The following is a 55,725-nucleotide window of genomic DNA, read 5'->3' on the forward strand; positions in this document are numbered from 1 at the left end:
AGACACGGCCCCTGACCGGGAGACCGACATCACCAGACGAGTGATCCGATCAAGAGCGGGACACTCTCTCGCGGACACGTCTCATGCCCGACTATCTGGCGTATCCGATCAGGTGGCCTGTTGTCGTGCCGGGCGTCGTCATGCGGAGACAGTCTCACAACTCGTCTCAGAACATCAAGGGGTTGGGTCATGTTTCGAGACGGGTTTTGAACACCCTCGGAGCCCCCTTGGTGGCCATCGTCGGCATGTCCCAGTAACCATGGTTTTTGAGACGCCCTTCGGTGGCTGTCAGGCCGGTCTTCTGGGCTGTGATCTGCCCGGGGTAACGCTTGGTGAATACCTCCTTGTGGACCGCCGGGGCGCCTTCCGTTCATCCTGTATGGGTTTCCCAGAAATCACGCGAAGTCTTGATGGTGTGACCCTGATCTCAGTTTCCCTGGGTTCCGTCCGAGAATCTCTCACAGGACACGTACATCTATTTTGAGGGGTTCTCTATATCTACTAGTTACTAGTAGTGGGCCCCCTTCGGGGCCCAGTGTTTCTCAGTGGATGGTGAATGGCTGGCTCAGGTTGCCCAGGTCCACTTCTGCGCCGAAGTCGATGGTGTTGGAGACTCCCTTGACGAGCGGGTTCAAGCGGACGCTGATTCCTGCCTTGAGTAGGTGGCGTGTCCTCTCGGCGTCGTTGCCTTCGTTCCGACCCCACATGTGGCGGAAGGTCTCCCCGGTGTCCCGGTATTCGTACCTGTCCGGCTTGTCTCCCTCGGTCGTCAGGGAGTCGTGTTCCTCGTAGAGGGCCGCAATCTCTTCCTCGGTGGACTTCTTGGCGAACCCTGAGGAGTTCTTGCCTCCGGGGCGGACGGACCTCTGGAGTCCCGTTACGTACTCCTCGATCTCCTGGAGTCGCTGGGCATTGTTCGAGCCCTTGACGTAGTGACGTTCGTACATGGGAAAGTCTCCGATGACTCCCAGCACCATGGTCTCTACGGTTTCCCTTACCTTCTCAGCCCGGAAGGCGTAGCCCTTGCCGCAGGACTCTCGGTTGGCCGACTTGTTGCAGCGGTAGACGGGCTTTCCCTGCTGCCTCTCCGGATTGAAGAGGTACAGGTTCCCGCCGCAGCCGCCGCAGAGGACGACGCCACGGTATGCTGTCGTGTTCTTTGTGGAGCGGCGGCCGGCACTGGGGCGCCCGTTCATCTCATCCTGGAGCTTCGTCCATTCCTCGTCGGTGAGAATCGGGTCTGCCATCCGAATTTTGCCCTCAGGGGTAAGGATCGGCTGGGATGTTCCGTACTGCTTTCCGGGAACCTTCACTTCCTCACACTTCCAGCCGAGGATGGTTTCGGACCTCAGAATGGTTGTGAGAGTGCGGCTCCGCCAGATCGGCAGTGGATCGCCATTGTTCTTACGGCGATTGGACATCCGCTCGCCTCCGGGAGAGGGAATCCCTCTGGCGTTGAAGTCGTCACAGATGGCCGAGTATGGTTCCCCACCCGCGACCACCCGCTTGTACATCTCCCGAATGGCTTCCTTCTGATTCTCGCGCACTCGGAGTCTCATTGCCCCGTCGGTGTCACGGAAGGATTCGTAACCGTAGGGCGGCTTTCCCTTGGCCCAGACGTCCTTGGATTTGGCATAGCTCTGGAACGACTTGACTCGCATCGAGATGTTCTGAGCTTCGGTCTCGGCGATGGCCGCGAACAAGTCGATGATGACGTGCCGAAAGGGGCCGACCATATCGAGTACAGGTTCCTTGGCTGAAACCAAGAACTTTCCCCCGTGAGCGGTCGCCCATTTGATCATGTCTTGCATGTCGACGACTTTGCGGACGAACCTGTCCATCTTCCAGAAAAGCAGCAGATCGAATTCTGGTGCCCGATTGTTCAGCCATTCCCCGAGCTGTGGTCTCTCGAATGGATGAGACTTGGTGGCGGAGATGTGGGCGTCTTTGGCTACGCCCACAACCTGCCATCCGAGGTGCTGTCGCTCGGCTACGTAGGCCATGCAGTCCTGGAGCTGGCGCTCCAGCGAAGTGGATGCGTCGGTCTCGTTGCTGATCCTGAGGGCGATCAGTACACGCACAGGCTTCATGGCAAGGCACCCTATAACAGCAGTACGCCAGTGACCTGATCTACATGATGGCGTGGACCCCGCTGATCCTCGCCGGGGCGCCCTACCTGTCGTTGGACTCGGTGATCCGGTCGCGCCGGTCCCGGCGTACGGCATAGGTCACCAGCCCGACCAGCGCGGCGAGGGTGAGCCCGCCCATGGTGATGGGGATGACCGCGAACCAGGGCAGGTCCGCCTCGCCGGTGTTGCCGACCAGGTAGAGCGCGCCCGCCACGACCAGGGCCACTCCGGCGATCAGCCGTCCCGGCTGGAACTCATGACGCCGCACGGGCCACCTCCACCTGTCCGAAGTCCGCACCGAGGTGCAGCTCGATCGTCCCGCCGGCCTCGGTGCCGGCAGCCGGCGCGAGGGTCTCCGTACGGTGCTGCTCGCCGATCTCCTCGATCCGGTCCGCGCGGTCCCCGGGCATCTGCACGTCGCCCGCACGCCGGATGGTCACATCGGCCCGCGCGGTGACCTCACGCGGCAGGACCACCTTGAGCCGGCCCGCGTCGATGGACGCCTCGACCGCGACGGTGGTGCCCTTCGGCACGTCCAGACGGCTCAGGTCCAAGGTGGCGAGCCCGGTGCCCGCCTCGTACGAGGGCTTCACGTCGGCGACCGCGGCCGGACGCCACTCCACCCGCTGCCAGTCCGTGCCGATCTCCCGCGGCAGCACGGCCGCGCCCGCGAGCAGACCCGAGGTGAACACGGCCAGCACGATCGTGCCGAACCCGGTACGTCCCAGCAGGGAGCTGACCGCGAGGCCCAGACCGAAGACGATCAGCGCGGCGGCGAGCCCGGTCTCCAGCGCCTCACCGAGCGGGTTGCCCTCCCAGGTGGCCGCGGTCCCCGCGATCCCGGCCAGCAGCGCGAGCACGAACACCCGGCCGCCGATGCCGCCGCGCGGGCGGGCCGGAGCGACCGGCGCCTTCGCCGCCGCCTCCGGGGTGCGGCGGCCGACCACCGCCGGGTCGGCGGTGTCGTCGGGCCCCCACAGATAGCCCGTCCCACCGACCGGGCCGGTCGTACCGTCCTTGACCAGCGGGTCCCGCCACCAGGACGGGCCGCCGGGGGTGGGCGGCGCCTGCGTCTCCGGCGGGGCCGGCGAGTGCGCGGCGCGGGGGGCGCCGCCGGCCGGGTCGGGCGCCTGCGCCTCGGGCCAGGTGTGCCGCTTGCGCTGCGACCAGTACGAGGCCCCGCCCAGCGCCAGGACGACCAGGACCGAGAAGGCCGCCAGCCCGCCGTTGTCCAGCATCGACAGGAACAGGGCGCAGCCCACCAGCGCGGCGAACACGGCCGCCAGCGTGGCCCCCTCCACGCGCCCGGTCAGCAGCTTCTTCGCCTCGCTGTCCTCCTCGCCCTCCTGCGGGAGCAGCAGCCACGCGAAGCCGTAGAAGATCAGACCGACGCCACCGGTGACCGCGAGGACACCGAGGACGACACGGAAGACCACCGGGTCCAGGTCGAAGTACCGGCCGAGGCCGCCGCACACGCCCGCGAGAACCTTGTCGCGCCTGCTCCGCTGCAGGGGTGGCCTGGCGTCGGCGGCCCGTGGGGCGCCGGGCCCCGCCGGCGGGGCGTCGTGTACTTCGGTCATGGGTCCATGGTGACGGCCCGCGGAGGCGAGCGGCATCCGGCCCTACCCTGGTGCAACCCTGATATCCCCCCGGTGGATGTGGGGGGATGCCCTGATGCCCGGCCACCGGCGCGCGTGTGACCCTTGGTGACATGCCCGTAGCCGCCGCTCCCCGTACCCCGCACGCACCGGACGCCGACGAGGCGCCGCAGCGCAAGCTCTACCGCAGCGCCGACGGCCGGATGCTGGGTGGTGTCGCGCGTGGTCTCGCCGGGCACCTCGGGCTTCCGGTGGGCTGGGTCCGCCTGGCGTTCCTCCTGCTGTTCATGTGGGGCGACGGGTTGGGCGTGCTGCTGTACGCCGCGTTCTGGGTCTTCGTACCGCTCGGCGTCGGCGGCCGGACCGGGCACCGCTCCTTCTTCGAGACCCTCCCCGACGGCAGCCGCCGGGTGCGCAAGCCCGACCGCGGGCAGATCACCGCGCTGATCGCCCTGTTCATCGGCGCGGGCATCTTCATCTCCAAAGTCCAGCTCGGCGGCGCGTCCGGCCGGTACGTGTGGCCGACGCTGCTGGTCGGGGCCGGGGTGGTACTCGTATGGCGGCAGGCCGACAACGCCCGCCGCGCCCACTGGTCGACGGCCGCCGGACGGCACGGACGGCTCTTCCAGGTGGCGCGGGCACTGGCAGGCGTCGCCCTGGTCGGGGTGGGCCTGACCGTCTTCATCGTCGTACGGGGCTCCGCCGCACAGCTCGGCAACGTCCTCACCGCCACCCTCGCCGTCCTCGTCGGCGTGGCTCTGCTCGCCGGACCCTGGCTGATCCGGATGACCCAGGACCTGTCCGAGGAACGCCTGATGCGCATCCGCGCCCAGGAGCGCGCCGAGGTCGCCGCCCACGTGCACGACTCGGTGCTGCACACCCTCACCCTGATCCAGCGCAACGCGGAGGACGTCTCCGAGGTACGCCGCCTCGCGCGGGCGCAGGAACGCGAACTGCGGAACTGGCTCTACAAGCCCGAAGGCACCGGCAAGGACGAGGCGGAGGAACCGACCACGCTCGCGGAGGCCGTGAAGAAGACGGCCGCCGAGGTGGAGGACCACCACGGCGTCCCGATCGAGGTCGTGGTCGTCGGGGACTGCCCGCTCGACGAGCGGCTGGCCGCACAGATACAGGCCGCGCGCGAGGCGATGGTCAACGCCGCCAAGTACGGTGGCGAGGGCGGGCCCGTACAGGTGTACGCGGAGGTCGAGGGGCAGACGGTGTTCGTGTCCGTACGGGACCGTGGACCGGGCTTCGACATCGACGCGGTACCCGGGGACCGCATGGGCGTACGAGAATCGATCATCGGCCGGATGCAGCGCAACGGCGGGACCGCACGGCTGCGGTCCGCGCCCGACGGCGGCACGGAAGTCGAGCTGGAGATGGAGAGGGCGGCGAACACAGCATGACCGAGGCGGGAGAGAACGCAGGCGTGGGGGAGACCAGGCGTGTCCGGGTGGTGCTCGTCGACGACCACCGGATGTTCCGTACGGGAGTGCAGGCCGAGATCGGCGAGACCGACCGGACGGGCGTGGAGGTCGTCGGCGAGGCGGCCGACGTCGACCAGGCCGTCACGGTCATCACCGCCACGCGGCCCGAGGTGGTCCTGCTCGACGTGCACCTGCCCGGCGGGGGCGGCGTCGAGGTACTGCGGCGCTGCGCCCCGTTGATGGCGGCGGCCGAGAACCCGGTGCGGTTCCTCGCGCTGTCGGTGTCGGACGCGGCCGAGGACGTCATCGGGGTCATCCGGGGCGGTGCGCGCGGCTACGTCACCAAGACCATCACCGGCACGGACCTGGTGGACTCGGTCTTCCGGGTGCAGGACGGGGACGCGGTGTTCTCGCCGCGGCTGGCGGGCTTCGTGCTCGACGCGTTCGCCTCGACGGACGCGCCGCCGGTCGACGAGGACCTGGACCGGCTCACGCAGCGCGAGCGGGAGGTGCTGCGGCTGATCGCCCGCGGATACGCGTACAAGGAGATCGCCAAGCAGCTCTTCATCTCGGTGAAGACCGTGGAGTCGCACGTCTCGGCCGTCCTGCGCAAGCTCCAGCTCTCCAACCGGCACGAGCTGACCCGCTGGGCGACGGCCCGCCGCCTGGTGTGAGTCGGCCGGCCGGCGCCGACCGACGGCCGACCTGCGCCTGACCTGCGTCTGACCTGCGGTGTGACCCACGCCGCAGGTCGACCTGGCAACCGGGAGCGCGTACGCCGCCCTCTAGGCTGGCGTGATGAGCTTGACCGGTACACCCTTCTTCGCGACGGTGATCGCCCTGACGGCGATAGCCGTCGTCCTTCCGCTGGCCGTCTGGAGCAAGGTGCGCGGCCCGGCCGTCGTGCGCACCCTGCTGCGCGCGCTGATGGTGGTGTTCGCCCAGGTCACAGCCGTCGCCGTGGTGTTCGTCGCGGTCAACCGGGCCGAGCACTTCTATGCCTCCTGGAGCGACCTGTTCGGCACCGGGAAGTACGTCACGGCCGCCCCCGACCTCGGTCCGGACGGGCTCGGCGGCAAGAAGGTCGACGAGGCGCCGAAGGTCCGCCAGCAGTTCCAGCCGGTGGAGGGCGTCGGCGGGCGGGTCCAGAAGACCGAGCTCGACGGCAAGATCTCCGGCGTCAAGGGCGATGTCATGGTCTGGCTGCCGCCGCAGTACGACGACCCGGCCTACAAGGACAAGAAGTTCCCGGTGGTCGAGCTGATACCGGGCATACCCGGGACCGGTAAGTCCTGGTTCCAGGGGCTCAAGGTGCACGAGGTGCTGGAGCCGCTGATGAAGAGCGGCAAGGTCCAGCCGTTCATCCTGGTCTCGCCGCGCGCCATGCTGCTCGGCAACGGCGACACGGGCTGCGCCAACCTTCCCGGCAAGGTCAACGCGGACAGTTGGTTCAGCGTCGACGTCCGCAAGATGGTCGTCGACAACTTCCGGGCCTCGGACGAGGCCCGCACCTGGGGTGTGGCCGGCTACTCGGCCGGCGCGTACTGCGCCGCCAAGCTCGCCATCGCCCACCCCGACCGCTACAGCGCGGCCGTCTCCCTGTCCGGCTACAACGACCCGGGGCAGGAGCCCTCGTCGCTGGTCGCCAAGGACCCCGAACTGCGCCGCACGCACAACCTGAAGAACCTGCTCCAGGCCGCGCCCACCCCGCCGCCGGTGGCGCTGTGGATGTCGGGGGCCGAGCACGACGGCTACCTGTCCGGCACGGACCTCAAGGCGATCGCCAAGAACCCGACCGTGGTGCACGCGGAGAAGGTCGTCGGCGGCCACAACCTCGAATCGTGGTCCAAGCAGCTGCCGCAGACCTTCGGCTGGCTGAGCGGACTGGTCAAGGCCCCGTGACCGTCGGGTTCCCGCGTCCGCCGAGCGGCCGGCGCCGCGCGCGGGGCTGAGGGGTCACGCGGGGCGGGAGGCGCCGGCCCAGGGCATCGAGTCGATCGGCGCCAACCGGACCGTCGATCCGGGGCGCGGGGCGTGGATCATCTGGCCGTTGCCGATGTAGAGGCCGACGTGGGTCACCCCGGAGTAGAAGAACACCAGGTCGCCGGGGGCCAGCTGGTCGCGGGCCACGCGCCGGCCGGCGTTGATCTGGGTGTAGGTGGTGCGGGGCAGGGAGACCCCGGCCGAGCGCCAGGCCGCCTGTGTCAGGCCGGAGCAGTCGAAGGACCCCGGGCCCGTCGCGCCCCAGACGTACGGCTTGCCGATCGCGCCGTACGCGAAGGCCACGGCGCGGGCCGCGCGCGAACCGTCGGCCGGGGGCGGGGGCGTGCTGCCCTGGGGCGCGGCGGATCCGGCGACAGCGCCGGCCGATCCGCCGGGTGACCCGGCCTCGTACGCGGCCCGCTCCTCGGCGGTGAGCCGGGCCAGCAGGTTCTTGGCGGCGGTGAGCTTCTCCTCGATCACGGCCTTGTGCCCGGCGAGTTCCGTCTGCCGGGAGCGGAGGTCCGCCAGCCGCCCGGAGGCCTGCTCGCGGAGCTTGCCGACCTCGTCGAGCCGGCGGCGCACGGTGGTGATCCCCGCGGCGTTGCGGTCCCCGGCGCGGGCGATGAACGCGGCCTGGGAGAGGTACTCCTGCGGGTCGGAGGCCAGCGCGAGCTGGACGGCGGTACCGAGGGACCCGCTGCGGTACTGGGAGGCGGCGAGCGTGCCGAGCGCGCTGCGGGCGGTGTTGAGCTGGTCGGTCTTGCGGGCGGCCTCCTCGCGCAGTCCGGTCAGCGCGCGTTCGGCCTCGTCCGCCTGTTCCTTCGCCCCGTTGTACTGCTCGGTCGCCGCCTCGGCCTCCTCGTAGAGCCGGTCCACCTCCGACTTGACCTGGGCGGGGGTGGGCCGGGGGTCGGCCTGGGAGGTGCCTTCGAAGGCGGTGGCGGTGGCAGCGCCCGCGAGGGCGAGGGCGGCGGTCGTCCGTACCGGGCCGCCGGAGAGCGTGCGCTGCCTGGGCTTTCGATGACTGGCCACGCGGGCCTCACGTCCTTCCTCTGTCGGTGCTTGGAGGAGGACGCTAGACCCGGAGGTAACGGGCGGATGACGAGATGATCGTAAGTGGCGCGATCCGACCGGAGCTGGCCGCCGAGGACCGGAGCAGATCGTTCCGGTGTGGGTCAGTGCCAGAGAAGGGCGATGAAGATGTTGATCACGGTCAGCCCGCCGACCGCCCCGAACACCGCCTTGTCCACGTGCTCCTCGTCGCGCTTGACGTAGACGAGGCAGAGGATCACGAAGAGGATCGCGAGCTTCACGCCGACCTTGACGTTGTTGACGGGGGTCCCGTCCATCTGGTTGAAGCCGACCAGGAGGACGCCGGTGACGAGCATGGTGAGCGCGCCGTGCAGCATGGCGGGCGTGAAGCGGGCGGTGCCCGCGCTCATCGCCTTCATCTGGGTCAGGAAACCACCGAGGAGTGCGGCGATCCCGATGATGTGCAGGCCGACGAAGACACTGATGAGTACGTCCATGGCGCCGAGCGTACGAGGCGGCCCGGGCGGCCGAGGAGGCGGGGCGGCCCGGCCGTGACGACCTCCGGACGTTCTCGCACCGGCTGAACCATACGAGATCTTCGAACGGTCGAGCGGTGTCCGTACGAGATCTGCGTACAGTGGGGCCATGCCTGCCGCAGCCGTCGAGCCGACCCACCCCGCCACCGACCGCATCGAGCTGGTCGCGGTGCTGGCGGCGCTGGGGCACCCCGTCCGGCTGGAGATCGTCCGCAAGCTGGCCTCCGGTGAGGAGGCGTGCTGCGGCGAGGTCGTCCCCGACCTGCCCCGCTCCAGCGTCACGCACCACCTCAAGACGCTGCGCGAGAGCGGGATCGTCCGCCAACGCCCCCAGGGCCGCAAGCTCTCCCTCGTGCTGCGCCGCGAGGACCTGGAGCTCCGTTTTCCCGGTCTGCTCGAACTCGTGCTGGCCTGTCGGTCCCGCCCCCTAGACTCGGAATGCGATGAGCAGCCTCTTTGACGACAGTTTCCTGGCGGACCTCACCCCCTCCGACGAGGTCCCGCCGCCGCCCGAGGACCACGCCGCCCCCGAGGCGGGCGCGGACGATCTCTTCGGGGGGCGGTTCGACGTACCCATGAGCGGGGACGCGTACTACCGGGACGGCGCCCCCAGGCCCGTCATCGACCCGGCGACGCTCCTGGACGGGCTCAACGAGGAGCAGCGCGCGGCCGTGGTGCACGCCGGCTCCCCGCTGCTCATCGTGGCCGGCGCCGGTTCCGGCAAGACCCGGGTGCTGACCCACCGCATCGGACACCTGCTGTCCGCGCGGGGCGTCCACCCCGGCCAGATCCTGGCGATCACCTTCACCAACAAGGCCGCCGGTGAGATGAAGGAGCGCGTCGAGGGCCTGGTCGGCCCGCGCGCGAACGCCATGTGGGTCTCCACCTTCCACAGCGCGTGCGTACGCATCCTGCGCCGCGAGTCCAAGCGGCTCGGCTTCACGTCCTCGTTCTCGATCTACGACGCGGCCGACTCGAAGCGCCTGATGGCGCTCGTCTGCCGCGACCTGGACCTGGACCCGAAGAAGTTCCCGCCGAAGGCCTTCAACGCCAAGGTCTCGAACCTGAAGAACGAGCTGATCGACGAGGAAGCCTTCGCCGACCAGGCCGTGGACGGCTTCGAGAAGACCCTGGCCCAGGCGTACGCGATGTACCAGGGGCGGCTGCGCGAGGCCAACGCCCTCGACTTCGACGACATCATCATGACCACGGTCCACCTGCTCCAGGCGTTCCCGGACGTCGCCGAGCACTACCGGCGCCGCTTCCGGCACGTCCTCGTCGACGAGTACCAGGACACCAACCACGCGCAGTACACGCTGGTGCGCGAGCTGGTCGGCACCGGCTACCCCGACCTGCCCCCGGCCGAGCTGTGCGTGGTGGGTGACGCCGACCAGTCGATCTACGCGTTCCGCGGCGCGACCATCCGCAACATCCTCCAGTTCGAGGAGGACTACAAGGACGCGACGACGATCCTTCTGGAGCAGAACTACCGCTCCACGCAGACGATCCTCTCCGCGGCCAACGCGGTCATCGAGCGCAACGAGAACCGCCGTGCCAAGAACCTGTGGACCCAGGCCGGCACCGGCGCCGTCATCACCGGCTACGTCGCGGACACCGAGCACGACGAGGCCCAGTTCGTCGCCGACGAGATCGACCGGCTGACGGACGCGGGCGACGCCAAGGCGGGCGACGTGGCGATCTTCTACCGGACCAACGCGCAGTCCCGCGTGTTCGAGGAGATCTTCATCCGGGTCGGGCTGCCCTACAAGGTCGTCGGCGGCGTCCGCTTCTACGAGCGCAAGGAGGTCCGCGACGTCCTCGCGTACCTGCGTGTCCTGGCGAACCCCGAGGACAACGTCCCGCTCCGGCGCATCCTGAACGTGCCCAAGCGCGGCATCGGCGAACGCGCCGAGGCGATGATCGACGCCCTCGCGATGCGCGAGAAGATCACCTTCCCGCAGGCCCTGCGCCGCGTGGACGAGGCCTTCGGCATGGCGGCGCGCTCCACCAACGCGGTGAAGCGGTTCAACGTGCTGATGGAGGAGCTGCGGACGATCGTCGACTCGGGCGCGGGTCCGGCGGTGGTGCTGGAAGCGGTGCTGGAGCGGACGGGTTACCTCGCCGAACTCCAGGCGTCGACCGACCCGCAGGACGAGACGCGCATCGAGAACCTTCAGGAGCTCGCGGCCGTGGCGCTGGAGTTCGAGCAGGCACGGGAGGCCGCGGCCGCCGAAGCCGCCGAGACCGGGGCCCCGGTCCCCGGGTCCGGCACCCTGGCCGAGTTCCTGGAGCAGGTCGCGCTCGTCGCCGACTCCGACCAGATCCCGGACGAGGACACCGAGGGCACGGGCGTCATCACGCTGATGACCCTGCACACCGCCAAGGGCCTCGAATTCCCGGTGGTCTTCCTGACCGGCATGGAGGACGGGGTCTTCCCGCACATGCGGGCGCTGGGCCAGACGAAGGAGCTGGAGGAGGAGCGCCGCCTCGCGTACGTGGGCATCACCCGGGCGCGCGAGCGGCTGTACCTGACGCGCTCCAGCATGCGCAGCGCGTGGGGCACGCCCTCGTACAACCCGCCGTCGCGGTTCCTGGAGGAGATCCCGGCCGAGTACCTCCAGTGGAAGCGGACGGGCGCGACGCAGAAGCCGGCGGGCCCGATGCGGAGCTCGGGGTACGGATCGTCGTCCGGCTCGGGCAAGGCGACGTTCGGCACCTCGCCGGAGGCGTTCCTGTCCTCGTCGCGTACGAAGTCGGGGCCGTCCGGATTCGCGACGCGTCGGGCCGCCGACAAGCCGGTCATCGCCCTGGTGGTCGGGGACCGGGTCACGCACGACCAGTTCGGGCTCGGCACCGTCATGGAGGTCAAGGGCGCGGGCGCGGACGCGCAGGCCACCATCGACTTCGGGGACGACAAGCCCAAGCGGCTGCTGCTGCGGTACGCGCCGGTGCAGAAGCTGTAGGACGACGAACGCCGCGCGGCCTTCGGGCCGCGCGGCGCTCGGAACAGCAAGTGGGGTTGTGGGGTCCGGGAGTTACGTCGGGTCCAGGCCGTGGCTGCGCAGCCACGGCAGGGGGTCGATCGCGGAGCCGCCGCCTGGCCGGACCTCGAAGTGGAGGTGCGGGCCCGTGGAGTTGCCCGAGTTGCCCGAGTAGGCGATGACCTCGCCCGCCTTGACCTTGCCACCGCGGATCTTGGTGGAGCTGAGGTGGCAGTACCAGGTCTCGGTGCCGTCGGGCGCGGTCACTATCGCCATGTTGCCGTAGGCGCTGTTGTACTGGGTGCGCACGGTGCCGTCGGTGGCCGCCATCACCGGCGTCCCGTAGGAGACCGGGAAGTCGATGCCGGTGTGCACCGACATCCACATGCCGCCGGCCTGACCGAAGTTGGCGCTGAGGCCGTGCTGGTTCACCGGGATGGCGAACTTGGGGCGGGCGGCCTCCTTGGCCGCGGCCTCCTCGGCCTTCTTCTTCTTTTCCTCTTCCTGGCGCTCGCGCAGGTCGATGCGCTCCTGCGTACGGCTCGCGCGGTCCGCGAAGTCGCCCGCGTCGGCGCTGAGCGCGACCAGTTGGGTGTCGAGCTTGGTGTTCGCCGCGACCGGTTTCACCGAGGCCGGGTCGGGCGCGGCCATGGTGGTGGGCTCCTCGGCGGGCCGGTCCGTACCGGTGAGGCCGCCGACGGAGGCGGCCGCGACGCCCGCGACGCCCATCACACAGGCGGAGGGCACGGCCACGGTCAGCAGGGCGGAACGCTTCGCCGGGTTGCGGCGACGGCTGTTGCCACCGCTGCCGCCGGCGCTGTTGCTCGTCTTGGCGGTGGCGCCGGTCCTGCCGTTGCCGTTGCCCTTGCCTGCCGTCCGGCGCGCGGAGCGCGGGGTCGAGGTCACGGGCATGGTCTGGGTGGGGAGGTCGTGGACCTCGGGCAGATCGTGAGCCTCGGGCAGTTCGAACGCCTCGGGGGCCTCGTGCGCCTCGTGGACCTGCGACGTTTCCTCGGGGAGGACCTCGAAGACGGCGGTCTCGCTGTACGTGGCGGCCCCGGTCTCGAAACCGGTCTCGAACCCGCCCTGGTGACCGGAGTCGATGACGACGGCCTGGGTGGCCTCGTAGGCGTAGCCGATGGTGGTCGCCTGGTACGTGTACTCCTGCTGCGCGGGTTCGGGCGCGGGCTGGTACTCGTACCCGTAGGCGGCCTCGGGCTGGGCCGGGGTCTCGGCGACGGTGTTCCAGGCGGTGGCGTCGTAGGCGCCGGTCTCCGTGCCGGTGGTGCCGTAGCCCGGCATCGCCCAGTGCCCGGTGTGCTCGCCGGAGGTGTCGTAGCCGAAGGAGGGCTGCTGGTACTGCGTGTAGCCGGAGTAGTCCGTGCTCGGCGTGGTCCAGGCGCTCGCGTCCCAGCTCCCGGTGGTGTCCTCGGGGGCGGCCTGGGACGGGATCGTGGACAGGTAACTGTCCTGCGAGGCCCACGCGGTGGCGTCGTACGTGCCCGAGTCATAGGAGCCGTAGGCGGCGTAATTGACCCCCTGGCCCTGCGTTTCGTAGGCAGGGTAGGTCGGATCACCAGCGAAAGCGGTGGTGGAAAGGCCGTCGTACCCGGGATCCGGATACTGGCCCGACGTTGGGCGGTCGTTCACCAACTTCTCTTTCGCCTCGGCAGTGGGGGCCTGGGTGGCCGGGAACGCAAGGTTCACCGGAGGAGAGCAGTGGCGTGACTGTACCCGGCGGTTACTCGCCACGACAATCTTCGTCGGGCCCCCAGATCTCCGGAACCGGGCATTCGGCCGTCTTTCGGTCGCCGAAATGCGGACCCTTGGCCTTGAGTTCGAAATTAGTTCGACTGCCGGTCGTTCGTCGGCTAGGCGACGGAGGCGGTGTCGGAGCCCGTGACGGCGGTCGGACCGAGCCCGTCGAGGGTGTGCCGGACCGCCGCGATCACGGCGGGATGGGCGGCCAGCGCAAGATGTCCGATGCCGGTGACCTGCACGTTCTCCACACATAGATCGGGGTGTTCGATCCGCGCGGCCCCGGCCGGGGTCGTGATGGCGTCGAACTCGCTCCAGAACGCGACGCATCGGGTGGCGCAGCCGGGCGCGGGTGTGGCGAGCTCGGCCAGCACCTCGGAATCCGGACGTATCTGGCGAATCAGCGGGTGTGCGTCCATGAAGGGGGCGACGCGGGTGCCGGCGTGCGGGGTGCCGAGGGTGACGAGGGTCCGGACGCGGCGGTCGCCGCCCAGTCGCTGCACGTAGTACCGGCCGACCAGCCCGCCCAGGCTGTGCCCGACCAGATCCACCCGCTCCTGCCCGCTGCGCTCGCACAGTTCCTCGACACGCCGGGCGAGATGGCGGGCGGTGACGCGCAGGTCGAGGGTGAAGGGTGAGTAGTTGTACGCCTCCACGTGCCGGCCTCCCGCGCCGAGGGCGCGGCGCAGCAGGACGAAGACGGACCGGTTGTCGGTGAACCCGTGGAGCAGGAGGACCGGCGGCCGTGTCGCGGGCGGGCGGATGGTGACCTTTTCCTGGCACACTCCGGTGGGATACAGCAGAAGGTGCCCGCCGAACACCATCACCTCCAGCGCGCCGGCCCGCAGCGCGGCGCCGGACAAGGGCATGGACATGGGTAGGAACAGCCCCATCGACGGCCTCCCCTGAGCCTCAGCGGGACCGCGGCGGTCGCACCACCGTGCCGTGCGGCTGGCGGCACGGTGGCGCAATGCCGTCCCACGTGTGATTTCCCCCTCGTGATTGACCGCGAAACGGCGGCGTGCGCGATGCTGTACTTAACGTTCGTTCACTCGGGAGGCAGTGCGATGGGTGTGACCGGTCCGATCCGTGTGGTGGTGGCCAAGCCGGGTCTCGACGGCCACGACCGCGGGGCCAAGGTGATCGCGCGGGCGCTGCGGGACGCGGGTATGGAGGTCATCTACACCGGCCTCCACCAGACCCCCGAGCAGATCGTGGACACCGCCATCCAGGAGGACGCCGACGCGATCGGCCTCTCGATCCTCTCGGGCGCCCACAACACGCTCTTCGCGCGCGTGCTGGAACTCCTCAAGGAGCGCGACGCGGAGGACATCAAGGTCTTCGGCGGCGGCATCATCCCGGAGGACGACATCGCCCCTCTGAAGGAGAAGGGCGTGGCCGAGATCTTCACGCCGGGCGCGACGACGACCGCCATCGTGGAGTGGGTCAACGCCCACGTCCGCCAGTAGCCTCCGGCGGTTCGGATCGGCTCCGCTCTGCTCGGCTCCGTTCGGCACGGACCGGGCAGCGCCGAGCGGCTCGGCTCGGCCCGGATCGGTCACGGCGTAGCCCCCCGCGGGGCTACGCCGGGGTCAGTTCGGCCAGCATCGTCGCGCGGAGGCGAAGGGTCGAGACGAGTCGCTGGAATGCCTCGGCCCAGTACGCGGCCGCGCCGGGGGCCGCGTCCGGCAGGTCCTCCGCGGCCGTGGTCAGGGCTTCCAGTCGGTCCGCTTCCGCGGGATCGAGGCAGCGCTCCGCCAGACCCATCACCCCGCTGAAGCTCCACGGGTAGCTGCCCGCGTCCCGGGCCGTGTCCAGCGCGTCCACGACCGCCCGGCCCAGCGCCCCCGCCCACGGCACCACGCACACCCCGAGCAGTTGGAACGCCTCCGACAGCCCGTGGGCCCGTATGAACTCCGCGACCCACTCCGCCCGCTCCGCGTGCGGAAGGGTCTCCAGCAGCTTGGCCCGTTCGGCGAGCGAGGCCGTGCCCGGGCCCGCCGCGGGCGGCGCGGACGCCGGGCCGAGCAGGGCCCGCGACCACGGTGCGTCCCGCTGACGCACGGCGGCCCGGCACCACGCCGCGTGCAACTCCTCCGTCCAGCCGTCGCCCGCGGCCACCGGCAGTGCCACTATCCCCGCCGGGTCGAGTCCGCCGAACCGCTCCCGCCAGCACGACAGCGGAGCCGCCTCCACCAACTGGCCGAGCCACCAAGCCCGCTCGCCCCGGCCTGCGGGCGGCCGCTTGACCACGCCGTCGCGGAGCATCCCGGCGTCGCACTCGGCCGGCGGAGTCACCCCCTCGGGTCCTACGCAGGCCAGCGCGCGCTCCGCCATCCGCCCCGCCAGAGCCGAGGTCGGCAGCGCCGACAGCAACTCGGCCGCCGTGGCACGGACATTGCGGCTGCGGTCGCCCAACGCCGCCTCCAGGAAGGGCTCGTCCTCCGCCGACAGCCCCGCCCTCAGCGAATCGAGGAACATCAGCCGGTCCTCGGCCCGTTCGGTGGCCCAGGTCGTCGTCAACAGCCGCGGCGCGGCGGCCGCCTCGTGGGCCCGGACGGCCCCGAGCAGGGCCACCCGTTCCGCGAACAGCCCCTCCTGCCACAGTCGTTCCACCGCGGCCCGGTCCGTCACCGCCGGGAGTTCCCCGGCGCCTCCCGCGCCCCCGCGCAGGGCGAACCGCCAGTCCGGATTCATCCGCGCCAGCCACAGCCCCCGCGTCCCGGCCAGGGCCAGGGCCTGCGGCCGCAGGTCCGTACGGGCCCGGGCGGCGTCCAGCAGTGCCGGTACGAGCGCGGCCGGCGACCGGTAGCCGTGCCGCGCGGCTGCGGCCAGCCACTGCGGCAACAGCTCCGTCAGGTCCGGGGCGGTCCCGCGTCGCCCGCCGCCGTTGACCGGGCCGCTACGCCCGGCCAGCAACAGCGCCAGCCTGCGGCCGGCCGCCTCCGGTGGCGCCGGCCGGGGGTCGTGGGGCGCGGGATCCGGTCGCGGCCCGGCTTCGGCCGGTCGCAGCCCGGCCCGGCGACGTACGGCATGCACGGCCGCCGCGTCCAACAGCGCCTCCGGCGATCCCGCCGGGCCCCCGCCCCGGCGCCGCTCGGTGCCCAGCAGCGCGGTGGCGACCAGCTCCTCCCACTCCCCGTACCCCTCGTCACCCTTGTCCATCGGGCCCCTCCCTCGTCGCTCGTCGTCGGTCGCTCGTCGTGTCATGGGCTCCGGTCCCGCCCCCTCCGCGGGACCGGAGCTGTCGATGTCCCCGTCTGCCTGCTCGCCTTCAGCTGGCGTGGTTGTCGTTCATGCAAGCCCCCCGGCTCGTCGTCGTTTCGCGTGCGGCGCCCCCCGGCGCCGTACGTCGTCTCCTTGCCGCCGCCCCCGTGTGACGGCACAGGACCCCCCAGGCCCCCTGCGATGTGTTTCCTTTTTCCGCTCCTGATCAGGACAGGGCGACGGGCTCGGTCGAGTCCGGCTGCCATGCCGTCAGAGGGGTGAAGCCACGGTGCCCGCACTCGCCGAACACCGTCACCGGGCCTCCGCCCGACAACGCGGCCAGCTGCCACAGCCCCCCGCGGGAGCGGCCGCCACCCCCGGTGAGGGGCACCGGCAGGGCGGAGGTGCCCTCGGCGTCCGCCAGCTGCCAGCCGAGCTCTCCCGGTATCGGAACCACCGGACCGAGCACCACCGGCCAGGACTCCAACCAGGGGTCCTGCCGCAGCGCCGCCCCGTACGCCTCCAGCGCAGCCCCCGTACTCACCCCGACCGGAACCTCCGCGCACGGCACGGCCGCCGCGAACCTCTCACCGAGGTCCGCCCGCAGCCCCGCCGACCCGGGCCGGAAGCGCATCTCCGCCTCCAGCACCAGACCCACCGGCAGCGCCGTCCCCGGTGGCCGCCCGGGCGGTCCGAAGTCCAGCACCAGCGCGGGCCGCCCGCCCGCCGACCCGCGCAGCCATATCCGGCGGGTGGTGAGCCGGCCGTCCGGCGACACCGTGTCGTACTGGGCGAGCACCAGCCACCGGTCCCGTACGACCTCCCCCTCCCCGGAGGTCGGCAGTCCCACGCGGCTGCGCACCGTCGCCGCCAGCTCTTCCGGCAGCCCGGCCACCCCCAGCCACGCCCGGTCGAGCAGGTGCAGCAGCGCCGCCTCCTCCAGCATCCGGGCGGGCCAGCCGGGGCCGCAACTGGGTATCGTCCCCAACTCCCGCACCCTTCCGGCCAGTCCGGGCGCCTGGGCGTCGACCATGCGGGCCGCCGTCTCCTCCCAGCCCGCGTATCCGACCTGCTCCTGGCCGGCGAGGCCGCCCCGCAGCAGATCGGCCAGCCGTTGCTCCAGCTCGGTGACGCCCGCCCCCACGCGCGCCGCCCGCCGCTCCGCCCGCTTCCGGGCCCCCTCCTCGTCGACCGGCGCGGCCTTGGTGCCGGACGGCCGCGCGGCCTTGGCGGCCCGGTCCGCCAGCCACTGCGAGGCCCACTCCGGAGCCTCGGCCGGCTCGCCCGCCCCCTCCGCCGACCAGAGCAGCAACAGACCCAGTGCGTGCTTGCAGGGGAACTTCCGGCTCGGACAGGAGCACTTGTACGCGGGGCCCGTCAGGTCGACGACCGTGCGGTACGGCTTGCTGCCGCTGCCCTTGCACAACCCCCACACAGAACCAGAAGCGGAACCTCCGATCTGCAACCACGGCCCCGCCCCACCGAGTCTGCCCCCCGCCTTGCGTGAGGCATCGTCAGGAGCCAGATCCAGTACCTGTTCCGCTGTCCAGCGGTCCCCCTGATCAGTCATGGGAACCACCGTAGAGACCCCCACTGACAATCACTCTGACCAGCAACAACGCAATCAGCGCGGTCCGTTGTCAGTGGCGTGGTGCACCGTGGGGTCAGCAGTCGGGAGCGGCTGCCGAGCTTTGGAGGGGGACCATGACCATGCACGGGAACGAGCAGCGAGCAGAGGCTCTGCGACCGCACGCCGAAGACGCCTTCGCACACGAACTGAAAGCCCTGGCGGCCGCCGACGACCGGCCCCGCCCGACCCGCTGGAAGCTCTCCCCGTGGGCCGTCGCCACCTACCTGCTCGGCGGCACCCTCGACGACGGCACGATGATCACACCCAAGTACGTGGGGCCGCGCCGCATCGTCGAGGTCGCCGTCACCACCCTGGCCACCGACCGCGCCCTCCTCCTGCTGGGCGTCCCCGGCACCGCCAAGACCTGGGTGTCCGAACACCTCGCGGCAGCCGTCAGCGGAGACTCCACCCTCCTCGTCCAGGGCACCGCCGGCACCCCCGAGGAAGCCATCCGCTACGGCTGGAACTACGCCCGGTTGCTCGCCCACGGCCCCAGCCGCGAGGCGCTCGTCCCCAGCCCCGTCATGCGGGCCATGGCCGAGGGCATGACCGCCCGCGTCGAGGAGCTCACCCGCATCCCCGCCGACGTCCAGGACACCCTGATCACCGTCCTGTCCGAGAAGACTCTCCCGATACCGGAACTGGGCGAAGAGGTGCAGGCCGTGCGCGGCTTCAACCTCATCGCCACCGCCAACGACCGTGACCGCGGGGTGAACGAGCTCTCCAGCGCGCTGCGTCGCCGCTTCAACACCGTGGTGCTGCCCCTGCCCGCCACCGCCGACGCCGAGGTCGACATCGTCGCCCGCCGCGTCGACCAGATGGGCCGCGCCCTCGACCTGCCGGCCGCGCCCGAGGGCCTGGAGGAGATCCGCCGCGTCGTCACCGTCTTCCGCGAGCTGCGCGACGGGGTCACCGACGACGGCCGCACCAAGGTGAAGTCGCCCAGCGGCACGCTGTCCACCGCCGAGGCCATCTCCGTCGTCACCGGCGGGCTGGCCCTGGCCGCCCACTTCGGGGACGGCGTGCTGCGCCCCTCCGACGTGGCCGCCGGGATCCTCGGCGCCGTGGTCCGCGACCCGGCCGCCGACAAGGTGGTCTGGCAGGAATACCTGGAGGCCGTGGTCCGCGAGCGCGACGGCTGGAAGGACTTCTACCGGGCCTGCCGGGAGGTGACCGTATGAGCCCGAGCCCGTCGCGGGGGCCACTGCTGCTCGGCGTACGGCACCACGGGCCCGGCTCGGCCCGCGCCGTCCGCGCGGCACTGGAGGCGGCCCGACCCGAGGCGGTGCTCATCGAGGGCCCGCCCGAGGGGGACGCGCTGCTGCCGCTCGCCGCCGAGAAGGACATGCGGCCGCCCGTCGCGCTCCTCGCGCACGCCGCGGACGATCCCGGCCGGGCCGCGTTCTGGCCGCTGGCCGGGTTCTCACCCGAGTGGGTGGCCATCCGCTGGGCCCAGGAGCACGACGTCCCGGTCCGGTTCATCGACCTCCCCGCGGCGCACTCGCTCGCCACCGGAGCGGACGGGCCCGAAGGGACCGGGACCGACACCGTCCGGCTGGACCCGCTCGCCGTGCTGGCCGAGACCGCCGGGTACGACGATCCCGAGCGCTGGTGGGAGGACGTGGTCGAGCACCGAGGCGCCCGGGGCGCGGGGCAGGACGTGCTCGGTGCCTTCGAGGCGCTCGGGGACGCCATGGGAGCCCTGCGCGAGGCCTACGGCGGCGGGGGCCACCGGCGCGACCTGGTGCGCGAGGCGTACATGCGGCAGCGGATGCGGGCCGCCCGCCGGGAGTTCGGCGACGCCTACGCCGTGGTCTGCGGGGCCTGGCACGTCCCCGCACTGCGCGCCAGAACCACCGTGGCCGCCGACAAGGCCCTGCTGAGCGGCCTGCCGAAGGTCAAGGTGGAGACCACCTGGGTGCCCTGGACCCATCGCAGGCTCGCGCGGGCCGGCGGGTACGGCGCGGGGATCACCTCTCCCGGCTGGTACGCCCATCTCTTCACCGCCCGGGACCGGCCCGTCGAGCGGTGGCTGACCAAGGTCGCCGGACTGCTGCGCGAGGAGGACCGGCAGGTCTCCTCGGCGCACGTCATCGAGGCGGTCCGGCTGGCCGAGACCCTCGCCGCGATGCGGGGCCGGCCGCTGCCGGGCCTGACGGAGACCCTGGAAGCGGTCCGGGCGGTGATGTGCGACGGCTCCGACATACCGATCGCACTGATCGAGGACCGGCTCGTCGTCGGCGACGTGCTCGGTGAGGTCCCGGACGGAGCCCCCGTCGTACCCCTCCAGCGCGACCTGACACGACAGCAGCGCACGCTCCGGCTCAAGGTCGAGGCGCAGGAGCGCGAGCTGGAACTGGACCTGCGCAAGGACACCGACACGGCGAAGTCCCTGCTGCTGCACCGGCTGCGGCTGCTCGGCATCGGCTGGGGCACCCCCGCCGTGTCCCGGGCCGGCACCGGCACCTTCCGGGAGACCTGGCGGTTGCGGTGGGAGCCGGAGCTGTCGGTGCGGGTCGCCGAGGCCGGGATATGGGGGACCACCGTCCTCGGCGCGGCCACCGCCAAGGCCGAGGCGGACGCCGCCGGGGCCGCGGAGCTGGGCGAGGTGACGGCCCTGGCCGAGCAGTGCCTGCTGGCGGGGCTCGCACAGGCGCTGCCCGCCGTCCTGCGGGCCCTCGCGGACCGGGCCGCGCTGGACACCGACGTGGCACGGCTCGCCAAGGCCCTGCCCGCCCTGGCCCGTTCGCTGCGGTACGGGGACGTCCGCGGCACCGACGCGACGGCGCTCGGCAGCGTGGCGGCCGGGCTCGCCGAGCGGATATGCGTGGCGCTGCCCTCGGCCTGCACGGCCGGACTGGACGCCGACGCGGCGGCCGAGATGCGCGGCCACGTGGACGGGGTGCACGGGGCGATCGGGCTGCTGGCGGACGCCGACGAAGGACTGCGGGAGCGCTGGACCGCGGTGCTCGCGGTGCTGGCCGACCGGGACACCGTGCCCGGTGTGATCCGCGGCCGGGCGGCCCGGCTGCTCCTCGACGACGGGCGGCTGCCGGCCGAGGAGACGGCCCGGCTGATGGGGCTCGCCCTGTCCCCGGCGTCCTCCCCGGCCGACGCGGCGGGATGGATCGAGGGATTCGCGGGCGGCGGCTCGGGCGGGGGCACGCTGCTGGTCCACGACGACCGGCTGCTGGGCCTGATCGACACCTGGCTGGTGGGGGTGCCGGAGCGCGCGTTCACCGACGTACTTCCGCTGCTGCGGCGGACGTTCGGGGCGTACGAGCCGGGCGTGAAGCGGACCTTGGGCGAGCTGGTGCGACGCGGTCCCGGCGGTGCGGTCGCCGCGGGTGCGGGATCCGCGGCCCCGGCGGGCTTCGCTCCGGAGCTGGACCCGGAGCGGGCGGACGCGGTGGTGGGGCTGGTGCGGATGCTGCTCGCGGCGGCGTGAGGGGGCGTGCGGTGCCGTCGCGGGGGCGCTGCCCCCGAGCCCCCGCGCCTCACACGCCGGCGGGGCTGAAAGAGAGGTACGACGAGTGCAGGGGGACAGGAACGTGAACGGTACGGACGTGAGTGCGGGAGAGCGGCACACCGGCGACCTCGTCGGAGGCGAGCGGTTGCGGCGGTGGCGGATGGTGCTCGGCGGGGGTGATGCCGATGGCACGGGTTGCGCGCTGACCGGGCGGGACGCGGCGATGGACGCCGCTCTCGGCGCGCTGTACGGCGGGGGCGGCGAGGCGGGGTCCCGCAGGACGTCGGGGGCGCGGTCGGCCGGGCTGGGCGGGTCCGCGCCGAATGTGGCGCGCTGGCTCGGGGACATCCGTACGTACTTCCCGAGCTCCGTGGTCCAGGTCATGCAGCGCGACGCCATCGAGCGACTGGGCCTGGCCGCCCTGCTGCTGGAACCGGAGATGCTGGAGGCCGTCGAACCGGACGTGCACCTGGTCGGCACCCTGCTCTCCCTGAACAAGGCGATGCCGGAGACGACGAAGGAGACGGCGCGGGCCGTGGTCCGCAAGGTGGTCGAGCAGCTGGAGAAGAAGCTCGCGGCGCGGACCCGGGCGACGCTGACCGGCGCCCTCGACCGCTCCGCCCGGATCAGCCGGCCCCGCCACCACGACATCGACTGGAACCGCACGATCCAGGCCAATCTCAAGAACTACCTGCCCGAGTACCGCACCGTCGTCCCCGAACGGCTGATCGGATACGGCCGGGCGGCCCGGTCGGTGAAGAAGGAGGTGATCTTGTGCATCGACCAGTCGGGTTCGATGGCGGCCTCCGTCGTCTACGCCTCCGTCTTCGGAGCGGTCCTCGCCTCCATGCGTTCGATCGCCACCCGTCTGGTCGTCTTCGACACCGCGATCGTCGACCTGACCGACCAGCTCGACGACCCGGTCGACGTGCTTTTCGGCACCCAATTGGGCGGTGGCACCGACATCAACCGCGCGCTCGCCTACTGCCAATCGAAGATCACCCGACCCGCCGACACCGTCGTCGTCCTCATCAGTGATCTCTACGAGGGCGGCATCCGCAACGAGATGCTGAAGCGGGTCGCCGCGATGAAGGGGGCGGGCGTCGAGTTCGTGACCTTGCTGGCCCTGTCCGACGAGGGTGCCCCGGCCTACGACCGCGAGCACGCCGCAGCCCTTGCGGCACTTGGGGCGCCGGCCTTCGCGTGCACTCCCGACCTGTTCCCGGAGGTGATGGCCGCGGCATTGGAGAAGCGCCCTCTGCCGATCCCCTGACGGTTTCCCGGCCGGCGCGTCCCGTCTGCTGCTGTGAATCGGTGAATCACACGAACTTCCAGTTCAACCGTGAGGCGTTCTGTGACAGGTATCACCGCTCAGGTGTGATCTGCGATTTAGGGACCCACGGCCCTCGGGGATAACCTGCGGGACGGACATGCCGCGTCCACGGTCACCGTGTGCGCCTTCCTTGTGACAGCGCCGTCACGTTGCCCTCCGCGGCACGCCCACGCAGATAGCAGACAACCGCGAATCACTGCGAATCTTTGAAGACAAGGGACGGACGCGCGTGGACCTGTTCGAGTACCAGGCGAGGGACCTCTTCGCCAAGCACGGTGTACCGGTGCTGGCCGGTGAAGTCATCGACACGCCTGAGGCGGCTCGCGAGGCCACCGAGCGGCTGGGCGGCAAGTCGGTCGTCAAGGCGCAGGTGAAGGTCGGCGGCCGCGGCAAGGCCGGTGGCGTGAAGCTGGCCGCCACCCCGGACGAGGCCGTCGCCCGGGCGACGGACATCCTCGGCATGGACATCAAGGGCCACACGGTCCACAAGGTGATGATCGCCGAGACGGCTCCGGAGATCCTGGAGGAGTACTACGTCTCGTACCTCCTCGACCGGACCAACCGCACCTTCCTCGCCATGGCGTCCGTCGCGGGCGGCATGGACATCGAGCAGGTCGCCGAGGAGACCCCGGAGAAGCTCGCCAAGGTCCCGGTGAACGCCAACGAGGGCGTGACCATCGAGAAGGCCCGCGAGATCGTCGCGCTGGCGCAGTTCCCGGCCGAGGTCGCCGAGAAGGTCGCCGAGGTCCTCGTGACCCTGTGGGCGACCTTCATCGCCGAGGACGCGCTCCTCGTCGAGGTCAACCCGCTCGCGAAGGTCGCCAACGGCGACGTCATCGCGCTCGACGGCAAGGTCTCGCTCGACGAGAACGCCGAGTTCCGCCAGCCGGGTCACGAGGAGTTCGTGGACCACGCGGCCGCGAACCCGCTCGAGGCCGCCGCCAAGGCGAAGAACCTCAACTACGTCAAGCTCGACGGTGAGGTCGGCATCATCGGCAACGGCGCGGGTCTCGTCATGAGCACCCTCGACGTCGTCGCCTACGCCGGCGAGAACCACGGTGGCGTCAAGCCCGCCAACTTCCTGGACATCGGCGGTGGCGCCTCCGCCGCCGTCATGGCCAACGGTCTCGAGATCATCCTCGGCGACCCGGACGTCAAGTCCGTCTTCGTCAACGTCTTCGGCGGCATCACCGCGTGCGACGAGGTCGCCAACGGCATCGTCCAGGCGCTGCAGCTGCTCGCGGACAAGGGCGAGGCGGTCACCAAGCCGCTGGTCGTCCGTCTCGACGGCAACAACGCCGAGCTGGGTCGCAAGATCCTCTCGGACGCCAACCACCCGCTGGTGCAGCGCGTGGACACCATGGACGGCGCGGCCGACAAGGCCGCCGAGCTCGCGGCTGCGAAGTAAGGGCAGAGGTCACAGACTCACATGGCTATCTTCCTCAACAAGGACAGCAAGGTCATCGTCCAGGGCATGACCGGTGCCACGGGCATGAAGCACACCAAGCTGATGCTGGCTGACGGCACCAACATCGTCGGCGGCGTGAACCCGCGCAAGGCCGGCACCACCGTCGACTTCGACGGCACCGAGGTCCCGGTCTTCGGCTCCGTCGCCGAGGCGATGGAGAAGACGGGCGCCAACGTCTCCGTCCTCTTCGTCCCGCCGGCCTTCGCCAAGGCCGCCGTGGTCGAGGCGATCGACGCCGAGATCCCGCTGGCCGTCGTCATCACCGAGGGCATCGCGGTGCACGACTCCGCCGCGTTCTGGGCGTACGCGACCGCCAAGGGCAACAAGACCCGGATCATCGGCCCGAACTGCCCGGGTCTGATCACCCCCGGCCAGTCCAACGCCGGCATCATCCCGGGCGACATCACCAAGCCCGGCAAGATCGGTCTCGTGTCCAAGTCGGGCACGCTGACCTACCAGATGATGTACGAGCTCCGTGACATCGGCTTCACCTCCGCCGTCGGCATCGGTGGCGACCCGGTCATCGGCACCACGCACATCGACGCCCTGGAGGCCTTCGAGGCCGACCCGGACACCGAGCTGATCGTCATGATCGGCGAGATCGGCGGCGACGCCGAGGAGCGTGCGGCGGACTTCATCGCGAAGAACGTCACCAAGCCGGTTGTCGGCTACGTCGCGGGCTTCACCGCCCCCGAGGGCAAGACCATGGGCCACGCCGGCGCCATCGTCTCCGGCTCCTCCGGCACCGCGCAGGCCAAGAAGGAGGCCCTCGAGGCCGCCGGCGTCAAGGTCGGCAAGACGCCGACCGAGACCGCCAAGCTGGCGCGCGAGATCCTCGCCGGCAAGTAAGCGGTCGCCGTACGGACCTCCGTACGGGCGCACGTGAACTCGGGCGTGGGCCCCCCCCCCCCGGGGGGGCGCCCCCCCCGGGGGGGGGGGGGGGCCCCACGCCCGTTTCTCATTCGAGCCGTGGGGCGATCCGTGCCGGTCCGGCCTCCGGGTCGGCGCGCAGCTTGTCGTGGAGCTGCTTGCCGTGCTCGGTGAGTTGTTGGGGGCCGGCGAGCGGGGGGACCCCGGAGACGCTCTCGCCGGGCGCCAACGGGGGCTCGTAGTGGGTGGGCGCGGTCATGAGCGTGTAGGACGTCGAGACGGCGATCATCGCCGTCAGGCTGAGGGTCGCGCGGGTCCACAGCCGGGTGCGCCGCTCGCCGCCGCCGCGGACGGCGGACGCCGGGCGTGGTGCGAGATCGCCGGCCGGTCGTAGCGCGGTGATCAGGTCGCGCAGCAGCGCGGACTGCTTTTCGAGCGGTACGTCGGCCAGTTGGGGGATCCGGTCGGCGAGGTCGGCGTGCGCGTGCACGAGCCGGGCGCCCGCGGTGGGCGTGGTCGCCTCCGTCTCGGCGGCGGTGTCGGGGAGGTCGAGGCCGACGCCGTCGTAGAGCAGGACCGTACGGCGGTGCGCGGGGGACAGCGAGAGCAGGGCGTCGAGCAGGATCCGGTCGGCGGGCTCGGCGGGCGGCTTGTCGAGATGGCGGTGGGCGCGCCGGAAGCGGTGCCAGGGGGAGAGCGCGTACTCGTACACGATCGCGCGCACCCAGCCCGCCGGGTCCGGGTCGGCGGCCACCTCGGGCCACCGGTCCCAGGCCTGGACGAAGGCCTTCTCCACGGCCTCCAGGGCGAGCGCACGGCGGCCGGTGAGCAGGTAGGCCTGCCGGGCGAGGTCGAGGGCGGTGCGGGCGTAGAGGGTGTCGAAGGCCCCGGCGGCCGAGCCCGGCGTCGGGATCAGGGCGGGGGGCTCGGCGGCGGGCGGGTCGAGGAGCTGCTCGGGCTCGGCCGGCGCGTCCGAGGCCTGCACGTCGGAGGTCGGCGCGTTCGAGGCCCGCAGGTCAGAGGTCGGCATGTCGGCGGCCGCGTCCGAGGTCGGCGTGTCCGAGTTCGGCGTGTCCGAGGTTCGCCCGTGCGAGCTCGGCGCGGCCGCGGTCGGCCCTTCCGGGGTCGGTGCGGCCGGAGCAGGGGAGTCCGCGGCGGGTTCCTCCGCCTCCCCGGTCGGCTTCGCCCTCACCGGCTCCCCGGCAGAACCACGGTCCTGCCGTTCGCCGGCCAGGCGCGCCAGGAACTGCCTGTACACCTCGCGCTTGCGCCCGCGCGGAGCGGTGCGGCCCGATTCCCAGGAGCGGACGGTCGCCGCGGTGACGCCCACGGCCGCGGCGACCTCATCGTGCGTCAGTTCCGCCGCCTCGCGCAGTCTGCGGCGCTCCTTGGGGGCGGGCAGGCTCAGCTCCGAGTCCTCGGGGGAGGTCGTCTCGACGCTTCGTGTCATGCCACACTCCCCGCAAACCGGCAGCTCTGGGCAATAAAGTACATAAACGTATATTGAGCGACACCACGGGCATTCGCCTGTTACCCGTCCATAGCGCGTGTCGTTGGCACCATGGCGGGGTGACCCAAGTGACCGAACGCGGGACCCCGTTGTCAGCGGCACCGCGAGCCGGCGTGCGGCGCCGTTCACCGGCCGCCGCCGCATGCGTCGTGGGCGGCGCCGTGGCGGCCGGACTCGGGCTCGGCTTCCTCGCCGTGCTCGTGATCGTGCTGTGGATCAGTTCCCCCTACCCCGACAGCGGCCCCGGCGGGGCCCTGCACCTGGCCGCCGGGCTGTGGCTGCTCGCCCACGGGACGGAGCTGGTGCGCTACGACACCCTGTCGGGCATCCCCGCACCCGTCGGGATGACGCCGCTGCTCCTGGTGGCGCTGCCCGTGCTGCTCATGCGGCGGGCCGCCCGACTGGGGAGCGCCGCCGAGGAGGACGACGAGGAGGTGCTGCCCGCCGCGGCCGTGTTCTCGGCCGTGCTCTGCGGATACCTCGCCGTCGGGGCCCTCGCCACGGTGTACGCCGCCGGTGGCCCCATGCCGGCCGACCCCATCAGTGCGGCCTGGCACGTCCCGCTGGTGGCCGTACTCGCCGCCGCCGGCGGGGTGTGGGGAGCCCGGGGTCGTCCGCTCGGGCCGCTGCCGTCCTGGCTACCAGGGGGCGTGAGGAGGGCTATTGTGCGCCCCCGATACGCCCTCGCGCTCCGGGCGGGCGCGGGCGGGTCCCTGGTGCTCCTGGGCGGCGGCGCGCTCGTCGTCGGCGCCTCGCTCGCGTGGCACGGCGCCGAGGTCCAGGCCTCCTTCCTGTCGCTGACCGGGGTGTGGTCGGGCCGCTTCGCCGTCCTGCTGCTCGCGCTCACCCTGATCCCCAACGCCATGGTCTGGGGAGCGGCCTACGCCCTCGGGCCGGGCTTCGCGCTGGGCGCCGATGTGACGGCCACCCCGCTGGGCTTCCCGGGCGCGCCCGCACTGCCCCGTTTCCCGCTGCTGTCGGCGCTCCCGGCCGAAGGGTCCGGAACCCCGCTGACCTGGGCGGTCGTCGGAGTGCCGGTGGTCGCCGGGCTCGCGGTGGGCTGGTTCGCGGTACGCCGGGCGCGTGAGGTCTCGTACGGGGAGACGGCGCTCACGGCGGCCCTCGGCGCGGTGGTGTGCGGCCTGACGATGACCGGGCTCGCGGCGGCCTCGGCGGGGCCGTTGGGCTCGCGGCGGCTGTCGGAATTCGGGCCGGTGTGGTGGACCACCGGGGTGGCGGCCTTCGCCTGGACGGCGGTACTGGCCGTGCCCGTCGCGGTGGCGGTGCACGCGTGGCGGACCCGCCCGGCCATCGGGCCCGGCGGCCTGGACGCCGACGAGGCGGAGGCCGTGGACGACGGGTGGCACGACAGCGGGGTGCGGGAGATCCGATGGGAGGCGCTGCGGAAGGCTGCGGGGGCGCTGGTTCCGGACCTGCCGGCGGTGCCGCCGGCGGGTGCCGGGGATCCGGTGCCGGTGCCGGTGCCTCCGGCGGTTGCCGCGCCGGTGGGGCCGGGGCGGCGGGCCGTGACGGTGGTGTCCGGGCTGGACCTGGATCCGGGTCTGCTGGCACCGAAGCCGGTTCCGCCGGCTGAGCCGGTGTCAGCGCCGTTGGCTCCGCCGGTCGTCGGGGCGCGGGTGCTGGCCCGGCGGAAGCCGCCGCCCGAGTAGGCCGTTCGGGTGGTGGATCGGGCGCGGCGCCGTTGCCGGGGGTCCGCCCCGGACCCCGCGCCTCACACGCCGGCGGGGCCGGAAGGGGCGGCGTGGCCCAGGTGGGCGGGGCGGGTGCCTACTGGCGGACCTTCAGGACGTCGCCCACCAGGTTGTCCGGCAGGAGGGTGTTGCACTGGAGCTCCGCCGACTTGGTGAGGGCGTCGTCGCGGCAGACGTAGAAGTCCTTGTAGGCGAGCTGAAGGGCGTACGAGCTGAACGCCAGCAGGATCGCCAGCGAGGCCGTGACCAGGCCGCTCACCGCCGCGGTGCGCTGCGGGCGGGCCGCGGGGCCCAGGGCGTCCAGGCCGGCCGGTGCCGCGGGGGCGCCGTCGGCGGTCGCCGGTGCGGGCTTGCCGCGCAGGGCGGTGATTCCCCAGTACAGGGCGAGTGCGCCGAGCAGCAGTCCGACCGACGGGATCCCGAAGATCCCGAAGAAGAAGCCCCACATGCCGGCCAGCAGCGCGTAGCGGGCGCGGCGCTGGATCGGGTCCGTCGGGTCCCAGCGCGCCGGCCCCCGCCCGCCGTCGGAGTCCTTCCGGCCGTCGCCGTCGCCGTCGCCACCGGTGCGCGGCTGCCACGGCTGGTCGGGCCGGCCTTCCGGCGGAGCCGCGAAGGGGTTGTCGTCGGTGGGGGAGTCGGGCTGACGGCGGTCCGGCATCGGGTGTGTTTCTTCCCCTGTGTCATGGACGTCGTGGGACGTCGTGGCGAGGTGAGGCCAGTTTCTGGCTTGTACGCCAGACGCTACCGCCCGGCCGTCCCCCCGTCCCTCGGGGGCTGTCCGGTGTACCGGTATCGTTGCAGGCGGTCGGTGGCTTCGTATGGTTCCCCATATATCGGTACCACGAAGTTTCGTATGACCACACAAGACGAACACCGCAATCCCGCGAGAAAGGGCCTCCCATGGCCGCCTCCCGCCTGGTCGTGCTGGTCTCCGGTTCCGGCACCAACCTCCAGGCCCTGCTCGACGCCATCGACGCCCACCCCGGCGGATCCGAGGGCTTCGGCGCCGAAGTCGTCGCCGTGGGGGCCGACCGCGAGAACATCGTCGGCCTGGAGCGGGCGGAGAAGGCGGGGATTCCCACCTTCGTCTGCCCGGTCAAGGGCTACGGCAGCCGCGCGGAGTGGGATGTCGCCCTCACCGAGGCGACCGACGCCTACGCGCCGGACCTCGTCGTGTCCGCCGGATTCATGAAGATCGTGGGCAAGGTGTTCATCGACCGCTTCGGCGGCCGGTTCATCAACACCCACCCCGCCCTCCTCCCGGCCTTCCCCGGCGCGCACGGGGTGCGGGACGCCCTCGCCTACGGAGCGAAGGTCACCGGCTGCACGGTCCACTTCGTGGACAGCGGCGTGGACACCGGTCCGATCATCGCCCAGGGTGTGGTCGAGGTCCGGGACGAAGAGGACGAAGCCGCTCTCCATGAGCGCATCAAGGAAGTCGAGCGCCAGCTGCTCGTCGATGTCGTGGGGCGTCTGGCCCGACACGGCTACCGCATTGAGGGACGAAAGGTAACAATCCAGTGACCGCCGTAGAGAGCAACGACCCGACCACGACCCAGCGGCCGATCAGGCGTGCGCTCGTCAGCGTCTACGACAAGACGGGACTGGAAGAGCTGGCCCGCGGGCTGCACGAGGCGGGCGTCGCGCTCGTCTCCACCGGCTCCACCGCCTCGAAGATCGCCGCCGCCGGGGTGCCCGTCACCAAGGTGGAGGAGCTGACCGGCTTCCCCGAGTGCCTGGACGGCCGGGTCAAGACCCTGCACCCGCGCGTGCACGCCGGCATCCTCGCCGACCTGCGCCTGGAGGACCACCGCAACCAGCTCGCCGAGCTGGGTGTCGAGCCCTTCGACCTGGTGATCGTCAACCTCTACCCCTTCCTGGCGACCGTGCAGTCGGGCGCCACCCCCGACGAGTGCGTGGAGCAGATCGACATCGGCGGTCCGTCGATGGTCCGCGCCGCCGCCAAGAACCACCCCTCCGTCGCGGTCGTCACCAGCCCGGCCCGCTACGCCGACGTCATCGCGGCGGCCCAGGGCGGCGGCTTCGACCTGACCGCCCGCAAGCGGCTCGCGGCCGAGGCCTTCCAGCACACCGCCGCCTACGACGTGGCCGTGGCCTCCTGGTTCACGAACGCGTACGCCCCGGAGCCCGAGGCGGTCCTGCCCGAGTTCCTGGCCGGCGCCTGGGAGCGCAAGTCGACCCTGCGTTACGGCGAGAACCCGCACCAGGCCGCCGCCCTCTACACGGACGGACAGCCGGGCGGACTCGCCAACGCCGAGCAGCTGCACGGCAAGGAGATGTCCTTCAACAACTACGTGGACACCGAGGCCGCGCGCCGCGCCGCCTACGACCACGAAGAGCCCTGCGTCGCGATCATCAAGCACGCCAACCCGTGCGGCATCGCGGTCGACACGGACGTCGCCGCGGCCCACCGCAAGGCGCACGCCTGCGACCCGCTGTCGGCCTTCGGCGGCGTCATCGCCGTCAACCGCCCGGTCACGGTCGAGCTCGCCGAGCAGGTCGCGGAGATCTTCACCGAGGTCATCGCCGCCCCCGCCTACGAGGACGGCGCGGTCGAGATCCTGGCCAAGAAGAAGAACATCCGCGTCCTGAAGGTGGACGGGCACCCGCACCAGCCGGGCGACCTCAAGCCCATCTCCGGCGGCGTGCTGCTCCAGCAGTCGGACGTCTTCCAGGCCGAGGGCGACGACCCGGCCCACTGGACCCTGGCCACCGGCGACGCCCTGTCCCCGGCCGAGCTCGCCGAGCTGGTCTTCGCGTGGAAGGCCTGCCGGGCCGTCAAGTCCAACGCGATCCTGCTCGCCAAGGACGGCGCCTCGGTCGGCGTCGGCATGGGCCAGGTCAACCGGGTCGACTCGGCGAAGCTCGCCGTCGAGCGGGCGGGCGCCGAGCGCGCGCAGGGCTCGTACGCCGCGTCCGACGCCTTCTTCCCGTTCCCGGACGGGCTGGAGATCCTGACCGCCGCGGGCATCAAGGCCGTGGTCCAGCCGGGCGGTTCGGTCCGTGACGAACTGGTCGTCGAGGCCGCGCAGAAGGCCGGTGTGACCATGTACTTCACCGGTACCCGGCACTTCTTCCACTGAGTCCGGCTCCCCCGTACACGGCGAAGGCCGCCACCCGCACCGCGGGTGGCGGCCTTCGCCGTGTACGGAAGGACGGCTCAGTACTGGGGACGGCGGAAGTAGTCCCCGGCCTTGGCCAGGCCGATGATGATCGTCAGGCCGAGGGCGAGGGAGACCACGGACGGCAGCACGGAGATGACGGTCAGGCCGCCGGCGCCCGTGGTGTGCTCGCTCGCGCCGAGCGCGACCAGGTTCACCAGCACGCCGAGGACGGCGAAGAGGGTCTGGAGCGAGCCGTAGATGATGCCGGAGACGCGCACCCCGCCACGGCCCTTGCCCATCTTGGCCGCGGTCAGGATGGGCCACAGGGCGAAGCCGATGAACAGGACGCCCACGACGACGCCCGCGGTGCCGGCGACGGCACCCGCGTCCTCGGTGGAGGAGCTGGAGGAGTCCGAGAGCGCCGCGGCGAACAGGGCGCCGCCGATGATGAAGAACAGGCCGCCCAGTACCTGCAGGGCGCCCACGATGAAGAGGATGACGCGCGCGGCCTTCGCCCCGCCCGGCATCTCCATCTGGGCCCCGGGGTATCCGCCCGGACCGCCCGGGTATCCGCCCGGGTAGCTCTGCGGTGCCTGCTGCGGGTAGGCGTAGCCACCCTGCTGCGGGACGCTCTGCGGTGCCTGCTGGGGGTAGCCGTAGCCGGGCTGGCCCTGAGGGGCCTGGGGCTGCTGTCCGTACGGGTTGTGCGGGTCGCCGAAGCTCATGGTGGGGTGTTCCTCCGTGTGGTGCAGGGACGCACGGCACGAGCACGGAGGAATCCTGCACGGTGCGGTCCGCCCCCCGGCACTGCCCGCGGCACTCAGTCGAGTCATCGTGGTCCGCCCGGCCGTTACTTGTCCAGCGGGTTGGGCTACAGGCCGTGACTTGTTGTGCAAGTGCAATGAACCCTGAGCCCCCATGGGTGCCGTGACTGGAACCGGGGCCGCCTCATCCGGGAGGATGGGGTCATGACCGCCCAGATTCTCGATGGCAAGGCCACCGCCGCAGCGATCAAGTCCGAACTGACCGCCCGAGTGGCGGCCCTGAAGGCCCGGGGCATCACCCCCGGCCTCGGCACCCTCCTGGTGGGTGACGATCCGGGCAGCCGCTGGTACGTGAACGGCAAGCACAAGGACTGCGCCGAGGTCGGCATCGCCTCCATCCAGCGCGAACTGCCCGGGACGGCCTCCCAGGAGGACATCGAGGCGGTCGTCCGCGAGCTCAACGCCGACCCGGCGTGCACCGGCTACATCGTGCAACTCCCGCTCCCCAAGGGCATCGACACCAACCGGGTCCTTGAGCTGATGGATCCGCTCAAGGACGCCGACGGCCTGCACCCCATGTCCCTCGGTCGGCTGGTGCTGAACGAGCCGGGACCGCTGCCCTGCACCCCGTACGGGATCGTCGAACTGCTGCGTCACCACGACGTCGGCATCAACGGCGCGCACGTCGTCGTCCTGGGCCGCGGGATCACCGTCGGGCGCTCCATCGGCCTGCTGCTGACCCGCAAGTCCGAGAACGCCACCGTGACGCTCTGCCACACCGGTACACGCGACCTCTCCGCGCAGCTGCGCCAGGCGGACATCATCGTCGCGGCGGCCGGTGTCCCGCACCTGGTCAAGCCGGAGGACGTGAAGCCCGGCGCGGCCGTGCTCGACGTGGGCGTCAGCCGGGACGGGGAAGGGAAGATCGTCGGGGATGTGCACCCCGGCGTGGCCGAGGTGGCCGCGTGGATCTCGCCGAACCCGGGCGGGGTCGGCCCGATGACCCGCGCCCAGCTGCTCGTCAATGTCGTCGAGGCGGCGGAACGGACCACCAGTGCGGGCTGAATCGGACGCGGAGAACGCGGCGGGCGCCGGTGCGGCCAAGGCGAACGGCACCCCCGTCGCCCCGATCGTGCCCGCCACGCCCGTCGCACCCGGCGCGCCGGCCGCTCCCGGCACGGCCGCCGGGGCCGAGCAGGCGGCCAGGTCCCGCCGCTTCCCCTCCATCACCCGGGACACCGCCCGACCCGAGGGCAGCGGTCGCGCCGTCCCCGGGGCCGTGTCCACGCCGGCCCGGCAGTGGCCGATGCTCAGCGTGCTCGCCGCGACCGCGGTCGGGCTGCTGGCCACGGCCTTCGGGCACCCGCGGGTCGGCTGCCTGGCCATCGGCGTGGCGCTGATCGCGGCCTCGGTGATGCGGCGCGTGCTGCCCTCGGTGGGCATGCTCGCGGTCCGTTCCCGCTTCACGGACATGATCACGTACGGGCTGCTCGGCGTGGCGATCACGCTGCTCGCGCTGGTGATGGCGGCGCCCAAGCCGTGGCTGCCGATCCCGTTCATGGAGAGCGCGGTCCGCGTCACCGTGCGGTGACGTGCGGTGACGTGACCGGATCCGCCGCGTCGAGCGCCGGATCTTCCCGGGGCGAACAGTGGCCCGGGGCCCGGTCGAACCTTCGAATATCGGGGTGCGTGTGCCGCGCACCACAGGGACCCGGGGATTAGCCCGGTCCCGGGTCGGATAGCCTGACCGCGGATGTCTCTTCACGTCAAGATTTACTGGGGAGCGGCGTCCTCCAGCACATGGGGCAGGGACGCCCCACCGCCAGCTGTCTAACGGAGAAGGCCATGACCCGCACTCCCGTGAATGTCACCGTCACCGGCGCCGCCGGCCAGATCGGCTACGCGCTGCTCTTCCGCATCGCATCCGGTCACCTGCTCGGCGCGGACGTGCCGGTCAAGCTCCGTCTTCTGGAGATCCCCCAGGGCATGAAGGCCGCTGAGGGCACCGCCATGGAGCTCGACGACTGCGCCTTCCCGCTGCTCGCCGGCATCGACATCTTCGACGACCCGAACCAGGGCTTCGACGGTGCGAACGTCGCGCTGCTCGTGGGCGCCCGCCCGCGTACCAAGGGCATGGAGCGCGGCGACCTGCTCGCCGCCAACGGCGGCATCTTCAAGCCGCAGGGCCAGGCCATCAACGCGCACGCCGCGGACGACATCAAGGTCCTCGTCGTGGGCAACCCGGCCAACACCAACGCGCTCATCGCGCAGGCCGCCGCCCCGGACGTACCGGCCGAGCGCTTCACCGCGATGACCCGCCTGGACCACAACCGCGCGATCTCGCAGCTCGCCGCCAAGACCGGCAGCGCCGTCTCCGACATCAAGCGCCTGACCATCTGGGGCAACCACTCGGCGACCCAGTACCCGGACATCTTCCACGCGGAGATCGCCGGCAAGAACGCCGCCGAGGTCGTGGGCGACGAGGCGTGGTTGGCCGACACCTTCATCCCGACCGTCGCCAAGCGCGGCGCCGCGATCATCGAGGCCCGTGGCGCGTCCTCGGCCGCCTCGGCCGCCAACGCCGCCATCGACCACGTGCACACGTGGGTCAACGGCACCGCCGAGGGCGACTGGACCTCGATGGGTATCCCGTCGGACGGCTCCTACGGCGTCCCGGCCGGTCTGATCTCCTCCTTCCCCGTCACCTGCAAGGACGGCAAGTACGAGATCGTCCAGGGCCTGGACGTCAACGAGTTCTCCCGCACCCGCATCGACGCCTCCGTCCAGGAGCTGGCGGAGGAGCGCGACGCGGTGCGCGAGCTCGGCCTGATCTGATCCGGTCGCCCGACCCGATCCGCTTTTCCCGAAAGGCCCCGGCGCATCGCGCCGGGGCCTTTTGGCGTGATCGGACCTGTCGTGCGCCTGATGATCGCCTTATCGTTTCCCTCCGCACACCGAAAGGGGGATTCGGTGACCAGCACCGCGGACGACAGAACACCCGTGCACCCTTCGCTCAGCGAAGCGGGCCGCCTGCTGTGCGCCGGCAGCTATCTCGACGCCGCGTACCGCGACCGGGTGATCGAGGAGCTCCACGTGCACGAGGAGCGCTTCGTGGCGCCCTCCTACGGCTTCGACGCCGCCCGCGTCCTCGCCCACGCACTCCAGGCCCGCCGCGCCGAAGTGGCCTGGGCCTTCGCCGTCCTGGCGGTGTGGGGCCTCGGACTGCTGCTGGCCCAGCCGCTCCTGCTCTTCCTGCTCATCCCGGCCACCTTCCTGAGCGGCGGCCGACGGATCGCGCGTCGCAGGGCGAGGACGGGGCGCGGCAGCCGATTCCTCGAACTGCTCCTGCGCGGCTGCGGTTACGTGTTGCTCCTCGGCGTCGGCCTCGGCGTGCTGCAGGGCGCGCTCGAAGGCGAGACGCGTGTGGGAGGGGCCGACGACTCGCTCAGGCTCTACGAGAGCATCCTGCGGGGGATCGAGCGGGAGCCGTTCACCCTCCTCTTCGGGCTGCCCGAACTCGGCTACGTGATCGCGGGCGCGTACGCCTGGACCGTCCTGATCGTCCTCGCCCTGCTGACCGCGGTCGTCGGCCTCCAGCAGGGCCACTTCGCCCGCGTCATCAACACCTCGCTCAGCCGGGCGCGGTACGCCGACCCGAACGCCGACCCCGCCTCCGGCCGCCGGTTCGCCAAGGCCCGCGAGCGGATCCTGCGGACCCAACACAGCCGCCTGGTCGTCTACAACGTGGACGACCCGTTCTGCGGCGCCGGCGCGGCCTACCGCCCCTGGCACCTGTCGGTCGAGCTGCGCCCGGCCGCGGACGGGGTCGATCCCGAACCGCTGGACAACGAGCGGATCGTGGCCCGGATCCGGCCGCGGCTGGAGGCCCTGCGCGTCCCGTCGCCGCACGGCTCGCCGGAGGCCGAGCAGGCCGTACTGGACCGGCTGCGTGAACTGGTCGTCGACGAGTGCGTGTTCCTGCCGGCCTCCGGGCTGCCCGCGGGGCACGAGCCGGACCTCTCGGACCGGGCGTTCGACGCGCACCGGGCCGGAGCCGTGGAGGAGGGCGGCGAGCGCCGCCGCCACTTCCTGCGGGTACGGGTCGGCGGCTGGGACGAGAACCTCGTCATCACCGTCTTCGTACGCGTCCACACCCAGGGCGGGATGCTGATGCTGGAGGTGGCGCCGCACGTGCTGCTGCCCGTACGGCCCCAGTTCCAGGAGGCCGACGACGTGGCCCGGCGCCACCTGAAGAACAACCTCTTCGCCAAGGCGGTCCGGGCGCTGGAGCACGCTCCGCGCTCGCTCACCAAGGCGCTCTCCACCCTGGCCGGCGGCGGCCGCGGGCCGTGGCAGATCGCCACGGAGGGCCACGGCGGGGCGCTCCCGGCCGGCCCGGCCGTCTCCGTACGCGAGCTGGCGGCGCAGGAGGACGCCTCGCTGTTCCAGCTGATGGACCTGGACCGGTACCTGAAGACCATCCAGGACCGGATCGTCGGCGGCGTGACCCTGGCTCTGCACGAAGCGGGCTGGCACACGGAGGAGTTCGCGCAGCGGGCGGTCCACGTGGCGGAGGGCGGGGTCTACATCCAGTCGGTGAGCCACAGCGCGTTCAGCGTGGGCGGCAGCGGACACCACAATCGGACGAGCCATCACACGGACAGGGGAGAGCGGCAGTGACGCACGACGGGGGAACCGGCGAGGTGCGGATCAACCGCATCGAAGGCAGCACCTTCAGCATCGGCGGCAGCGACATCACCAACACCACCGTCAACCAGGGCGGTACGGGCGCGGGCGCGCCGGGCGCGGCGGAACTGCTGGAGGCCGTACGGGAGCTGCGCGTGGCCCTCGTACGCCTGCCCCGCAGCGCCGACCGTTCGGCGCTCGACGCCGAGCTGGACGAGGCCGCCGGTGAGCTGGAGGAGGCCGGGGAGATCCGGCCCGGTCTGCCCGCACGGCTGCGGGCCGCGCTGGAGCGCTGGTCCCCGCTGGTGGACTCCGTGAACGCGGCGGCCGCCCTCGGCGGGCTGCTCGCCTCGCTGGGGAGCTGACCGGTGGCCACGGGCGGCGGTGCCCACTGGAATCCGCAGTCGCAGCGCTGGGAGTGGGCGGAGCAACCGCCCCCGCCCCCGCCCTCGTACCCGCCGAGCCCGCCACGGGGCGGAGGACCGGGCGACCAAGGCGGCCCGGGCCTTCCGGGCGGGCGCCGGTCGTGGAAGGTCCCGCTGCTGGTGGCCCTCGGCGCCGCGGTGGTGGGTGGCTGCGCCGTGGCCGGGTGGCTCGTCCTGCGCGACGAGGAGCCGAAGGCGCCCGCCGCGGCCCCGCCGGCCTCGGGAAGCCCGGCCGCGCCGTCCGGTACCGGTCCGAGCACGGCCCCGGGCACGGCCCCGAGCGCCCCGTCGCCCTCGGTCCCGCCGCCGTACACGGTGGTCCGCGACGACGGCGGCTTCTCGGTCGCCGTCCCCGCGGGCTGGGAGCGCAGCCGCGACGAGGACGGCAGCGGCTCCTTCTACCGCCGGCCCGGGGACCGCAGCGCACTGCTCCAGATCTTCCGCGTCGGCGAGCCGGACAGCGTCGGGACGTGCGAGCTGCTGCGGATCTCCTCGCAGGACCTCGGGAAGCGGCGGCCCGGCTACCAGGAGGTCTCCCTCGATCCGACGCCCGGTGAGTCCTGCGAGCTGGTGTACGAGTACGACAACCAGGAGTCGCACGGGCGCCGGCGCGCCATCGAGCGGATCACCGTCGCCCAGGACGGGAAGCGGTGGGCGCTGCTGGCGGCCGGTCCGGCCGCCGACGGCAGGGCGGTGCGCGCGAACCTGACGGCGGCCGTGGAGTCGTTCAGGCCGGAATGACTGCCGAACCACGGGTCCTCAGCTGTACATGCCCGGGGTGTAGTGGCCCGGCACCAGGCGCGTGGTGACGCCGATGCGGTTCCAGACGTTGATCGTCGCGATGACGGCGATCAGCTGGGCGAGCTCGCGCTCCTCGAACTGCTCGGCGGCCTTCTCGTAGACCTCGTCGGGCACGAAGCCGTCCGTCAGGACGGTGACGGCCTCGGTGAACTCGATCGCCGCGAGCTCCTTCTCGGTGTAGAAGTGCCGCGACTCCTCCCAGGCGCCCAGCTGGACGATGCGCTCGACGCTCTCACCCGCGGCGATCGCGTCCTTGGTGTGCATGTCGAGACAGAAGGCGCAGTGGTTGATCTGCGAGGCGCGGATCTTGACGAGCTCGACCAGGGAGGGGTCCAGGCCCTTCTTGGAGGCGATCTCCAGCGCGAGGACCGCCTTGTAGACCTCGGGGGCGAGCTTCGCCATCTGCATGCGCGGGGTGTGCTCGGGGGCGTGTTCGTGTGTGGTCGTCATGTGATCGACCCTAGGACTCAGGCGGCCCAGCGATATGGTCCATATCCATGACGGAATCGTGGGCCACTTTCGGCGCCGACCTGCACGTGCAGCTGGACCTGACCGCCGGCCGCGGCCTGCGCGCCGGACTCACCGAGGCCCTGCGCGAGGCCGCGCGCAGCGGCCGGCTGACGGCCGGCACCCGGCTGCCGTCGTCCCGCACCCTCGCCGCCGACCTGGGCATCGCCCGCAACACCGTCGCCGAGTCGTACGCCGAGCTCGTCGCCGAGGGCTGGCTGACGGCCCGCCAGGGCTCCGGCACCCGCGTCGCCGAACGGGCCCGCCCGCGCCGGCCCGCGGCCGTCGCCCCCGTACGGCGCCCCGCGCGCAAGGGGCCCGCGTACAGCCTGATCCCCGGCTCCCCGGACCTGGGCGGCTTCCCGCGCGCGGCCTGGCTGTCGGCGGCCCGGCGGGCGCTGACCGACGCGCCGAACGAGGCCTTCGGGTACGCGGGGGACCCGCGCGGCCGCGTCGAGCTGCGGAAGGCGCTGGCCGGCTACCTGTCGCGGGCGCGCGGCGTGTACGCGGACCCGGACCGGATCGTGCTGTGCGCGGGCTTCCTGCACGGGCTCACGCTCCTGGCGGGCGTACTGCGGGCGCGGCGGGTCCGGGAGGTGGCGGTGGAGGGGTACGGGCTCGACTTCCACCGGGACCTGTTGGTGCGGGCGGGGCTGCGGACGCGCCCGCTCGGCGTGGACGCGGAGGGCGCGCGGACGGGGGAGCTGACCTCGGCGGCGGGCGCGGTGCTGCTGACGCCGGCGCACCAGTTCCCCACGGGCGTGGCCCTGACGCCGGCACGGCGGGCGGCCGCGGTCGACTGGGCCCGGACCACGGGCGGGCTGATCCTGGAGGACGACTACGACGGCGAGTTCCGCTACGACCGCCAGCCGGTCGGCGCGCTCCAGGGGCTCGACGCGGACCGGGTGGTGTACCTGGGCACGGCGAGCAAGTCGCTGGCGCCGGGGCTGCGGATGGGCTGGATGGTGGTCCCGCCGGGGCTGCTGGAGGAGGTGCTGGCCGCCAAGCGGCCCACGGACTGGGCGTGCGGTGCGCTGGATCAGCTGACGCTGGCGGAGTTCATCACCTCGGGGGCCTACGACCGGCACGTGCGCGGGATGCGGCTGCGGTACCGGCGGCGCCGGGACGAGCTGGTTGCGGCGGTGGGGGACCGGGTGGGCGTGTCGGGGATCGCGGCGGGGCTGCACGCGGTGCTGGACCTCCCGGAGGGGCTGGAGCGGTCGGTCCTGCAGTCCGCGGCCTGGCAGGACCTGGCCCTGCACGGGCTGGGGCGGTTCCGGCACCCGGAGGCGGTTGCGCTGCCCGCGCGGGACGCCGTGGTCGTGGGCTACGGGACGCCGTCGGACAGCGCGTGGTCGCCGACGCTCGCCGCCCTGGCCGCGGCGCTGCCGTGACGTGCGGCGCCGTTGCGGGGGCGCTGCCCCCGAACCCCCGCGCCTCGAACGCCGGCGAGGCTGAAAGAGCGACTCAAGCGCCGGCGGCGTCGGCTTCGGGGGGTTCGCCGAAGCGGGCCAGGGCCAGGGAGCCGGCCACCGCCACCACGAAGCCCGTCACCGCCAGCCAGGCCAGGCCCTCGCGGGTGCTGTCGCCGAGCCAGGCCACGCCCACCACCGCCGGGCCGATCGTCTCGCCGAGGACCATGCCCGCCGTCGCCACCGTCACCGAGCCGCGTGCCAGGGCCGAGGTGAGGAGCAGGAAGGCGGCGCCGCCGCCCAGCAGGAGGGCGTACAGGGCGGGGTTGCGCAGGTCCCAGGGGGAGTCGATGAGCCGGACCGACACCTCCACCACCCCGAAGCCCGTGCCCGCCGCGAGGCCGAGGACCAGCGCCCGCGGCCCGTCCGGGAGCCGCCCGGCGACCAGACCGACCAGCAGCACGAGCCCCGCCACCGCCAGGAGCCCCAGCTCCAGGGCCAACGACCCGGTCCCCGTGCCCTCCTCCCCGGCGGAGAGCCCGAGCATGAGCAGCCCCGCGCACACCACCGCCACCGCACCCCACTCGGTCCGGGACAGCCGCACCCGCAGCAGCCGCGCCGCGACCACCGCCGTCACCGCCAGGCTGGCCGCCAGCGCCGCCCCGACCGCGTAGATCGGGACGTGCCGCAGGGCGATGATCTGGAGCACGAAGCCGGCTCCGTCGAGGCCCAGGCCCGCCAGGTACCGCCACTGCCGCACGGCCCGCAGGAACAGTGCCGTGTCCACCCCGGACCCGGTGCCCGGCTCCGCAGCCCGCGCCGCGACCGCCTGCAGAACGGACGCCGTACCGAAGCAGACCGCCGCACCCAGCGCGCAAATCATCCCAATGAGCACGAAGCGACTCTAGGTCACGGATCTCACGGCGGCCGGATTCCATCGGCCGGTGACCCCGCTCTACTCTGTCGGCAGTACGCGATGCCCCAGGGGGAACAGCAGACATGGACAGCAGCAGCACCAATCAGCGCCGCATGCGCTCCGGAGCCGTCGCCCTCGGAGGCATGGGCCTGCTCGCCGCCACGCTCGTGGCCTGCGGCAGCAGCGACGAACCGGACAAGCGCTGCGCCTCCCGCTCCACGCTCCAGCACCTGAACAACAAGGAGTGCAAGAGCGGCGGCACCGGCTCGTACTACTACGGCGGCTACGTGGCCGCCGGCAAGGTCGCCGGCGGCAGCTTCGACAAGTCCGCCGTCACCCGCAACGGCATCGGCGGGAACACCTCCGGCTCCAGCGGCGGCTGATCGCACCATGGAGCGGCACACCATCGAGCCCCGCCCCGACTGGCAGAAGATCGTCGAGGAGCAGGGGGTGATCTATCCCCTGACCCGCTACCCCGACGACTCCCTGCGCCCCTACTGGGACGAGAGCGCGTACTACTCCTTCTCGCTCCCCGAGGTCGAGGCCCTGGAGAACGTCGTCGAGGAGCTGCACGCCATGTGCCTGGCCGCGGCCGCGCACATCGTCGAGCACGACCGCTTCGCCGACCTCGGCATCACCGACCCGAAGCTGGCCGCGCTGATCGCCGAGTCCTGGCGGCGGCGCGCCGAACAGCCCTCCCTCTACGGTCGTTTCGACCTGCGCTACGACGGCAGCGGCAGCCCGGCCAAGATGCTGGAGTACAACGCCGACACGCCCACCTCCCTGGTGGAGGCGGCCAGTCCGCAGTGGTTCTGGATGGAGGAACGCTTCCCCGGCGCCGACCAGTGGAACTCCCTCCACGAGCGCCTCGTCGACGCCTGGCGGCGCCAGGCCGAGCTGCTCCCGCCCGGCCCGCTGCACTTCGCGCACTCCGAGACGGACGAGCTCGGCGAGGACCTGATGACGGTCGCCTACCTCCAGGAGACCGCCGAACAGGCCGGCCTGGACACCCAGGCGCTCTCCGTCGAGCAGATCGGCTGGGACCGCCTGTCCGGCCGGTTCGTGGACGAGAAGCTCCGCTTCATCCGCGCCTGTTTCAAGCTCTACCCGTGGGAGTGGCTGGCCACGGACGAGTTCGGCCCGCACGTCCTCGGCACCTACGACCACGGCGGCGGCTCCGGTTCCACCTGCTGGATCGAGCCGCTGTGGAAGATGCTGCTGTCCAACAAGGCGCTGCTGGCGATCCTGTGGGAGCTCTTCCCGGAGCACCCCAACCTGCTGCCCGCCTACCTCGACGGCCCGCGCGAGCTCGCCGAGCCCGGGTCCACCGGCTTCGTGGCCAAGCCCCTCCTCGGCCGGGAGGGCGCGGGGGTCACCCTGCACGAGGTGGGCGAGGGCGCGGAGCCGTTCGTACCGGAGGAGGGGGAGCGGTACTGCTTCCAGGGCCTGGCCCCGCTGCCCGACTTCGACGGCAACCGGGTGGTGCTCGGCGCGTGGGTCGTCGAGGACGAGGCGGCGGGGCTCGGCATCCGTGAATCGGCGGGGCCGGTCACGGACGAGTACGCCCGCTTCCTGCCCCACGTCATCCTCTGACCGGTACGGACGAGAGCTACGCGCCCAGCACCGACCGGAGCTGGGCGAGGCCCCAGTCCAGGTCCTCCTTGCCGATCACCAGCGGCGGGGCGATCCGGATCGTCGACCCATGGGTGTCCTTCACCAGCACCCCGAGTTCCATCAGCTTCTCGGAGATCTCCCGGCCGGTGCCGCGCGAGGGGTCGATGTCGACGCCCGCCCACAGCCCGCGGCCGCGTACGGCGGTCACCGCCCCGCCGCCGACCAGCAGGTTCAGCTCCCGGTGCAGGTGCTCGCCCAGCTCGGTGGCGCGCCCCTGGAACTCGCCGGTCCGCAGCATCGCGATCACCTCCAGGGCGACGGCGCACGCGAGCGGGTTCCCGCCGAAGGTGGACCCGTGCTCCCCGGGCCGGAACACCCCGAGCACGTCCCGGTCGGCCACGACGGCGGAGACCGGCACCACGCCGCCGCCGAGCGCCTTGCCGAGGATGTAGACGTCCGGGACGACCCCCTCGTGCTCGCAGGCGAATGTCCGTCCCGTGCGGCCCAGCCCCGACTGGATCTCGTCCGCCATGAAGAGGACGTTCCGCTCGCGGGTCAGCTCCCGTACGCCGCTCAGGTATCCGGCGGGCGGCACCAGCACCCCCGCCTCGCCCTGGATCGGTTCCAGCAGCACGGCCACGGTGTTCTCGGTGACGGCGTGGGCCAGCGCGGTCAGGTCCCCGTACGGGACGATCTCGAAGCCCGGCGTGTACGGGCCGAAGTGGTCACGGGCCTCGTGGTCCGTGGAGAAGGAGACGATGGTCGTGGTCCGCCCGTGGAAGTTGTCGGCGGCGACCACGATCTTGGCGTGCCCGTCCGGGACGCCCTTGACCTCGTAGCCCCACTTGCGGGCCGTCTTCACCGCCGTCTCCACGGCTTCCGCCCCCGTGTTCATGGGGAGCACCATCTCCTTGCCGCACAGCGCGGCGAGCTCGGTACAGAAGTCGGCGAAGCGGTCGTGGTGGAAGGCGCGCGAGGTGAGCGTGACCCGTTCCAACTGGGCGCGGGCGGCGTCGATCAGACGGCGGTTGCCGTGCCCGAAGTTGAGGGCCGAGTACCCGGCGAGCATGTCGAGGTATCTGCGGCCCTCGACATCGGTCATCCAGGCGCCTTCCGCGGACGCGACGACCAGGGGCAGCGGATGGTAGTTGTGCGCACTGTGGGCGTCTGCGGCGCGGATGGCATCAGCAGTTGTCGACACGGGGTCTCCGATCGTCCGTCCGGCGCGGTGAAGCGCCGGTGCAGCGGTGACGAGGGTGGCGTCACCTTCTTATCGTCGCTCGTATCCCGGACGCAGAAACCTCTCTCCCGGCGCGCCCGCTAAGGTGTGCGATACGCACGGCGACTGGCGTACGGGGAACCAACTCCGGGGGAGTCGTGCGCGCTCGACCGCATACAGGGCCGCTCGCCTGGGCCTCGCGGGGTACCGATCACATCGACCCCGGAGGAGCCGCCATGTCCGCGAGCCGCCATCCCGCCCTTCTCTCCACCGACCCCGAGCTGGCGTCCTTCGTCGCGGCGGAGGAAGTGCTGCAGGCGCAGACCCTGCGCCTGATCCCCAGTGAGAACTACGTGTCCGCGGCCGTCCTCGAAGCCTCCGGCACCGTGCTGCAGAACAAGTACAGCGAGGGCTACCCCGGCCGCCGCTACTACGAGGGCCAGCAGAACATCGACCGCGTCGAGGCGCTGGCGATCGAGCGGGCCAAGGGCCTGTTCGGCGTGGACCACGCCAACGTGCAGCCGTACTCCGGCTCGCCCGCCAACCTCGCCGTGTACCTGGCCTTCGCGAAGCCGGGCGACACGGTGATGGGCATGGCCCTGCCGATGGGCGGGCACCTCACCCACGGCTGGGGCGTCTCGGCGACCGGCTCCTGGTTCCGGGGCGTGCAGTACGGCGTCCGGGCCGACACCGGGCTCATCGACTACGACGCGGTGCGCGAGCAGGCCCTCGCGGAGCGGCCCAAGCTGATCTTCTGCGGCGGCACCGCGCTGCCGAGGACCATCGACTTCGCCGCCTTCGCGGAGATCGCGAAGGAGGCCGGCTCGATCCTGGTCGCCGACGTCGCCCACATCGCGGGCCTGATCGCGGGCGGCGCGCACCCGTCCCCGGCGGACCACGTGGACGTGATCTCCACGACCACGCACAAGACCCTGCGCGGTCCGCGGGGCGCGATGCTGATGTGCCGCGAGGAGCACGCGAAGGCCATCGACAAGGCGGTCTTCCCGGGCCTGCAGGGCGGTCCGCACAACCAGACGACGGCCGGTATCGCGGTGGCGCTGCACGAGGCGGCCCAGCCGTCCTTCACGGCGTACGCGCACCAGGTGGTCGCCAATGCCAAGGCGCTGGCCGCGGCGCTGCTCCAGAAGGGCTTCGACCTGGTCTCGGGCGGTACGGACAACCACCTGATCCTGATCGACCTGACGGGCAAGGACGTGCCGGGCAAGATCGCGGCCAAGGCCCTGGACCGGGCGGGCATCGTCGTGAACTACAACACGGTGCCGTTCGACCCGCGCAAGCCGTTCGATCCCTCGGGGGTGCGGATCGGCACGCCGTCGCTGACGTCGCGCGGGCTGTCCACGGAGCACATGCCGGTGGTGGCGGACTGGATCGCGCGGGCGGTCGACGCCGCCGCGAAGGGGGACGAGCAGGGTCTGGCCGTGATCCGGGCCGAGGTGACGGAGCTGATGGCGGCCTTCCCGGCCCCGGGGCTCCCGCTGTCCTGACCCTGCGGCCTGGCTGCTGGGGCTCCGCCCCAGACCCCGCGCCTCAAACGCCGGCGGGGCTGGATTTTCCAGCCGCCCGGCGTTTGAGAGCGTCCCTTGGCCGGAGACGCGGAGTGCGGGTCGGAAGGAAAGCGGTCGCTCGGCCGGGGCAGGATCCGGCCGACGGCGGGCACGGGCCCGCCCCCGCACCTGAGAGAATGAAGCCATGGCTTCTGATCGTCCTCGCGCGCTCTCCGGCATCCAGCCCACCTCCGGTTCGTTCCACCTCGGGAACTACCTCGGAGCCATCCGCCAGTACGTCGCCCTGCAGGAGACGCACGACGCCTTCTACATGGTGGTCGACCTGCACGCGATCACCGTGCCGCAGGATCCGAAGGACCTGCGCGCGAACACCCGCCTCTCCGCGGCGCAGCTGCTGGCCGCCGGCCTGGACCCCGAGCGCTGCACGCTCTTCGTCCAGAGCCACGTGCCCGAGCACGCGCAGCTCGGCTGGGTCATGAACTGCATCACCGGCTTCGGCGAGGCCGGCCGGATGACCCAGTTCAAGGACAAGTCCGCCAAGGGCGGCGTCAACAGCGCCAGCGTCGGCCTCTTCACGTACCCGATCCTCCAGGTCGCCGACATCCTGCTGTACCAGGCGAACGCCGTCCCCGTGGGCGAGGACCAGCGCCAGCACATCGAGCTGACCCGTGACCTCGCCGAGCGCTTCAACAGCCGGTTCGGCCGGACCTTCACCCTCCCCGCCGCGCACATCGTCAAGGAGGTCGCGAAGATCTACGACCTCCAGGACCCGGCGATCAAGATGTCGAAGTCCGCGTCGTCCCCCAAGGGTCTGATCAACCTCCTCGACGAGCCCAAGGTCACCGAGAAGAAGATCAAGAGCGCGGTCACCGACACCGAGGCCGAGATCCGCTTCGACTCCGAGAAGAAGCCCGGCGTCAGCAACCTGCTCACGATCTACTCCACCCTCACGGGCGAGACGATCTCCGAGCTGGAGGCCCGGTACGAGGGCAAGGGCTACGGCGCTCTGAAGACCGACCTGGCCGGCGTGATGGTCGACTTCGTCACACCGTTCCAGAAGCGGACCCGGGAATACCTGGACGACCCGGAGACGCTGGACTCGGTCCTGGCCAAGGGCGCGGAGAAGGCCCGCGCCGTCGCCGCCGAGACGCTCGCGCAGGCCTACGACCGCCTCGGTCTGCTGCCCGCCAAGCACTGACGAACGCACCTACGGAAAGACAGACCTGGCACGAACGGGGGTGCTGCCGCCACACTGGGGCGGCAGCAGTCCACAGCGACAAGCGGAGGAGAGCAACGTGGGGACCGTAACGCTCGGCGTTTCGATCGCGGTCCCGGAGCCGTACGGCAGCAAGCTCCAGGAGCTGCGCGCGGGCTTCGGGGACGCCGCCGCGCACGGCATCCCCACGCATGTCACCCTCGTCCCGCCCACCGAGGTGGACGCGGACCGGCTCCCCGCGATCGGGGCCCACCTGGTCGCGGTCGCGGCCGCCTCCCGGGCCTTCCGGATGCGGCTGGCCGGCACGGGCACCTTCCGCCCCCTCTCGCCGGTCGTCTTCGTCAAGATCGCCGAAGGGGCCGCGGGCTGCACCCGCCTCCAGAGCGAGGTCCGCGACCCCCAGGGGCCGCTCGACCGCGAGCTGGCCTTCCCTTACCACCCGCACGTCACCGTCGCCCACGGGATCTCCGAGGAGGCGATGGACCTGGCGTTCACGACCCTCTCCGACTACGCCGCCGAGTGGGTCTGCGCGGGGTTCGCGCTCTACGAGCAGGGCTCCGACGGGGTCTGGCGCAAGCTGCGCGAGTACCCGTTCGGGAGCGGGCCGAACGGCGTCCCCGCGCAGGCGGGCTCACCCGCCGACCAGGCCGCCGAGGCGGCCGGGACGGCCGGCGGCGCCGGGGCGACCGTAGCGCCGTCCTGACGGAGCGGGCGCCGGGCCAGGGGGAGCAGGGCCAGGGGGAGCCGGGCGATGAGCCGGGCACGGAATCTCAGCCTTCGCAGGACCAGGGTGTGGAACGGGCGACCCGTAGGGCGCGTTTCGGGAAAAGTCACAATCGACGACCGTAGCCGCCGGAACCGACAATCCCGGCTATTTCCCGCGGCTGAATTACGGTGACCCCATGGACTGGCTGACGAAACTCCCGGTGATCGGGCCGCTCGCGTCCCGTCTGATGCGGACGCACGCGTGGCGTTCGTACGAACGCCTCGACCGCGTCCACTGGACCCGCCTCGCGGCCGCCATCACCTTCATCAGCTTCCTCGCCCTCTTCCCGCTGATCACCGTGGCCGCCGCCATCGGCGCGGCGCTGCTCAGCCCCGAACAGCTGGACCGGCTGGAGAAGAACCTCTCCCAGCAGGTTCCGGGCATCTCCGACCAGCTCAACATCGAGGGACTCGTCGCCAACGCCGGCACGGTCGGCCTCGTCGCCGGCGCGATCCTGCTGCTGACGGGCATCGGCTGGGTGGGCTCCATGCGGGACTGCCTGCGCGCGGTCTGGGAGAAGGACGACGAGGACGAGGGGAACCCGTTCGCCCGCAAGGGCAAGGACACGCTCGTCCTCCTCGGCCTCGGCGGCGTGGGCCTGGCCTCGGCCGCCGCCTCCATCCTCGGATCCAGCGCCGTCGGGAAGTCCGCCGACTGGCTGGGCATCCCGCGCGAGGGTGCGGGCGGGGCGCTGCTGCGCACCTTCGCCTTCCTCGTCGGCGTCGTGGCCGCCTTCCTGCTGCTGCTCTACGTCCTGACCCTGCTCCCGGGCGTGGAGCCGCCGCGCGGCCGCCTGATCCAGGCCGCCCTCATCGGCGCGGCCGGATTCGAACTGTTGAAACTGCTGCTCAGCGGCTATATGCGGGGGGTCGCCGCGAAGAGCATGTACGGGGCCTTCGGCGTGCCGATCGCCCTGCTGCTCTGGATCAACTTCACGGCCAAGCTGCTCCTGTTCGTCGCCTCCTGGACGGCCACCCGCGACGACGCGGACGGCGACGGCGAGGAGGACCCTCCCCCGGGCCCCCCGGCCGCCGCACGCCCGGCCTGAGCGCGTCGGTCACGCACCGCCGGCGCGCCGCCGGCGCGCCGGTGGCGCACCGGTGTGGGGCCCGATGCGCCACCGGAGTACTGCCGGCGGGACGTCTACCAGGTGCCGTTGCCGCAGCTGTACACCCACCGGTGCGAGGCGGCGTTGTCGTGGACCGCCTTCCACTGGCCGCTCGCGTCGTTGTTGCGGGTCCAGTTGAACGTCTGCGCGTTGTTGCGCAGGTTCCACTCGGTGCCGTACCCGATGCAGGCGTAGGCGCCGGTGTTGTTCTCGTTGTAGTAGATGTTGACGTGGTCGCGGCCGCCGGCGCTGCCGCTGTTGCGCACCCAGTCGACCTTGTTCTTGACCTGGTACGGCCAGTCGTTGGAGTTGCCGGCGTTCTGGTACAGGTAGTTGTAGTCGTCCGAGTAGGCGCAGAAGTTCGTGTAGCCGCAGCCACCGTCGGCCTGCGCCGCGGTCGGAACGGCCACCACCGCCGCACCGGCGATCGCGAGCCCCGCGAAGAGCGTCCTGAGCTTGTTCATGTGGGTCCCTCCCAGTCGTGCCGTGCATGGTTCACCGCCGGTCGGCGGTACGCGATGTCAGCCCCCGGAATGCCGGGCCACCACATCGCGAGCTGTGGGCAGGGCCGCCACCTGCATCCGCCGCATGGCGTCGAAGGCGGCCCCGTGTTCGACGCGGATCGTGTCCGAAGAGCGCCGGTGCAGGTCCTGTGCGATGTCGGCGAGACCGGTCGAGCGGGCGCACTCGGCCTGGGCGGTGGCCATCGGTACGTCCTCGGCCTCGGCGGCCGGGCCGGTCCGTGCCAGTTGCTCGTCGCGCTGCCGGACCGGGTGCACGGCAGGGAAACCGCGCCGGCCGACGCACTCGCTCCAGCCGGCCAGCGCCCTCAGGAAGGCGGGATCCTGGTTCACCCGGGCGGTGCGCGTCGCGCCGAGCTGCTTCACGGTCTCGCTCGCGCCGAACCAGAGGCGTACGTCCCCGTAGAGCTGTCGCCACGAGTCGGTGATGCAGCCCCGGTCGCTGTGGCTCAGCGTGCCGCCGCCCGGGCTCTCGACGGCCAGCCCCTTCGAGTCGGGTCCCATGAGCGCCACCCCCAGCGCCTCCAGCCGCTCCGTGGAGAGCCTGCTCTGGTACCGGGCGCGCGGGCCCGTCGCCGCCTCCTCGTCCAGCCGCTGTTCGATCCGGCGCCCGAAGCCGTGGTCGCGCGCCCAGTCGACGTCGTCCACGCCGTACGGGAAGTCCCGCAGGTCAGGGTGCGGCACGCGCGGGACCGGCCAGTACGAGAACCCCTGCGCCCGCATGCAGTCCTGTACGAGCAGTTCCCCCGCGGTGTGGAGCAGGTCCAGCTCGGCGGCCTCCGGGGCGCGCGCCGGGGCCCGCCGTCCGGCGCCGTCCGCCGGGAGCGCGGTCCAGGCCGCCGCGGCGAGCAGCGCGCCACAGGCCACCGTGACGACGGCCGACCATCTCCTGCGCATGGCAGGACCCCCTTCCCGTCGGCCGCATGCCGACGGGAGCGAGCAAACCCTGCCGAAGTCCTCCGGTGAACCTGAGAGTTGATAGGTGGTGCGGGTCGGGGAACCGGGCTAGGTCGTCTCCGGGGCGTCCCGGACGGCCTCAGACCAGCTCTTGGTCCCGGCCGCGGCCGGGACGGGGGCGGCGGCGGTCGACCACGAAGGCGGTGCCCGCCAGGAGGGCCAGCGCGCCGGCCGCGACGCCCAGCGCGGTGCCCACACCGCCGCCCGCGTCCTTGCCGGCCGCAGAGGAGTCGTTCTGGTGCGACTGGGCCGGGGAACCGTGCGAGGAGGTGTCCGCGCTCTTCGGCGGCACCAGCTCACCCACCGGCTTGACCTTGCCGGCCGCCGCGAAGCCCCAGTCGAGGAGCGCGGCGGTCTGCTCGTACACCAGGTTCGGCCCGCCGGCCCCGTCCGGGTTCATCACGGTGACCAGCAGCTTGCGGGAACCCTGCTGGGCGGCGCCGGTGAAGGTGGCCCCGGCCAGCGAGGTGTTGCCGTTCTTCACCCCCGCCATCCCCTTGTACGGGGTGATCCCGGCCGCGCCCGTCAGCAGCCGGTTGGTGTTCGCGATCTCGAAGTACTCGCGCGGCTTGCCGGGCTCCTGCAGCCCGGGGAACTTCGCGCTCACCGTGCCGCAGTACTCCCGGAAGTCCTGCTTCTGCAGTCCGGAGCGGGCGAACAGCGTGAGGTCGTACGCGCTCGACACTTGTCCCGGGGCGTCGTACCCGTCCGGCGACACCACATGGGTGTCCAGTGCCTGGAGCTCCTCGGCGTGCGCCTGCATGTCCTTGACGGTTTTGTCGATGCCGCCGTTCATGGCGGACAGGACGTGCACGGCGTCGTTGCCGGACTTGAGGAACACGCCGAGCCACAGGTCGTGGACCGAGTATTCGAGGTGCTCCTTGACCCCGACCATGCTGCTGCCCGGGCCGACGCCCTCCATGTCCTTGTCGGTGACCTGGTGGATCCGGTCCTTGGGCAGGGTCGGCAGCACGGTGTCCGCGAAGAGCATCTTCATGGTCGAGGCCGGGGGCAGCTGCCAGTGCGCGTTGTGCGCGGCCAGGACCTCGCCGGACTCGGCGTCCGCCACGATCCACGACCGCCCGGTCAGGTTCGCCGGCAGTGCGGGCGCGCCCGGCAGCAGGTTCACCTGGGTCCCCGGCTGGCCGAGCAGGGATCCGCCGACCGTGGACATCGAGACGGGCGGTGCGGGGGCCGGGGCCTTGCCCGGCAGGCCCTTCGCCTCGGCCGGCGGGGTCGGCGCGGCGTGTGCCGGGGCCACCAGCAGGAGGGGGGTGAGCAACGCGGCGGAAAGGACCGTCAGCGCGGTCGTCTTGGCGGACACGCAGGTGAAAGTACATCCCGATGAGCTGGAGGGCGCAACGGACCGGCCATTTCGAGGCAACCACCCCCGGGACAGCCCACCCCGGCGCGTCCGTCCTGGGGACGAATCCGATACTGAAGGCATGAGACTCAGCCGTACCGCCTCCTGGTTCCTGCTCGCCTTCGGCGTGTGGAGCTGGTTCATCTGGGTGTCTTTCGTCCGGAACCTGTGGAAGAACGGCAGTGGTCTTGCCTTCGATGCGGCGGGCGATCCCACGTCCTACTTCTGGGTGCACCTGACGCTCGCGGTGACCTCCTTCCTTCTGGGGACGGCGGTCGGTGTGCTCGGGTTGCGCGCCGTCCTCGCCCTGCGGCGTGAATCACGTACGGACGGCGCCGGTCGTGCCGACCGTGCCGATCGTGGGGTCCGCGGGGATCGTCCGGATGCGGACACCTCGGCATGACGATCCTGATCTTCGCCCTCGTCGCCCTGGCGGTCTGCGCCCTGCTGGTCCTGGTCCACCGCTGGCTCTGGATCCGCCTGGTCCGCGACACCACCACCCCCGGCGGCCGGGCCCGGCGCATCGGTACGGCCTTGGCCATCGCCCTGCCCCTCCTCTCTGCGGCCGCGCTCACCGCGGGCCGCGCGGGCGCCCCCTTCTGGTTCCAGCAGACGGTGGCCTGGCCCGGGTACCTCTGGCTCGCGGTACTCCTCTACCTGACCCTGACGATGCTGGTCGCGGAGCCGATCCGCGCGCTGGCGCTCCGCCGTACGGCCCACCGTGATTCCGCCGCACCGGTGGTCGAGCGGCCCGAGCCCGTGGAGGTGCCCGCCGCGGCGGCGCCCGCGGCCGCCCCGGTCGCCACCGAGCGCCCCGTCGTGGCCGACGGGCTGAGCCGGCGCCGGTTCGTCGCCCGTACGGTCGGCGGGGCGGCCGCCGCCGTGGCCCTCGGCACGGTCGGGGCCGGGACCTACGGGGTGCTGCGCGGGCCGAGCGTGAAGCGGGTGACGGTCCCCCTGGCCAAACTGCCGCGCGCGGCACACGGTTTCCGGATCGCCGTCGTCAGCGACGTCCACCTCGGCCCGGTGCTCGGCCGTGCCCACACCCAGCGCATCGTCGACACGGTCAACCGCACCCAGCCCGACCTCATCGCGATCGTCGGCGACCTCGTCGACGGCAGCGTCCCCGACCTCGGGCACGCGGCGGAGCCGCTGCGCCGGCTCGCCGCCCGCCACGGCTCGTTCTTCGTCACCGGGAACCACGAGTACTTCTCCGGCGCCCAGCAGTGGATCGACCACGTCCGCGAGCTGGGGTTGAACCCGCTGGAGAACGCCCGGAAGGAGCTGCCCCACTTCGACCTCGCCGGGGTCAACGACATCCAGGGCGAGCTGGAGGGCGAGGGCCCCGACTTCGGCGCGGCCCTCGGGGACCGGGACCGGACCCGGGCCGCCGTGCTCCTCGCGCACCAGCCCGTCGTCATCCACGACGCCGTCCGCCACGGCGTCGACCTCCAGCTCTCCGGCCACACCCACGGCGGCCAGCTCTGGCCCGGCAACTACCTCGCGGAGCTCGCCAACCCCACCGTCGCCGGTCTGGAGCGCTACGGCGACACCCAGCTCTACGTGTCCCGCGGGGCCGGAGCCTGGGGACCGCCGGTCCGGGTGGGAGCGCCGTCCGACATCACCGTCGTCGAACTCGCCTCATTTCAGGCCTGATCCGGACCGAACGTCGCGGCGATCCTCCTCAACTCGCCTTCCGGTGGCTGATATTCCGTGATGGGATGACCGTTAATCGGACAGCGCATCGCTGTCATCGGGACATGGGGTGGGGTTCAGGGGATGCGGTCTGTCCGCTCGAAGATGATCGCGGCCGGGCTCGTCCTCGGCGTGGCCGGCGTGGGTGCCTGGCAGTTGCTGCCCGGGGACGGGAACGGTCGGGGTGCCGTCCGGGTCGGGACGAGTGACGTCGTCTCCTCCCTCGACCCCGCCGGGGCGTACGACGCCGGTTCCTGGGCCCTGTTCAGCAACATCTACCAATCGCTGCTGACCATCAAGCCCGGCTCCGACGCCCCCGTCCCGGACGCCGCCGCCTCCTGCGGGTTCGTGGGTCAGAAGCTCACGGTCTACACGTGCGAACTCCGCCCCGACGTGAAGTTCACGGGCGGTCGCGCCATCACCGCCGAGGACGTCAAGTACTCCTTCGACCGCATCAAGGCGATCAACTCCGACCAGGGTCCGGCTCCCCTGTTCAACACCCTGGAGTCGGTCAAGGCCGAGGGGCGCACGGTCACCTTCAACCTCTCCGCCGGCGACGCCACCTTCCCCTTCAAGATCGCGACGGGCGCCGCGGCGATCGTCGACAAGGACAAGTACCCGGCGAAGTCCCTGCGCGAGGACGGCAAGGTCGACGGCTCCGGACCGTACGCGCTGGGCGAGTACAAGGCCGGTACGAGCGTCGAACTCAAGCCCAACGGCTCGTACAAGGGCCAGGGCAAGCCCGCGCACACGGCCGTCACCGTCAAGTACTTCAAGGACTCCGAGCAGCTCGACCAGGCCTGGAAGTCCCGCCAGATCGACGTCGCCCACCGGGACATGCCGCCCGCCGTGCTGGCCGGCCTCAACCCGGGACTGCCGGACACCCGGTACCAGGCCTCCGGCGGCAGCGAGACCCGATCCGTCGTCTTCAACGTCCGCCCGGGCTCCACCGCGGCCCCGCTCGCCGTCCGCCAGGCCGTGGCCGCCGTGCTCGACCGTTCCAAGGTGGCCGTCGAGATCCACAAGGGGACCGTCACCCCGCTGTACTCCCTGGTCCCGGCGGGCATCGCGGGCCACAGCACGCCGTTCTTCGACGCCTACCCGGCGCCGAACGTGGCCACCGCCAAGAAGCTCTTCAAGGACGCCGGCATCAACGCGGCCGTCCACCTCAACCTCGGTGTGAACGTACGCGGCGCGAACCTGCCCGAGGCGGAGGAGATCAAGCGGCAGCTGGAGGCCACCGCCCTCTTCCAGGTGACGATCAAGCCGGTCGAGGAGTGGAGCGACTTCCAGAAGGGGTACGCGGCCGGCGAGTTCGACGCCTACACCATCGGCTGGATCGCGGACTTCCCGGACGCGGACAACTTCCTCGCCCCGCTGGTCGGCGCCGACTCGTCGATGAACAACGGCTTCTCCGACAAGCACGTGGACGAGCTGATCACCCGCACCCAGTCCCACTCGGAGCGGAGCGAGGCCGCCGCCGAGTTCCGCGACCTCCAGAAGCTGGTCGCCCAGCAGGCCCCGATGGTGCCGATCTGGCAGAAGAAGGACTACGTGATGTCCCGCGAGGACGTCACCGGAGCCCAGTACCTGTCCGACGGCACCGGCGTCTGGCGGCTGTGGGAACTCGACTGGCTGTAGGCGTCACTTCCGCCCGGCCGTCGAGTTCCCGGCGGCGCTCAGGCGCCGTCCGCGTCCGCTTCGGGGTACGGGTCCGAGGCCCTGCGCCGGGCCCCCGCCGTGGCCGTCTGGGCCATGCCCGGCAGGAAGTCCGCGAACAGCTCGTGGACTTCCCGCACCAGCGGCCGCAGCACCCGGAACCGGGCCAGGATGATGCCCCGCGTCGTCAGCTGCGCGCCGCGCTCGGCGAGCCGCCGCGTCTTCTCGCTGTTCGGGGAGCGGTCGAAGACCCAGTAGAGGACCAGGCCCATCTGTGCGAGCCACATGAGCTCCGGCAGTACGTCGGCCAGCTCGGCCGGCACTTTGGTCTTCGCGCCGGCCAGTACTTCTCGGTGTATGCGGATCGCGGCCTGGCGCGCCGCCTCCGATTCCGGCGAGAACGGGCTGAGCGGACTCTCCGGGTCGGCGGCGTTCTTGAAGAACTGCGAGGCGAACTCGTGGTACGGGGCGGCGATGTCGAGCCAGGCCGTCAACACGCCCGCGTACCGCTTCTGCAGGTCGGTCTCGTTGTCCAGGATGGGCCGGACCGCCGCCTGGTGGGCGGCGCCGATCCGGTCGTAGAACCCCTGGACCAGGTGTTCCTTCGACTCGAAGTAGTAGTAGGCGTTGCCGACCGAGACGCCGGCCTCCTTCGCGATACCCCGCATCGTCGTCTTGTCGAAGCCGCGCTCCTGGAAGAGGCGGAGCGCGGTTTCGAGGATGAGCGTGCGGGTCTGCTCGCTCTTGGGAGCCTTCTGATCAGTCACGGTGTATGAGCCTATCGGGGGACGGGGCACTG

At 71.8% G+C, this 55,725-nt stretch carries 50 protein-coding genes and 1 riboswitch (1 of these 51 only partly in view); of the genes, 30 read left to right on the top strand and 20 right to left on the bottom strand.

The window, feature by feature from the left end:
• Positions 1-542 precede the first annotated feature (542 nt).
• The 3 genes from ACGFYY_RS10005 to ACGFYY_RS10015 all read right to left on the bottom strand — a co-directional run bounded on the left by ACGFYY_RS10005 (position 543) and on the right by ACGFYY_RS10015 (position 3,709).
• Positions 543-2,090: a recombinase family protein gene (locus ACGFYY_RS10005; protein WP_393708039.1), complete on the bottom strand. Its 1,548-nt coding sequence runs from the start codon at positions 2,088-2,090 to the stop codon at positions 543-545.
• 82 nt (positions 2,091-2,172) lie between these two features.
• On the bottom strand, positions 2,173-2,397 hold the full coding sequence (locus tag ACGFYY_RS10010; RefSeq protein ID WP_393708041.1) for a hypothetical protein: 225 nt from the start codon (positions 2,395-2,397) through the stop codon (positions 2,173-2,175).
• A complete protein-coding gene (locus ACGFYY_RS10015) occupies positions 2,384-3,709 on the bottom strand; it encodes a PspC domain-containing protein (RefSeq protein WP_393708043.1) in 1,326 nt (441 codons plus the stop codon). Before ACGFYY_RS10015 ends, ACGFYY_RS10010 begins: the two co-directional genes overlap by 14 nt.
• 131 nt (positions 3,710-3,840) lie before the next feature.
• Between ACGFYY_RS10015 and ACGFYY_RS10020 the strand changes: the two genes are divergently transcribed.
• From ACGFYY_RS10020 to ACGFYY_RS10030, 3 genes are all read left to right on the top strand, one after another.
• A complete protein-coding gene (locus tag ACGFYY_RS10020; protein WP_393708045.1) occupies positions 3,841-5,136 on the top strand; it encodes a PspC domain-containing protein in 1,296 nt (431 codons plus the stop codon).
• Positions 5,133-5,831 (top strand): response regulator transcription factor, encoded by a 699-nt coding sequence (locus ACGFYY_RS10025; RefSeq protein WP_030011726.1) that lies wholly within the window; start codon positions 5,133-5,135, stop codon positions 5,829-5,831. The genes ACGFYY_RS10020 and ACGFYY_RS10025 overlap by 4 nt, the downstream gene beginning before the upstream one ends.
• Before the next feature lie 124 nt (positions 5,832-5,955).
• Positions 5,956-7,059, top strand: a complete 1,104-nt coding sequence (locus tag ACGFYY_RS10030; RefSeq protein WP_393708048.1) for an alpha/beta hydrolase — start codon at positions 5,956-5,958, stop codon at positions 7,057-7,059.
• Positions 7,060-7,113: 54 nt separating this feature from the next.
• Here the strand turns inward: ACGFYY_RS10030 and ACGFYY_RS10035 are convergent, their stop codons facing one another.
• Entirely contained in the window at positions 7,114-8,172 is a 1,059-nt protein-coding gene (locus tag ACGFYY_RS10035; protein WP_393708050.1) for an NlpC/P60 family protein, read from the bottom strand.
• Positions 8,173-8,315: 143 nt separating this feature from the next.
• Complete coding sequence (locus tag ACGFYY_RS10040; protein ID WP_365267269.1) at positions 8,316-8,669, bottom strand: hypothetical protein; 354 nt, start codon at positions 8,667-8,669, stop codon at positions 8,316-8,318.
• 148 nt (positions 8,670-8,817) lie between these two features.
• Here ACGFYY_RS10040 and ACGFYY_RS10045 point away from each other — a divergent pair, with 148 nt between their 5' ends.
• On the top strand, positions 8,818-9,168 hold the full coding sequence (locus ACGFYY_RS10045; RefSeq protein ID WP_393708052.1) for an ArsR/SmtB family transcription factor: 351 nt from the start codon (positions 8,818-8,820) through the stop codon (positions 9,166-9,168).
• Positions 9,152-11,671, top strand: coding sequence for a DNA helicase PcrA (gene pcrA, locus ACGFYY_RS10050; RefSeq protein WP_365267273.1), 2,520 nt, complete (start codon positions 9,152-9,154; stop codon positions 11,669-11,671). Before ACGFYY_RS10045 ends, pcrA begins: the two co-directional genes overlap by 17 nt.
• Positions 11,672-11,743: 72 nt before the next feature.
• Here the strand turns inward: pcrA and ACGFYY_RS10055 are convergent, their stop codons facing one another.
• Positions 11,744-13,339, bottom strand: a complete 1,596-nt coding sequence (locus ACGFYY_RS10055; RefSeq protein ID WP_393708055.1) for a M23 family metallopeptidase — start codon at positions 13,337-13,339, stop codon at positions 11,744-11,746.
• Between the two features lie 221 nt (positions 13,340-13,560).
• Positions 13,561-14,322 (bottom strand): esterase/lipase family protein, encoded by a 762-nt coding sequence (locus ACGFYY_RS10060; protein ID WP_393708057.1) that lies wholly within the window; start codon positions 14,320-14,322, stop codon positions 13,561-13,563.
• A 192-nt stretch (positions 14,323-14,514) separates the two neighbouring features.
• On the opposite strand from ACGFYY_RS10060, the gene ACGFYY_RS10065 reads away from it, so the two are divergent.
• Complete coding sequence (locus tag ACGFYY_RS10065) at positions 14,515-14,916, top strand: cobalamin B12-binding domain-containing protein (RefSeq protein ID WP_030712743.1); 402 nt, start codon at positions 14,515-14,517, stop codon at positions 14,914-14,916.
• Between the two features lie 112 nt (positions 14,917-15,028).
• Here ACGFYY_RS10065 and ACGFYY_RS10070 read toward each other — a convergent pair whose 3' ends face one another.
• Positions 15,029-16,612, bottom strand: coding sequence for a DUF5691 domain-containing protein (locus ACGFYY_RS10070; RefSeq protein WP_365267279.1), 1,584 nt, complete (start codon positions 16,610-16,612; stop codon positions 15,029-15,031).
• A gap of 268 nt (positions 16,613-16,880) precedes the next feature.
• Positions 16,881-18,224 carry an SWIM zinc finger family protein gene (locus ACGFYY_RS10075; RefSeq protein WP_393708060.1) on the bottom strand — a complete coding sequence of 448 codons (1,344 nt, stop codon included), beginning with the start codon at positions 18,222-18,224 and terminating at the stop codon, positions 16,881-16,883.
• Positions 18,225-18,358: 134 nt separating this feature from the next.
• On the opposite strand from ACGFYY_RS10075, the gene ACGFYY_RS10080 reads away from it, so the two are divergent.
• The 5 genes from ACGFYY_RS10080 to sucD all read left to right on the top strand — a co-directional run bounded on the left by ACGFYY_RS10080 (position 18,359) and on the right by sucD (position 25,403).
• On the top strand, positions 18,359-19,465 hold the full coding sequence (locus tag ACGFYY_RS10080) for an AAA family ATPase (protein ID WP_393708062.1): 1,107 nt from the start codon (positions 18,359-18,361) through the stop codon (positions 19,463-19,465).
• Positions 19,462-21,732, top strand: a complete 2,271-nt coding sequence (locus ACGFYY_RS10085) for a DUF5682 family protein (RefSeq protein WP_393708064.1) — start codon at positions 19,462-19,464, stop codon at positions 21,730-21,732. Before ACGFYY_RS10080 ends, ACGFYY_RS10085 begins: the two co-directional genes overlap by 4 nt.
• 181 nt (positions 21,733-21,913) lie before the next feature.
• The gene (locus ACGFYY_RS10090) at positions 21,914-23,026 is read left to right on the top strand and encodes a VWA domain-containing protein (RefSeq protein WP_393708521.1); all 1,113 of its coding nucleotides are present in this window, start codon (positions 21,914-21,916) and stop codon (positions 23,024-23,026) included.
• A 289-nt stretch (positions 23,027-23,315) separates the two neighbouring features.
• Positions 23,316-24,494 (top strand): ADP-forming succinate--CoA ligase subunit beta, encoded by a 1,179-nt coding sequence (sucC, locus tag ACGFYY_RS10095; protein WP_030389142.1) that lies wholly within the window; start codon positions 23,316-23,318, stop codon positions 24,492-24,494.
• Between the two features lie 21 nt (positions 24,495-24,515).
• On the top strand, positions 24,516-25,403 hold the full coding sequence (gene sucD / locus ACGFYY_RS10100; protein WP_030763151.1) for a succinate--CoA ligase subunit alpha: 888 nt from the start codon (positions 24,516-24,518) through the stop codon (positions 25,401-25,403).
• Between the two features lie 109 nt (positions 25,404-25,512).
• On the opposite strand, the gene ACGFYY_RS10105 is transcribed toward sucD, so the two are convergent.
• Positions 25,513-26,874: a helix-turn-helix domain-containing protein gene (locus ACGFYY_RS10105; protein WP_393708067.1), complete on the bottom strand. Its 1,362-nt coding sequence runs from the start codon at positions 26,872-26,874 to the stop codon at positions 25,513-25,515.
• Positions 26,875-26,993: 119 nt separating this feature from the next.
• Here ACGFYY_RS10105 and ACGFYY_RS10110 point away from each other — a divergent pair, with 119 nt between their 5' ends.
• The gene (locus ACGFYY_RS10110) at positions 26,994-28,604 is read left to right on the top strand and encodes a DUF6350 family protein (RefSeq protein ID WP_393708069.1); all 1,611 of its coding nucleotides are present in this window, start codon (positions 26,994-26,996) and stop codon (positions 28,602-28,604) included.
• Positions 28,605-28,722: 118 nt separating this feature from the next.
• Here ACGFYY_RS10110 and ACGFYY_RS10115 read toward each other — a convergent pair whose 3' ends face one another.
• Positions 28,723-29,304 carry a hypothetical protein gene (locus ACGFYY_RS10115; protein WP_393708071.1) on the bottom strand — a complete coding sequence of 194 codons (582 nt, stop codon included), beginning with the start codon at positions 29,302-29,304 and terminating at the stop codon, positions 28,723-28,725.
• A gap of 242 nt (positions 29,305-29,546) precedes the next feature.
• Between ACGFYY_RS10115 and purN the strand changes: the two genes are divergently transcribed.
• Entirely contained in the window at positions 29,547-30,170 is a 624-nt protein-coding gene (purN, locus tag ACGFYY_RS10120) for a phosphoribosylglycinamide formyltransferase (RefSeq protein ID WP_393708073.1), read from the top strand.
• The gene (gene purH, locus ACGFYY_RS10125) at positions 30,167-31,750 is read left to right on the top strand and encodes a bifunctional phosphoribosylaminoimidazolecarboxamide formyltransferase/IMP cyclohydrolase (RefSeq protein ID WP_393708076.1); all 1,584 of its coding nucleotides are present in this window, start codon (positions 30,167-30,169) and stop codon (positions 31,748-31,750) included. Before purN ends, purH begins: the two co-directional genes overlap by 4 nt.
• A gap of 77 nt (positions 31,751-31,827) precedes the next feature.
• On the opposite strand, the gene ACGFYY_RS10130 is transcribed toward purH, so the two are convergent.
• Positions 31,828-32,496: a hypothetical protein gene (locus ACGFYY_RS10130; RefSeq protein WP_365267296.1), complete on the bottom strand. Its 669-nt coding sequence runs from the start codon at positions 32,494-32,496 to the stop codon at positions 31,828-31,830.
• 243 nt (positions 32,497-32,739) lie between these two features.
• Between ACGFYY_RS10130 and ACGFYY_RS10135 the strand changes: the two genes are divergently transcribed.
• The 6 genes from ACGFYY_RS10135 to ACGFYY_RS10160 all read left to right on the top strand — a co-directional run bounded on the left by ACGFYY_RS10135 (position 32,740) and on the right by ACGFYY_RS10160 (position 38,387).
• Positions 32,740-33,600: a bifunctional methylenetetrahydrofolate dehydrogenase/methenyltetrahydrofolate cyclohydrolase gene (locus tag ACGFYY_RS10135; RefSeq protein ID WP_365267298.1), complete on the top strand. Its 861-nt coding sequence runs from the start codon at positions 32,740-32,742 to the stop codon at positions 33,598-33,600.
• Positions 33,590-34,126 carry a DUF3017 domain-containing protein gene (locus tag ACGFYY_RS10140; protein ID WP_393708079.1) on the top strand — a complete coding sequence of 179 codons (537 nt, stop codon included), beginning with the start codon at positions 33,590-33,592 and terminating at the stop codon, positions 34,124-34,126. The genes ACGFYY_RS10135 and ACGFYY_RS10140 overlap by 11 nt, the downstream gene beginning before the upstream one ends.
• A 254-nt stretch (positions 34,127-34,380) precedes the next feature.
• On the top strand, positions 34,381-35,370 hold the full coding sequence (locus ACGFYY_RS10145) for a malate dehydrogenase (protein WP_393708081.1): 990 nt from the start codon (positions 34,381-34,383) through the stop codon (positions 35,368-35,370).
• A 135-nt stretch (positions 35,371-35,505) separates the two neighbouring features.
• Complete coding sequence (locus tag ACGFYY_RS10150; protein WP_393708083.1) at positions 35,506-37,215, top strand: hypothetical protein; 1,710 nt, start codon at positions 35,506-35,508, stop codon at positions 37,213-37,215.
• Complete coding sequence (locus ACGFYY_RS10155; RefSeq protein WP_393708085.1) at positions 37,212-37,586, top strand: hypothetical protein; 375 nt, start codon at positions 37,212-37,214, stop codon at positions 37,584-37,586. The genes ACGFYY_RS10150 and ACGFYY_RS10155 overlap by 4 nt, the downstream gene beginning before the upstream one ends.
• Positions 37,587-37,589: 3 nt before the next feature.
• Positions 37,590-38,387, top strand: a complete 798-nt coding sequence (locus ACGFYY_RS10160; RefSeq protein ID WP_393708087.1) for a hypothetical protein — start codon at positions 37,590-37,592, stop codon at positions 38,385-38,387.
• An 18-nt stretch (positions 38,388-38,405) separates the two neighbouring features.
• Here ACGFYY_RS10160 and ACGFYY_RS10165 read toward each other — a convergent pair whose 3' ends face one another.
• On the bottom strand, positions 38,406-38,897 hold the full coding sequence (locus ACGFYY_RS10165; RefSeq protein ID WP_393708089.1) for a carboxymuconolactone decarboxylase family protein: 492 nt from the start codon (positions 38,895-38,897) through the stop codon (positions 38,406-38,408).
• A 47-nt stretch (positions 38,898-38,944) separates the two neighbouring features.
• Between ACGFYY_RS10165 and ACGFYY_RS10170 the strand changes: the two genes are divergently transcribed.
• Positions 38,945-40,348: a PLP-dependent aminotransferase family protein gene (locus ACGFYY_RS10170; RefSeq protein ID WP_393708091.1), complete on the top strand. Its 1,404-nt coding sequence runs from the start codon at positions 38,945-38,947 to the stop codon at positions 40,346-40,348.
• 73 nt (positions 40,349-40,421) lie between these two features.
• Here ACGFYY_RS10170 and ACGFYY_RS10175 read toward each other — a convergent pair whose 3' ends face one another.
• Complete coding sequence (locus tag ACGFYY_RS10175; protein ID WP_393708523.1) at positions 40,422-41,249, bottom strand: hypothetical protein; 828 nt, start codon at positions 41,247-41,249, stop codon at positions 40,422-40,424.
• Between the two features lie 116 nt (positions 41,250-41,365).
• Here ACGFYY_RS10175 and ACGFYY_RS10180 point away from each other — a divergent pair, with 116 nt between their 5' ends.
• Both ACGFYY_RS10180 and ACGFYY_RS10185 read left to right on the top strand, forming a co-directional pair.
• Complete coding sequence (locus ACGFYY_RS10180) at positions 41,366-41,665, top strand: hypothetical protein (RefSeq protein ID WP_393708093.1); 300 nt, start codon at positions 41,366-41,368, stop codon at positions 41,663-41,665.
• Positions 41,666-41,672: 7 nt separating this feature from the next.
• The gene (locus ACGFYY_RS10185; protein WP_393708095.1) at positions 41,673-42,875 is read left to right on the top strand and encodes a glutathionylspermidine synthase family protein; all 1,203 of its coding nucleotides are present in this window, start codon (positions 41,673-41,675) and stop codon (positions 42,873-42,875) included.
• Between the two features lie 16 nt (positions 42,876-42,891).
• Here ACGFYY_RS10185 and rocD read toward each other — a convergent pair whose 3' ends face one another.
• Positions 42,892-44,097 (bottom strand): ornithine--oxo-acid transaminase, encoded by a 1,206-nt coding sequence (rocD, locus tag ACGFYY_RS10190; protein ID WP_365267319.1) that lies wholly within the window; start codon positions 44,095-44,097, stop codon positions 42,892-42,894.
• 130 nt (positions 44,098-44,227) lie between these two features.
• Positions 44,228-44,318: riboswitch (ZMP/ZTP riboswitch) on the top strand.
• A 33-nt stretch (positions 44,319-44,351) separates the two neighbouring features.
• Here rocD and glyA point away from each other — a divergent pair.
• The 4 genes from glyA (at position 44,352) to ACGFYY_RS10210 (ending at position 48,671) form a co-directional block, all read left to right on the top strand.
• Positions 44,352-45,620, top strand: a complete 1,269-nt coding sequence (glyA, locus tag ACGFYY_RS10195) for a serine hydroxymethyltransferase (RefSeq protein WP_393708097.1) — start codon at positions 44,352-44,354, stop codon at positions 45,618-45,620.
• Positions 45,621-45,825: 205 nt separating this feature from the next.
• The gene (gene trpS, locus ACGFYY_RS10200; protein ID WP_365281166.1) at positions 45,826-46,839 is read left to right on the top strand and encodes a tryptophan--tRNA ligase; all 1,014 of its coding nucleotides are present in this window, start codon (positions 45,826-45,828) and stop codon (positions 46,837-46,839) included.
• 97 nt (positions 46,840-46,936) lie between these two features.
• On the top strand, positions 46,937-47,560 hold the full coding sequence (locus ACGFYY_RS10205) for a 2'-5' RNA ligase family protein (protein ID WP_393708100.1): 624 nt from the start codon (positions 46,937-46,939) through the stop codon (positions 47,558-47,560).
• Between the two features lie 199 nt (positions 47,561-47,759).
• The gene (locus ACGFYY_RS10210; protein WP_365281160.1) at positions 47,760-48,671 is read left to right on the top strand and encodes a YihY/virulence factor BrkB family protein; all 912 of its coding nucleotides are present in this window, start codon (positions 47,760-47,762) and stop codon (positions 48,669-48,671) included.
• Positions 48,672-48,766: 95 nt separating this feature from the next.
• Here the strand turns inward: ACGFYY_RS10210 and ACGFYY_RS10215 are convergent, their stop codons facing one another.
• From ACGFYY_RS10215 to ACGFYY_RS10225, 3 genes are all read right to left on the bottom strand, one after another.
• Complete coding sequence (locus ACGFYY_RS10215) at positions 48,767-49,195, bottom strand: hypothetical protein (protein WP_365281157.1); 429 nt, start codon at positions 49,193-49,195, stop codon at positions 48,767-48,769.
• Between the two features lie 57 nt (positions 49,196-49,252).
• A complete protein-coding gene (locus tag ACGFYY_RS10220; RefSeq protein ID WP_393708103.1) occupies positions 49,253-50,149 on the bottom strand; it encodes a hypothetical protein in 897 nt (298 codons plus the stop codon).
• 139 nt (positions 50,150-50,288) lie between these two features.
• Entirely contained in the window at positions 50,289-51,533 is a 1,245-nt protein-coding gene (locus ACGFYY_RS10225) for a D-alanyl-D-alanine carboxypeptidase (RefSeq protein WP_365281151.1), read from the bottom strand.
• A gap of 121 nt (positions 51,534-51,654) precedes the next feature.
• Here ACGFYY_RS10225 and ACGFYY_RS10230 point away from each other — a divergent pair, with 121 nt between their 5' ends.
• The 3 genes from ACGFYY_RS10230 (at position 51,655) to ACGFYY_RS10240 (ending at position 54,908) form a co-directional block, all read left to right on the top strand.
• The gene (locus ACGFYY_RS10230; protein ID WP_365281148.1) at positions 51,655-51,975 is read left to right on the top strand and encodes an SCO4848 family membrane protein; all 321 of its coding nucleotides are present in this window, start codon (positions 51,655-51,657) and stop codon (positions 51,973-51,975) included.
• Positions 51,972-53,228 (top strand): metallophosphoesterase, encoded by a 1,257-nt coding sequence (locus tag ACGFYY_RS10235; RefSeq protein WP_393708106.1) that lies wholly within the window; start codon positions 51,972-51,974, stop codon positions 53,226-53,228. Before ACGFYY_RS10230 ends, ACGFYY_RS10235 begins: the two co-directional genes overlap by 4 nt.
• 123 nt (positions 53,229-53,351) lie before the next feature.
• Positions 53,352-54,908 carry an ABC transporter substrate-binding protein gene (locus ACGFYY_RS10240; RefSeq protein WP_393708108.1) on the top strand — a complete coding sequence of 519 codons (1,557 nt, stop codon included), beginning with the start codon at positions 53,352-53,354 and terminating at the stop codon, positions 54,906-54,908.
• A 38-nt stretch (positions 54,909-54,946) separates the two neighbouring features.
• Here ACGFYY_RS10240 and ACGFYY_RS10245 read toward each other — a convergent pair whose 3' ends face one another.
• A complete protein-coding gene (locus ACGFYY_RS10245) occupies positions 54,947-55,693 on the bottom strand; it encodes a TetR family transcriptional regulator (protein ID WP_393708110.1) in 747 nt (248 codons plus the stop codon).
• Positions 55,694-55,704: 11 nt separating this feature from the next.
• Positions 55,705-55,725 carry the final stretch of a DCC1-like thiol-disulfide oxidoreductase family protein gene (locus tag ACGFYY_RS10250; RefSeq protein ID WP_365272801.1) on the bottom strand. It continues 408 nt past the right edge of the window, so only the last 21 of its 429 coding nucleotides appear in the window; the start codon falls outside the window, past its right edge; the stop codon is at positions 55,705-55,707.

Source organism: Streptomyces sp. NPDC048331 (assembly GCF_043201215.1).
GTDB lineage: Bacteria > Actinomycetota > Actinomycetes > Streptomycetales > Streptomycetaceae > Streptomyces.

Excerpts from the sequence above, each read along its gene's own strand:
- ACGFYY_RS10215 (WP_365281157.1), bottom strand. The coding sequence starts at position 49,195 with ATGAACAAGCTCAGGACGCTCTTCGCGGGGCTCGCGATCGCCGGTGCG.
- ACGFYY_RS10240 (WP_393708108.1), top strand. The coding sequence starts at position 53,352 with ATGCGGTCTGTCCGCTCGAAGATGATCGCGGCCGGGCTCGTCCTCGGC.
- ACGFYY_RS10045 (WP_393708052.1), top strand. The coding sequence starts at position 8,818 with ATGCCTGCCGCAGCCGTCGAGCCGACCCACCCCGCCACCGACCGCATC.
- ACGFYY_RS10020 (WP_393708045.1), top strand. The coding sequence starts at position 3,841 with ATGCCCGTAGCCGCCGCTCCCCGTACCCCGCACGCACCGGACGCCGAC.
- pcrA (WP_365267273.1), top strand. The coding sequence starts at position 9,152 with ATGAGCAGCCTCTTTGACGACAGTTTCCTGGCGGACCTCACCCCCTCC.
- ACGFYY_RS10180 (WP_393708093.1), top strand. The coding sequence starts at position 41,366 with ATGGACAGCAGCAGCACCAATCAGCGCCGCATGCGCTCCGGAGCCGTC.
- ACGFYY_RS10220 (WP_393708103.1), bottom strand. The coding sequence starts at position 50,149 with ATGCGCAGGAGATGGTCGGCCGTCGTCACGGTGGCCTGTGGCGCGCTG.
- ACGFYY_RS10105 (WP_393708067.1), bottom strand. The coding sequence starts at position 26,874 with ATGACACGAAGCGTCGAGACGACCTCCCCCGAGGACTCGGAGCTGAGC.
- ACGFYY_RS10210 (WP_365281160.1), top strand. The coding sequence starts at position 47,760 with ATGGACTGGCTGACGAAACTCCCGGTGATCGGGCCGCTCGCGTCCCGT.
- ACGFYY_RS10075 (WP_393708060.1), bottom strand. The coding sequence starts at position 18,224 with ATGACTGATCAGGGGGACCGCTGGACAGCGGAACAGGTACTGGATCTG.
- ACGFYY_RS10085 (WP_393708064.1), top strand. The coding sequence starts at position 19,462 with ATGAGCCCGAGCCCGTCGCGGGGGCCACTGCTGCTCGGCGTACGGCAC.
- ACGFYY_RS10090 (WP_393708521.1), top strand. The coding sequence starts at position 21,914 with ATGGTGCTCGGCGGGGGTGATGCCGATGGCACGGGTTGCGCGCTGACC.
- ACGFYY_RS10175 (WP_393708523.1), bottom strand. The coding sequence starts at position 41,249 with ATGATTTGCGCGCTGGGTGCGGCGGTCTGCTTCGGTACGGCGTCCGTT.
- ACGFYY_RS10030 (WP_393708048.1), top strand. The coding sequence starts at position 5,956 with ATGAGCTTGACCGGTACACCCTTCTTCGCGACGGTGATCGCCCTGACG.
- ACGFYY_RS10185 (WP_393708095.1), top strand. The coding sequence starts at position 41,673 with ATGGAGCGGCACACCATCGAGCCCCGCCCCGACTGGCAGAAGATCGTC.
- ACGFYY_RS10015 (WP_393708043.1), bottom strand. The coding sequence starts at position 3,709 with ATGACCGAAGTACACGACGCCCCGCCGGCGGGGCCCGGCGCCCCACGG.
- ACGFYY_RS10060 (WP_393708057.1), bottom strand. The coding sequence starts at position 14,322 with ATGTCCATGCCCTTGTCCGGCGCCGCGCTGCGGGCCGGCGCGCTGGAG.
- ACGFYY_RS10025 (WP_030011726.1), top strand. The coding sequence starts at position 5,133 with ATGACCGAGGCGGGAGAGAACGCAGGCGTGGGGGAGACCAGGCGTGTC.
- ACGFYY_RS10080 (WP_393708062.1), top strand. The coding sequence starts at position 18,359 with ATGACCATGCACGGGAACGAGCAGCGAGCAGAGGCTCTGCGACCGCAC.
- ACGFYY_RS10070 (WP_365267279.1), bottom strand. The coding sequence starts at position 16,612 with ATGGACAAGGGTGACGAGGGGTACGGGGAGTGGGAGGAGCTGGTCGCC.
- ACGFYY_RS10005 (WP_393708039.1), bottom strand. The coding sequence starts at position 2,090 with ATGAAGCCTGTGCGTGTACTGATCGCCCTCAGGATCAGCAACGAGACC.
- sucD (WP_030763151.1), top strand. The coding sequence starts at position 24,516 with ATGGCTATCTTCCTCAACAAGGACAGCAAGGTCATCGTCCAGGGCATG.
- purN (WP_393708073.1), top strand. The coding sequence starts at position 29,547 with ATGGCCGCCTCCCGCCTGGTCGTGCTGGTCTCCGGTTCCGGCACCAAC.
- ACGFYY_RS10165 (WP_393708089.1), bottom strand. The coding sequence starts at position 38,897 with ATGACGACCACACACGAACACGCCCCCGAGCACACCCCGCGCATGCAG.
- ACGFYY_RS10130 (WP_365267296.1), bottom strand. The coding sequence starts at position 32,496 with ATGAGCTTCGGCGACCCGCACAACCCGTACGGACAGCAGCCCCAGGCC.
- ACGFYY_RS10145 (WP_393708081.1), top strand. The coding sequence starts at position 34,381 with ATGACCCGCACTCCCGTGAATGTCACCGTCACCGGCGCCGCCGGCCAG.
- glyA (WP_393708097.1), top strand. The coding sequence starts at position 44,352 with ATGTCCGCGAGCCGCCATCCCGCCCTTCTCTCCACCGACCCCGAGCTG.
- ACGFYY_RS10235 (WP_393708106.1), top strand. The coding sequence starts at position 51,972 with ATGACGATCCTGATCTTCGCCCTCGTCGCCCTGGCGGTCTGCGCCCTG.
- trpS (WP_365281166.1), top strand. The coding sequence starts at position 45,826 with ATGGCTTCTGATCGTCCTCGCGCGCTCTCCGGCATCCAGCCCACCTCC.
- ACGFYY_RS10115 (WP_393708071.1), bottom strand. The coding sequence starts at position 29,304 with ATGCCGGACCGCCGTCAGCCCGACTCCCCCACCGACGACAACCCCTTC.
- ACGFYY_RS10170 (WP_393708091.1), top strand. The coding sequence starts at position 38,945 with ATGACGGAATCGTGGGCCACTTTCGGCGCCGACCTGCACGTGCAGCTG.
- ACGFYY_RS10135 (WP_365267298.1), top strand. The coding sequence starts at position 32,740 with ATGACCGCCCAGATTCTCGATGGCAAGGCCACCGCCGCAGCGATCAAG.
- ACGFYY_RS10230 (WP_365281148.1), top strand. The coding sequence starts at position 51,655 with ATGAGACTCAGCCGTACCGCCTCCTGGTTCCTGCTCGCCTTCGGCGTG.
- ACGFYY_RS10040 (WP_365267269.1), bottom strand. The coding sequence starts at position 8,669 with ATGGACGTACTCATCAGTGTCTTCGTCGGCCTGCACATCATCGGGATC.
- ACGFYY_RS10065 (WP_030712743.1), top strand. The coding sequence starts at position 14,515 with ATGGGTGTGACCGGTCCGATCCGTGTGGTGGTGGCCAAGCCGGGTCTC.